Annotated in this window: 58 protein-coding genes and 4 pseudogenes (2 of these 62 only partly in view); 28 read left to right on the top strand and 34 right to left on the bottom strand. The window is 69.1% G+C overall.

The window, feature by feature from the left end:
* The 3 genes and pseudogenes from ACGFJ2_RS54565 to ACGFJ2_RS54555 all read left to right on the top strand — a co-directional run.
* On the top strand, positions 1 to 407 hold the 3' end of the coding sequence (locus ACGFJ2_RS54565; RefSeq protein ID WP_357955399.1) for an NmrA/HSCARG family protein. Its footprint begins 478 nt before the window's first position; the window shows 407 of its 885 coding nt (coding positions 479-885); its start codon lies off the left edge, out of view; it ends in the stop codon at positions 405 to 407.
* Positions 408 to 733: 326 nt separating this feature from the next.
* The gene (locus tag ACGFJ2_RS54560; RefSeq protein WP_393482524.1) at positions 734 to 910 is read left to right on the top strand and encodes a zinc-binding dehydrogenase; all 177 of its coding nucleotides are present in this window, start codon (positions 734 to 736) and stop codon (positions 908 to 910) included.
* 596 nt (positions 911 to 1506) lie between these two features.
* Positions 1507 to 1572 (top strand): annotated as a pseudogene (locus tag ACGFJ2_RS54555) (hypothetical protein); the annotation flags it as partial.
* Between the two features lie 107 nt (positions 1573 to 1679).
* On the opposite strand, the gene ACGFJ2_RS54550 reads toward ACGFJ2_RS54555, so the two are convergent.
* The 6 genes from ACGFJ2_RS54550 to ACGFJ2_RS54525 form a co-directional block, all read right to left on the bottom strand.
* Positions 1680 to 3140, bottom strand: coding sequence for a class II fumarate hydratase (locus ACGFJ2_RS54550; RefSeq protein ID WP_393482522.1), 1461 nt, complete (start codon positions 3138 to 3140; stop codon positions 1680 to 1682).
* Complete coding sequence (locus ACGFJ2_RS54545) at positions 3137 to 4846, bottom strand: NAD-dependent malic enzyme (RefSeq protein ID WP_393482519.1); 1710 nt, start codon at positions 4844 to 4846, stop codon at positions 3137 to 3139. Before ACGFJ2_RS54545 ends, ACGFJ2_RS54550 begins: the two co-directional genes overlap by 4 nt.
* A 393-nt stretch (positions 4847 to 5239) precedes the next feature.
* Entirely contained in the window at positions 5240 to 5383 is a 144-nt protein-coding gene (locus tag ACGFJ2_RS54540) for a hypothetical protein (protein ID WP_393482516.1), read from the bottom strand.
* Positions 5384 to 5462: 79 nt separating this feature from the next.
* Entirely contained in the window at positions 5463 to 5720 is a 258-nt protein-coding gene (locus ACGFJ2_RS54535) for a WYL domain-containing protein (protein WP_393482543.1), read from the bottom strand.
* Positions 5721 to 6040: 320 nt separating this feature from the next.
* A complete protein-coding gene (locus ACGFJ2_RS54530; RefSeq protein ID WP_393482540.1) occupies positions 6041 to 7192 on the bottom strand; it encodes a sensor histidine kinase in 1152 nt (383 codons plus the stop codon).
* 2 nt (positions 7193 to 7194) lie between these two features.
* Positions 7195 to 7851 carry a response regulator transcription factor gene (locus ACGFJ2_RS54525; RefSeq protein ID WP_393482513.1) on the bottom strand — a complete coding sequence of 219 codons (657 nt, stop codon included), beginning with the start codon at positions 7849 to 7851 and terminating at the stop codon, positions 7195 to 7197.
* Positions 7852 to 7968: 117 nt separating this feature from the next.
* On the opposite strand from ACGFJ2_RS54525, the gene ACGFJ2_RS54520 reads away from it, so the two are divergent.
* Together ACGFJ2_RS54520 and ACGFJ2_RS54515 are read left to right on the top strand one after the other, a co-directional pair.
* Positions 7969 to 9054 (top strand): serine hydrolase domain-containing protein, encoded by a 1086-nt coding sequence (locus tag ACGFJ2_RS54520; RefSeq protein WP_393482510.1) that lies wholly within the window; start codon positions 7969 to 7971, stop codon positions 9052 to 9054.
* A 74-nt stretch (positions 9055 to 9128) separates the two neighbouring features.
* The gene (locus tag ACGFJ2_RS54515) at positions 9129 to 10679 is read left to right on the top strand and encodes an alpha/beta fold hydrolase (RefSeq protein ID WP_393482507.1); all 1551 of its coding nucleotides are present in this window, start codon (positions 9129 to 9131) and stop codon (positions 10677 to 10679) included.
* A 44-nt stretch (positions 10680 to 10723) separates the two neighbouring features.
* Here ACGFJ2_RS54515 and ACGFJ2_RS54510 read toward each other — a convergent pair whose 3' ends face one another.
* A complete protein-coding gene (locus tag ACGFJ2_RS54510; protein ID WP_357955360.1) occupies positions 10724 to 11416 on the bottom strand; it encodes a TetR/AcrR family transcriptional regulator C-terminal domain-containing protein in 693 nt (230 codons plus the stop codon).
* Between the two features lie 53 nt (positions 11417 to 11469).
* On the opposite strand from ACGFJ2_RS54510, the gene ACGFJ2_RS54505 reads away from it, so the two are divergent.
* Complete coding sequence (locus tag ACGFJ2_RS54505) at positions 11470 to 12588, top strand: FAD-dependent oxidoreductase (protein ID WP_393482504.1); 1119 nt, start codon at positions 11470 to 11472, stop codon at positions 12586 to 12588.
* A 37-nt stretch (positions 12589 to 12625) separates the two neighbouring features.
* On the opposite strand, the gene ACGFJ2_RS54500 is transcribed toward ACGFJ2_RS54505, so the two are convergent.
* The 9 genes from ACGFJ2_RS54500 to ACGFJ2_RS54460 all read right to left on the bottom strand — a co-directional run bounded on the left by ACGFJ2_RS54500 (position 12626) and on the right by ACGFJ2_RS54460 (position 19742).
* A complete protein-coding gene (locus tag ACGFJ2_RS54500) occupies positions 12626 to 13588 on the bottom strand; it encodes a hypothetical protein (RefSeq protein WP_358185186.1) in 963 nt (320 codons plus the stop codon).
* Positions 13585 to 14430, bottom strand: coding sequence for an ABC transporter ATP-binding protein (locus tag ACGFJ2_RS54495; RefSeq protein ID WP_357955354.1), 846 nt, complete (start codon positions 14428 to 14430; stop codon positions 13585 to 13587). Before ACGFJ2_RS54495 ends, ACGFJ2_RS54500 begins: the two co-directional genes overlap by 4 nt.
* Positions 14427 to 14819, bottom strand: a complete 393-nt coding sequence (locus ACGFJ2_RS54490; protein WP_357955352.1) for a GntR family transcriptional regulator — start codon at positions 14817 to 14819, stop codon at positions 14427 to 14429. Before ACGFJ2_RS54490 ends, ACGFJ2_RS54495 begins: the two co-directional genes overlap by 4 nt.
* 329 nt (positions 14820 to 15148) lie before the next feature.
* Positions 15149 to 16018 (bottom strand): ABC transporter substrate-binding protein, encoded by an 870-nt coding sequence (locus ACGFJ2_RS54485; protein WP_393482500.1) that lies wholly within the window; start codon positions 16016 to 16018, stop codon positions 15149 to 15151.
* 74 nt (positions 16019 to 16092) lie between these two features.
* The gene (locus tag ACGFJ2_RS54480; protein WP_357955348.1) at positions 16093 to 16848 is read right to left on the bottom strand and encodes an SDR family oxidoreductase; all 756 of its coding nucleotides are present in this window, start codon (positions 16846 to 16848) and stop codon (positions 16093 to 16095) included.
* 235 nt (positions 16849 to 17083) lie between these two features.
* Positions 17084 to 17929, bottom strand: coding sequence for an ABC transporter permease (locus ACGFJ2_RS54475; RefSeq protein WP_357955346.1), 846 nt, complete (start codon positions 17927 to 17929; stop codon positions 17084 to 17086).
* The gene (locus ACGFJ2_RS54470; protein WP_393482495.1) at positions 17926 to 18828 is read right to left on the bottom strand and encodes an ABC transporter ATP-binding protein; all 903 of its coding nucleotides are present in this window, start codon (positions 18826 to 18828) and stop codon (positions 17926 to 17928) included. The genes ACGFJ2_RS54475 and ACGFJ2_RS54470 overlap by 4 nt, the downstream gene beginning before the upstream one ends.
* A gap of 204 nt (positions 18829 to 19032) precedes the next feature.
* Positions 19033 to 19512 carry a Clp protease N-terminal domain-containing protein gene (locus ACGFJ2_RS54465; protein ID WP_393482492.1) on the bottom strand — a complete coding sequence of 160 codons (480 nt, stop codon included), beginning with the start codon at positions 19510 to 19512 and terminating at the stop codon, positions 19033 to 19035.
* Positions 19509 to 19742: a winged helix-turn-helix domain-containing protein gene (locus tag ACGFJ2_RS54460; RefSeq protein ID WP_357955340.1), complete on the bottom strand. Its 234-nt coding sequence runs from the start codon at positions 19740 to 19742 to the stop codon at positions 19509 to 19511. The genes ACGFJ2_RS54465 and ACGFJ2_RS54460 overlap by 4 nt, the downstream gene beginning before the upstream one ends.
* Before the next feature lie 229 nt (positions 19743 to 19971).
* Between ACGFJ2_RS54460 and ACGFJ2_RS54455 the strand changes: the two genes are divergently transcribed.
* Complete coding sequence (locus tag ACGFJ2_RS54455) at positions 19972 to 20235, top strand: hypothetical protein (protein WP_393482489.1); 264 nt, start codon at positions 19972 to 19974, stop codon at positions 20233 to 20235.
* A 57-nt stretch (positions 20236 to 20292) separates the two neighbouring features.
* Here ACGFJ2_RS54455 and ACGFJ2_RS54450 read toward each other — a convergent pair whose 3' ends face one another.
* The 4 genes from ACGFJ2_RS54450 to ACGFJ2_RS54435 form a co-directional block, all read right to left on the bottom strand.
* On the bottom strand, positions 20293 to 20919 hold the full coding sequence (locus ACGFJ2_RS54450; protein ID WP_393482486.1) for an ester cyclase: 627 nt from the start codon (positions 20917 to 20919) through the stop codon (positions 20293 to 20295).
* A gap of 274 nt (positions 20920 to 21193) precedes the next feature.
* Positions 21194 to 22216 (bottom strand): TerC family protein, encoded by a 1023-nt coding sequence (locus ACGFJ2_RS54445; RefSeq protein ID WP_393482483.1) that lies wholly within the window; start codon positions 22214 to 22216, stop codon positions 21194 to 21196.
* 262 nt (positions 22217 to 22478) lie between these two features.
* Positions 22479 to 22913, bottom strand: coding sequence for a hypothetical protein (locus tag ACGFJ2_RS54440; RefSeq protein ID WP_393482480.1), 435 nt, complete (start codon positions 22911 to 22913; stop codon positions 22479 to 22481).
* A gap of 92 nt (positions 22914 to 23005) precedes the next feature.
* Positions 23006 to 23689: a TetR/AcrR family transcriptional regulator gene (locus ACGFJ2_RS54435; protein WP_393482477.1), complete on the bottom strand. Its 684-nt coding sequence runs from the start codon at positions 23687 to 23689 to the stop codon at positions 23006 to 23008.
* Positions 23690 to 23774: 85 nt separating this feature from the next.
* Between ACGFJ2_RS54435 and ACGFJ2_RS54430 the strand changes: the two genes are divergently transcribed.
* The 3 genes from ACGFJ2_RS54430 to ACGFJ2_RS54420 are packed head-to-tail and all read left to right on the top strand — an operon-like array spanning position 23775 to position 25119.
* Positions 23775 to 24758 carry a zinc-binding dehydrogenase gene (locus tag ACGFJ2_RS54430; RefSeq protein ID WP_393482474.1) on the top strand — a complete coding sequence of 328 codons (984 nt, stop codon included), beginning with the start codon at positions 23775 to 23777 and terminating at the stop codon, positions 24756 to 24758.
* The gene (locus ACGFJ2_RS54425) at positions 24751 to 24933 is read left to right on the top strand and encodes a hypothetical protein (RefSeq protein ID WP_358185159.1); all 183 of its coding nucleotides are present in this window, start codon (positions 24751 to 24753) and stop codon (positions 24931 to 24933) included. Before ACGFJ2_RS54430 ends, ACGFJ2_RS54425 begins: the two co-directional genes overlap by 8 nt.
* 21 nt (positions 24934 to 24954) lie before the next feature.
* Positions 24955 to 25119 carry a hypothetical protein gene (locus ACGFJ2_RS54420; protein WP_393482471.1) on the top strand — a complete coding sequence of 55 codons (165 nt, stop codon included), beginning with the start codon at positions 24955 to 24957 and terminating at the stop codon, positions 25117 to 25119.
* 300 nt (positions 25120 to 25419) lie between these two features.
* On the opposite strand, the gene ACGFJ2_RS54415 is transcribed toward ACGFJ2_RS54420, so the two are convergent.
* Positions 25420 to 26010, bottom strand: a complete 591-nt coding sequence (locus ACGFJ2_RS54415; RefSeq protein ID WP_357955324.1) for a TetR family transcriptional regulator — start codon at positions 26008 to 26010, stop codon at positions 25420 to 25422.
* A gap of 73 nt (positions 26011 to 26083) precedes the next feature.
* On the opposite strand from ACGFJ2_RS54415, the gene ACGFJ2_RS54410 reads away from it, so the two are divergent.
* Complete coding sequence (locus tag ACGFJ2_RS54410) at positions 26084 to 26887, top strand: SDR family NAD(P)-dependent oxidoreductase (protein WP_393482468.1); 804 nt, start codon at positions 26084 to 26086, stop codon at positions 26885 to 26887.
* On the opposite strand, the gene ACGFJ2_RS54405 is transcribed toward ACGFJ2_RS54410, so the two are convergent.
* The 6 genes and pseudogenes from ACGFJ2_RS54405 to ACGFJ2_RS54380 form a co-directional block, all read right to left on the bottom strand.
* The gene (locus ACGFJ2_RS54405; RefSeq protein WP_393482537.1) at positions 26847 to 27302 is read right to left on the bottom strand and encodes a TetR/AcrR family transcriptional regulator C-terminal domain-containing protein; all 456 of its coding nucleotides are present in this window, start codon (positions 27300 to 27302) and stop codon (positions 26847 to 26849) included. The two genes, ACGFJ2_RS54410 and ACGFJ2_RS54405, sit on opposite strands and share 41 nt — an antisense overlap.
* Positions 27303 to 27690: 388 nt before the next feature.
* Positions 27691 to 28122: pseudogene (locus ACGFJ2_RS54400) on the bottom strand (AAA family ATPase); the annotation flags it as partial.
* A 94-nt stretch (positions 28123 to 28216) separates the two neighbouring features.
* On the bottom strand, positions 28217 to 28417 hold the full coding sequence (locus ACGFJ2_RS54395; RefSeq protein WP_358185102.1) for a hypothetical protein: 201 nt from the start codon (positions 28415 to 28417) through the stop codon (positions 28217 to 28219).
* 45 nt (positions 28418 to 28462) lie between these two features.
* Positions 28463 to 28621 (bottom strand): annotated as a pseudogene (locus ACGFJ2_RS54390) (MbtH family NRPS accessory protein); the annotation flags it as partial.
* Positions 28622 to 29143: 522 nt separating this feature from the next.
* Positions 29144 to 29821, bottom strand: coding sequence for a response regulator transcription factor (locus ACGFJ2_RS54385; RefSeq protein WP_357955277.1), 678 nt, complete (start codon positions 29819 to 29821; stop codon positions 29144 to 29146).
* The gene (locus ACGFJ2_RS54380) at positions 29818 to 31023 is read right to left on the bottom strand and encodes a sensor histidine kinase (RefSeq protein WP_393482464.1); all 1206 of its coding nucleotides are present in this window, start codon (positions 31021 to 31023) and stop codon (positions 29818 to 29820) included. The genes ACGFJ2_RS54385 and ACGFJ2_RS54380 overlap by 4 nt, the downstream gene beginning before the upstream one ends.
* Before the next feature lie 199 nt (positions 31024 to 31222).
* Here ACGFJ2_RS54380 and ACGFJ2_RS54375 point away from each other — a divergent pair, with 199 nt between their 5' ends.
* The 7 genes from ACGFJ2_RS54375 (at position 31223) to ACGFJ2_RS54345 (ending at position 36492) form a co-directional block, all read left to right on the top strand.
* Positions 31223 to 31951: a hypothetical protein gene (locus ACGFJ2_RS54375; RefSeq protein ID WP_357955273.1), complete on the top strand. Its 729-nt coding sequence runs from the start codon at positions 31223 to 31225 to the stop codon at positions 31949 to 31951.
* Between the two features lie 400 nt (positions 31952 to 32351).
* Complete coding sequence (locus ACGFJ2_RS54370; protein ID WP_393482461.1) at positions 32352 to 32765, top strand: hypothetical protein; 414 nt, start codon at positions 32352 to 32354, stop codon at positions 32763 to 32765.
* Between the two features lie 123 nt (positions 32766 to 32888).
* Positions 32889 to 33818, top strand: a complete 930-nt coding sequence (locus ACGFJ2_RS54365; RefSeq protein WP_393482458.1) for an alpha/beta hydrolase — start codon at positions 32889 to 32891, stop codon at positions 33816 to 33818.
* Between the two features lie 36 nt (positions 33819 to 33854).
* Positions 33855 to 34310: a GbsR/MarR family transcriptional regulator gene (locus ACGFJ2_RS54360; protein ID WP_393482455.1), complete on the top strand. Its 456-nt coding sequence runs from the start codon at positions 33855 to 33857 to the stop codon at positions 34308 to 34310.
* 9 nt (positions 34311 to 34319) lie between these two features.
* Positions 34320 to 35132, top strand: coding sequence for a class I SAM-dependent methyltransferase (locus ACGFJ2_RS54355; RefSeq protein WP_357955265.1), 813 nt, complete (start codon positions 34320 to 34322; stop codon positions 35130 to 35132).
* A gap of 197 nt (positions 35133 to 35329) precedes the next feature.
* A complete protein-coding gene (locus ACGFJ2_RS54350; RefSeq protein ID WP_393482452.1) occupies positions 35330 to 35929 on the top strand; it encodes a TetR/AcrR family transcriptional regulator in 600 nt (199 codons plus the stop codon).
* Entirely contained in the window at positions 35926 to 36492 is a 567-nt protein-coding gene (locus tag ACGFJ2_RS54345; RefSeq protein WP_393482449.1) for a carboxymuconolactone decarboxylase family protein, read from the top strand. Before ACGFJ2_RS54350 ends, ACGFJ2_RS54345 begins: the two co-directional genes overlap by 4 nt.
* A gap of 105 nt (positions 36493 to 36597) precedes the next feature.
* On the opposite strand, the gene ACGFJ2_RS54340 is transcribed toward ACGFJ2_RS54345, so the two are convergent.
* Positions 36598 to 37524 carry a LysR family transcriptional regulator gene (locus ACGFJ2_RS54340; protein WP_393482446.1) on the bottom strand — a complete coding sequence of 309 codons (927 nt, stop codon included), beginning with the start codon at positions 37522 to 37524 and terminating at the stop codon, positions 36598 to 36600.
* Positions 37525 to 37629: 105 nt separating this feature from the next.
* On the opposite strand from ACGFJ2_RS54340, the gene ACGFJ2_RS54335 reads away from it, so the two are divergent.
* The gene (locus tag ACGFJ2_RS54335; RefSeq protein WP_358185080.1) at positions 37630 to 38049 is read left to right on the top strand and encodes a hypothetical protein; all 420 of its coding nucleotides are present in this window, start codon (positions 37630 to 37632) and stop codon (positions 38047 to 38049) included.
* On the top strand, positions 38042 to 39604 hold the full coding sequence (locus ACGFJ2_RS54330) for a multicopper oxidase family protein (protein WP_393482443.1): 1563 nt from the start codon (positions 38042 to 38044) through the stop codon (positions 39602 to 39604). Before ACGFJ2_RS54335 ends, ACGFJ2_RS54330 begins: the two co-directional genes overlap by 8 nt.
* 87 nt (positions 39605 to 39691) lie before the next feature.
* Here the strand turns inward: ACGFJ2_RS54330 and ACGFJ2_RS54325 are convergent, their stop codons facing one another.
* The gene (locus ACGFJ2_RS54325; RefSeq protein WP_393482440.1) at positions 39692 to 40573 is read right to left on the bottom strand and encodes a tyrosine-type recombinase/integrase; all 882 of its coding nucleotides are present in this window, start codon (positions 40571 to 40573) and stop codon (positions 39692 to 39694) included.
* Positions 40574 to 41393: 820 nt separating this feature from the next.
* On the opposite strand from ACGFJ2_RS54325, the gene ACGFJ2_RS54320 reads away from it, so the two are divergent.
* From ACGFJ2_RS54320 to ACGFJ2_RS54300, 5 genes are read left to right on the top strand one after another with little or no spacing between them, the layout of a single operon-like run.
* Entirely contained in the window at positions 41394 to 42392 is a 999-nt protein-coding gene (locus ACGFJ2_RS54320) for a Gfo/Idh/MocA family protein (protein WP_393482437.1), read from the top strand.
* A complete protein-coding gene (locus tag ACGFJ2_RS54315; RefSeq protein WP_357955249.1) occupies positions 42370 to 43365 on the top strand; it encodes a LacI family DNA-binding transcriptional regulator in 996 nt (331 codons plus the stop codon). Before ACGFJ2_RS54320 ends, ACGFJ2_RS54315 begins: the two co-directional genes overlap by 23 nt.
* 29 nt (positions 43366 to 43394) lie before the next feature.
* Complete coding sequence (locus ACGFJ2_RS54310) at positions 43395 to 43913, top strand: VOC family protein (RefSeq protein WP_357955247.1); 519 nt, start codon at positions 43395 to 43397, stop codon at positions 43911 to 43913.
* On the top strand, positions 43910 to 44800 hold the full coding sequence (locus ACGFJ2_RS54305; protein ID WP_357955245.1) for a sugar phosphate isomerase/epimerase family protein: 891 nt from the start codon (positions 43910 to 43912) through the stop codon (positions 44798 to 44800). Before ACGFJ2_RS54310 ends, ACGFJ2_RS54305 begins: the two co-directional genes overlap by 4 nt.
* Positions 44797 to 45786 (top strand): Gfo/Idh/MocA family protein, encoded by a 990-nt coding sequence (locus ACGFJ2_RS54300; protein ID WP_393482432.1) that lies wholly within the window; start codon positions 44797 to 44799, stop codon positions 45784 to 45786. Before ACGFJ2_RS54305 ends, ACGFJ2_RS54300 begins: the two co-directional genes overlap by 4 nt.
* Before the next feature lie 125 nt (positions 45787 to 45911).
* Here the strand turns inward: ACGFJ2_RS54300 and ACGFJ2_RS54295 are convergent, their stop codons facing one another.
* Both ACGFJ2_RS54295 and ACGFJ2_RS54290 read right to left on the bottom strand, forming a co-directional pair.
* Positions 45912 to 46670 (bottom strand): tyrosine-type recombinase/integrase, encoded by a 759-nt coding sequence (locus tag ACGFJ2_RS54295; protein ID WP_393482429.1) that lies wholly within the window; start codon positions 46668 to 46670, stop codon positions 45912 to 45914.
* A 352-nt stretch (positions 46671 to 47022) separates the two neighbouring features.
* Complete coding sequence (locus ACGFJ2_RS54290; RefSeq protein ID WP_225302104.1) at positions 47023 to 47769, bottom strand: TetR/AcrR family transcriptional regulator; 747 nt, start codon at positions 47767 to 47769, stop codon at positions 47023 to 47025.
* Positions 47770 to 47874: 105 nt separating this feature from the next.
* On the opposite strand from ACGFJ2_RS54290, the gene ACGFJ2_RS54285 reads away from it, so the two are divergent.
* The 3 genes from ACGFJ2_RS54285 to ACGFJ2_RS54275 are packed head-to-tail and all read left to right on the top strand — an operon-like array spanning position 47875 to position 50554.
* Complete coding sequence (locus tag ACGFJ2_RS54285) at positions 47875 to 48873, top strand: zinc-dependent alcohol dehydrogenase family protein (protein WP_357955239.1); 999 nt, start codon at positions 47875 to 47877, stop codon at positions 48871 to 48873.
* A gap of 13 nt (positions 48874 to 48886) precedes the next feature.
* Positions 48887 to 49249 carry a nuclear transport factor 2 family protein gene (locus ACGFJ2_RS54280; RefSeq protein WP_358185065.1) on the top strand — a complete coding sequence of 121 codons (363 nt, stop codon included), beginning with the start codon at positions 48887 to 48889 and terminating at the stop codon, positions 49247 to 49249.
* Positions 49250 to 49270: 21 nt separating this feature from the next.
* Positions 49271 to 50554 (top strand): SGNH/GDSL hydrolase family protein, encoded by a 1284-nt coding sequence (locus ACGFJ2_RS54275; protein ID WP_393482425.1) that lies wholly within the window; start codon positions 49271 to 49273, stop codon positions 50552 to 50554.
* Between the two features lie 86 nt (positions 50555 to 50640).
* Here the strand turns inward: ACGFJ2_RS54275 and ACGFJ2_RS54270 are convergent.
* The 3 genes and pseudogenes from ACGFJ2_RS54270 to ACGFJ2_RS54260 form a co-directional block, all read right to left on the bottom strand.
* A pseudogene (locus ACGFJ2_RS54270) lies at positions 50641 to 51808 on the bottom strand (transposase).
* Between the two features lie 1106 nt (positions 51809 to 52914).
* Positions 52915 to 53616 (bottom strand): DUF4158 domain-containing protein, encoded by a 702-nt coding sequence (locus ACGFJ2_RS54265; protein WP_393482422.1) that lies wholly within the window; start codon positions 53614 to 53616, stop codon positions 52915 to 52917.
* Between the two features lie 12 nt (positions 53617 to 53628).
* A protein-coding gene (locus tag ACGFJ2_RS54260; protein WP_393482419.1) for a shikimate dehydrogenase family protein crosses the window boundary here: on the bottom strand, positions 53629 to 54328 show its 3' portion. The gene runs 122 nt beyond the window's last position; 700 of the gene's 822 nt are visible here — the last part of the coding sequence; the start codon falls outside the window, past its right edge — the gene reads right to left on this strand; its stop codon occupies positions 53629 to 53631.

Genomic DNA, 54328 nt, shown 5'->3' with positions numbered 1-54328 from the left:
CGCAGATGGGCGTGCGCGATGGCGTCCTGGCCGACGTCGTCCTGCCGGACGTGCCGGTCCAGCTCATCGCGGCCACCGACATCGGCGCGTTCGCCACGCTGGCCTTCACCCGTCCGGCCGAATACACCGGCCGGACGATCGAACTGGCCGGTGACGAGCTGACCATGCCGCAGATCGCCCGAGCCATGGAGCGGGCGCTGCGGCAGCCCATCACCTACCGGAACATCCCGCGCGAGGCACTGGCCGACCGCGGCGCCGACGCCGTGGCCGGCTACGACTTCGCCAACCACGGCGGCGGCTGGCACGCCGACATCGACGCGCTACGTAAGGAGCACCCGGGCCTGATGGACTTCGCCACCTGGCTCGACCGCGATGGCGCCGCCGCCTTCGCGACGGCCCGCGCCTGACGGCCGCAGGCCTCGGTGCGAGCGTTAGAAGGTGCGCTCGGCGACCTTGACTTGCTGGCTCGCCTGCAAGGCGGCGCGCAGCTTGTCGGCCGGTAGCGGCGCGGCGGGGGCTTGGAGTATGCGCTCGACCGGTACGTCGGGGTCGGCGAGGTAGATCTGGGGGTAGGCGCCGGACTCGGGCTCGAAGCGCCGGCTCTCGGTCAGAGTTCCGGCGTGGACGGTGTCGAACCCGGGCCGGTCGATCAGCTCGGCGGCCCGGGCCTTGGCGTTGGCGTCATCGCCGGCGATGGGCAGGACGCTGCGGGCCGGGCGAGCAAGGGGATGTGGTGGGCGTCGATGCCCGCCGCCACCGCCAGAGCGACCTGGAAGACATGAACAGGGTGATCGCGGCGCACAAGCTGCGGCCGCTGATCGACCGCGTCTTCCCCTTCGAACAGGCGCTCAACGCCGCGTCCTACCTGGCCAGCTGTGCTCACTTCGGCAAGGTCGTCATCAGCCACTGAGCAGCCACTGGCACCGACGCCTGTCCGGCCGGCCTTCCGCCGGTCGGCCCGTCAGCAAGGAGGGCGTGACTCGCGACACCGTCTGGCGCGAGGACGACCAACCGGCCTACAGACGATCGGCCGCAACCTTATGCGCGCCATCCCACTGTTCTGGCCGCGACCGAGCGACTGGTGGTCGCCACTGGGATCGCCAACATCCACGCGCGGATCCCCTCGGCGGCCGAGACCGGAGGCCGAATCCTCAGCGCGCTCCATCCAGGACGGTCCGTGCTCGGCCTGGGTATCAGCCACGCCGGATTCATGAAGCACGCGACCGGCGGAACCTATGTGAAGCAGCTGAGCATGATGCGCAGCTACCTGGAGCGTATGGACGCCGTCTCGCCGGCGATAGAGCCAGGCGCCGCCAGGCCGGCCCGCCTGCTGGCCGCGGTGGGCCCGAAGATGATCGAGCTGTCCGGCAGCGGCGCCGATCCATGGATCGTGAGCGAACAGGCGGTGGCGATCGGCGGGGACCGTGAAGATCAACTACGGCGCGCGCATGCCCCGCGTAGACCTTCGCCGAAGGGTGACCGCGCATCGCGATCTATTCAGCCGCCGTGTTCTGGACGACCCGCTACCTGGACGCCGCCGGCGAGCACCTGCGGGAGCACGACGCCCTGGAGGAGGATGTGACCCGGCTCTCCCCGCTCAAACACGCCAACCTCAACTGCCTGGGCCGCTACAGCCTCGCCGCCCGCCCGCCACCGGGTCGAGGGTTGTGGGCCTTGGTTCAGCGTCGGTTGCCGCCGTTCGGGCTGGGCACCCCTGGTCTGGTGAGGCGTTCGGGGTCGACGATCTTGTCGTACAGGTCCTCCGCGACGCCGCATTCGAGTGCGGCGTCCTTGAGCGCCAGCCCCTTGTCGAGGGCGTGGTGCGCGATGCGGGCGGCCTGGTCGTACCCGACGACGGGGCTGAGGGCGGTCACCATCATGATCGAGCGGTCGATGTTGTGGCGCAGGGTCTCGGTGTTCAGCCGGGCTCCTTCGACCAGATACGTGCGGAAGTGATCCATCATGTCGGCCAGGATGCGCGCCGAATGCAGGACGTTCTTGATGATGACCGGGCGGAAGGCGTTCAGCTCGAAGTTGCCCTCGGCGCCCGCCATGGAGACGGCGGTGTCGTTGCCGGTCACCTGAATGGCGACCATCAGCATGGCCTCGGCCTGTGTCGGGTTGACCTTGCCCGGCATGATCGACGAACCCGGTTCGTTGGCCGGCAGGATCAGCTCACGCAGCCCCGTACGCGGCCCGGAGGCGAGCCAGCGTAGGTCGTTCGCGAACTTGAACAGCGGCACGGCCAGGGCGCGCAGCGCCGCCGAGACCCGGACGAGATCGTCGCACGAGGCCTGGGCGGCGAACTTGTTCGGCGCGCCGGTGAAGGGCCGCCCGGTGAGCTCGGCGATCTGCCGGGCCATCTCCTCGCCGAAACCCGGCGGCGCATTCAGCCCGGTTCCGACCGCGGTGCCGCCGATCGCCAGCCGGTACAGCCCGGTACGGGTGCGTTCGAGGTGGTCGATGGCCGCGCCGAGCTGGGCGGCGTAGCCGGACCACTCCTGGCCGACAGTCAGCGGGGTGGCGTCCTCCAGGTGGGTACGCCCGATCTTGACGATGTGCTCCCACTCGCGGCTCTTGGCCTCGGCGCTGTCACGCAGCCGGTCGGCGGCGGGGAGCACGTGTTCGTCGATGGCCTCGGCGGCGGCGAGGTGCATGGCGGTGACGAAGGTGTCGTTGGACGACTGGCCCATGTTCACGTGGTCGTTGGGATGGATCGGATCCTTGCTGCCGAGTCGGCCGCTGACGAGCTGGATCGCCCGGTTGGACATCACCTCGTTGACGTTCATGTTGGACTGGGTGCCCGAGCCGGTCTGCCAGACGTATAGCGGGAACTCGCCGTCCAGCTCGCCGCGGATGACCTCGTCGGCGACCCGGCTGATGAGGTCGGCCTGCCAGTGGGGCAGGCGGCCCGCGCGGGCGTTGACGATCGCCGCCGCCTTCTTGATGTAGCCGTAGGCGTGGTAGACGGCCTTGGGCATGCGATCGTCGCCGATGTCGAAGTGGATCAGGGATCGCTGGGTCTGGGCGCCCCAGTAGTGCTCGGCCGGTACCTCCACCTCACCGAGAGAGTCGCTCTCCGTCCGGGCGCCGGTGTCCGCGAGTCCGATCGGCACGTCCTGGACGCGGGGCGCGCTCACCGCCCGTGCCCATTCCCGTTCGCGTGGACCGGCCGGTAGGTGGGCTGCCACATGGTGTCCTGGACCTGCTGGATCGTGTTGCGCAGGTCGGTGCGGGCCAGGTGCTCCTCGGCCGCCTTGTCGGCGACGGCCACGGCGACCGAGGCGGAGACCTCGCGCAGGTTGTCCACCTGCGGCAGCAGCGACGCGCCGGGGGACGAGATGTCCACCATGCCGCCCACCGCCTCGGCGGCGGCCTGCAACATGCCGGGACTGACCCGGCGGGCCCGGGCGACGACGACGCCCAGCCCGAGCCCGGGATAGAGCATGGCGTTGTTGGCCTGGGCGATGACGTAGGTGACGCCGTTGTAGGTGATCGGCTCGACCGGGATGCCGGTGGCGATCAGCGCCCGGCCGTCGCTCCAGCGGATCAGATCGGCGGGCATCGCCTCGATCCGCTCGGTCGGGTTGGAGATCGGGAAGATGATCGGCCGCTCGACCCCCGCGGCCATCGTGCGCACGATCTGCTCGGTGAACGCGCCATGCACGGTGGAGGTGCCGAGCAGCATGGTCGGCTTGACCCGCTTGACGACCTCGGCCAGCGAGATGCCTGCGGCGTCCTTGGACCAGCCGCGCACCTCGGCCCGTGAGCGGGCATAAGGCCGCTGGAAGTCACGCAGGTCCTTCATGCCGTCGATGAGCAGGCCCTGCTTGTCGACCGGCCAGATCCGCCGGGTCGCGCTCTCCTCGTCCAGACCGGCGCGGACCATCGCGTCACGCAGTTGGTCGGCGATGCCGATGCCGGCGGTGCCGGCGCCGAAGACGACGATCCGCTGCTCGTCCATGGGGGTCGCGGAGGCCCGGACGGCGTTGAGCATGGCGGCCAGCACGATCGCTCCGGTGCCCTGCATGTCGTCGTTGAAGGTCGAGAGGCGATCGGTGTACCTCTCCAGGATGCGGCGGGCGTTCGACGGGCCGAAGTCCTCCCAGTGCAGCATCGCGCCGGGGAACATCCGCGACGCCGTCTTCACGTAGGCGTCGATGAAGTCGTCGTAGCGCTTGCCCCGCACCCGGGCGTGCCGGTTGCCGACATAGCCCGGGTCGTTCAGCAGCGCCTCGTTGTCGGTGCCCACGTCCAGGGCGACGGGTACGACCCGGCCGGGGTCGATCCCCGCGGCGGCGGTGTAGACGGCCAGCTTGCCGGCCGCGATGCCGGCCCCACCGCCCACGCCCCAGTCGCCGATGCCCAGGATCTCCTCGGCGTCGGAGGCCACGATCAGATCGACGTCGTCCGGCCCCAGCTGCAGGTTCTGGAACGCCCGATCGATCCCATCCGGGTCATCGACGGACAGATACACTCCCCGCGGGCGCCGGTACTCATGGCTGTAGGTACGGATCGCCTCGGCGACGGTGGGGTCGTACACGATGGGCAGCATCTCGCGCAGGTGGTCGCCCAGCAGCCGGTAGTACAGCACCTCGTTCCGGTCGCGGAGGCCCTCCAGGAAGACGTTCTTGAGCAGGTCGGTCGGTTGCGCACGATACTGCGCGTACGACCGGCTCACCTGCTCGTCCAATGTCTCGACCACCGGCGGCAGCAGACCCTCCAGGCCCAGGTCGGCCCGCTCCTGCGGCGAGAAGGCCGTGCCCTTGTTCAGCAGCGGCTCGCGCAGCACCGCGAGGCCGCGCAGCGACGAGACATAACTTCCATCGGCCTGTTCGGCGAACATCGGACCTGCTAGATCCGGCTTCCTCTTACCAGGTGACATCAGGATCCCCTTCCAGCGAGGCACCCCGGGCGCCCCTGTCACGCCTTTCCCCGCGACAGCCCAGAATCGTCCCCTATATCGGGCAAAATAGATTTACGCGAAGAATGCGGCCTGATCGGATAGGTGCCTGACGTGGGCGTACTCCGTCACATGGACGTCGTCACCCACGCCGCGAGCGGCTCCGTCGATGCGACGCTGGTGCGCGGAGGAGCACCTCCATCGTGGCCTCGAGCGTTATGGCGGCATCGTCGCTGTGATTAAGTCCGATGATCTCGGTGAGCGCTTTTGGCGAGAGTGAGCTCGAGGGCAGTCATGGTGGGGCTCCTGCCCCTCGGAAGGGCGGGACGGTCGTCGTCAGCCCGCCGGTTCGACGAGGCGGGCTTCGAGGTCGGCGATCATCTGGGTGAGCAGGCTGGTGTTCTCGCGCCGGACCACCTGCTCGCCGACCTTGTCGATGCCGGCGACCTTGGTGATGCACTCGTCGGCGGCTTGGGCCATGGTGGCGAACTCCTTGCGGGCGATCGAGTGGGGTTGCCGGCCTCGAAGGTGGTGGCGCGATGCATGTCCTTGACCGACGTTATTGCCGCGCGTGCGGCGGACATCGCGTCGCGGGCGCTGAACTCGCCGTTCCCGGTCTTATCGGTGGTGTGCTCGAACCACGTGTCGCGCCGCTGATCCTGTCCAGGCGGTACATGCGGATGGCGGCGCGGAGATGGTCGCGTCCGGCCAGGTACCAGCGGCGTGCGTGCACGACGAGCCCGCAGGGGTCCACCTCGCGCACGCCGCGGGTGTGCTCGATCCGAACGGTGTGGCGAGCGTGGACGGCCGCGGCCAGCGTCAGCGCCAGGTGCGGTTCGGGGGTCAGCGGGCCTGCCGTCGCCGAGGTGGCGGCGCATCAACGCGGTGACGCGCCGGCGCAGCGACGCGGGCAGGACGCGGTTGAGTTTGACCATCGCCCGGTCGGCCGGGCCGGGCTGTCCCACCTGTTCGTACTGCTTGCCGTTGGCCAGGGCGACCGCGACGGCGACCGCTTTACGTCTTACGGGGCGTACACGATGCCGATCAGCATCATCAGGCGGCGGCTGACGCGCGGGCACGGCCGGGCCGACACGCAAGAACGTTCTCACGCCGGGTGTGAGCAGCGAGCGCATCGCGTCATCGTGCCGGCCGATCCGCTGTCGCCGTCGGGTCGCGCGGGAGGTCGATGGTGATGTCGAGGCCGCCGCCGGGGCGGGCGGTGACCGCGATGCGTCCCTGGTGGGCGAGGGTGATCGCGCGGACGATCGTCAGTCCCAGCCCCAGGCCGTGGGTGCGGACGCGGGTGCCTTGCCCGTGCACGAACGGTTCCAGCAGCGTCTCCGTCTCTTCGGGCGGGATCTGCCGGCCGGTGTTGGAGACCCGCAGGACGGCGCGTCCGCCCGCGGTGTCGGTGTCGACGGCCAGGTGGCCGCCCGCCCGGTTGTAGCGGATCGCGTTGTCGACCAGGTTGCCGATCATCCGTTCCAGCAGGACGGGTTCGCCGGTGACCGGTGCCGACCGGAGCCGAGGCCATACCGTGACGTCGGCGGCCGCCGCTCGCGCTTGGACGGCGTCGAGGGCGGCGGCCGCGAGGGCGGTCAGGTCGGCCGGTTGCCGCGCCGCGAGGCCGGCTTGGCTGCGGGCCAGCAGTAGCAGCCCGCTCAGGACGCGTTGCATGTGCTCGACGGCGTCGCGTACGTCGCCGGCCATCGCGAGCAGCTCCGCGCGGCTGGGGTGTCCGTCGAGGGTGACATCGATCGCGGCGCGGGCGGTGGTCAGCGGGGTACGCAGTTCGTGGGCGGCGTTGGCGGTGAACAGCCGCTGGCTGTCCAGGATCCCGTCGCGCTCGGCGATGCCGCGCTGGATGCGGTCCAGCATGTCGTTGACCGTGCCCGCCAGCGCCGACAGCTCGTCGGCAGGAGTGGTGACCGGGACCCGCTCGGTGAGGTTCTCGGCCGACAGGCGCCGGGCGGCAGAGGAGATCGCGCGGATCGGCCGCAGCACCCGTCCGGCCACCGCCCAGCACAGCACGGCGGCCAGCGCGGTCACCACGACGAGCGCCAGACCGGCCTGGGGCAGCAGCGCCGACAGGGTGTCGGCCTGCACCCGGTCGACAACGGCGTGCAGTTCCTTGACCTCCGGTGGGTCGGAGCCGGTCGGGTCCAGGTAGGTGAAGAGCGCGCGGCGCCGCATCAGCAGGTAGGTCAGCCCGGTCAGCGCGGCGCCGGCGGTCAGTACGAGGGCGGTCTGCAGCAGCGCGAGCCTGGCCCGCGCGGTCAGCCGGACCATCCTCACCCGCTGATCCGATAGCCGGCGCCGATGACGGTCTCGATCAGCGGCGGGTCGCCGAGCTTGCGGCGCAGCGTGCCGACGGTGATCCGGACCGCGTTGGTGAACGGGTCCGCGTACTCGTCCCACACCTTCTCCAGCAACGTCTCCGCGCTGACCACGTCACCGCCGGCGGCCAGCAGCCGCTCCAGCACGCCGAACTCCTTGGGCGTCAGGCGCAGCAGCCGCCCGTCCCGCTCGGCGCTGCGCCGGGCCGGATCCAGGACCACGCCCGCGGCGCGCAGCACCGGCGGGCGGGCCGGTGCGCTGCGCCGCACCAGGGCGTGCACCCGGGCGACCAACTCGGAGAACGCGAACGGCTTGCCCAGGTAGTCGTCCGCGCCCAGCATCAGCCCGCCGACCCGGTCTTCCACCGCGTCGGACGCGGTCAGCATCAGCACCCGCGACTCGCCCCGCTGGACGAGCCGGCGGCACACCGCGTCGCCGTGCACGACGGGCAGGTCCCGGTCCAGGACCACGACCTCGTACGGGGTGATCTCGCACTTGTCCAGCGCGCTCTGGCCGTCCAGGGCGACGTCGACGGTGAAGCCGTGCTTACGCAGCCCGGCCTGGACGTAGCCGACGAGGGGCCGCTCATCCTCGACCAAGAGCACACGCATCCGGGCAGTATCGCAACCCCCGCATATGGAACACATATAGTCCGCCGATCGCCCGTCGATAAGCGCCGGCCGGTAGATGTGATCACCCTCGAAGTCTCGTAGAGAGGATCACCGGAAATGAGCCGTGCACGAACGGTCGGCATGACCGCGCTGGCATCCGCCATGCTGGCGTTGAGTGTCCAAGCACCCGCGACCGCCGACGGCAAGGTCACGCTGGGCGACGTCCAGCAGGCGATGGAGAACGTGGCGAAGACCGCCGGCGTGGTGGGCGTCATCGGCGAGGTGTACGTCGACGGCAAACGGGTGGCCCAGGGTACGGCGGGTTCGCGGCTGCTCGATGGCAAGGGCGGTCGCATCCCCCCGGGTTCCCGTTACCGCATCGCGTCCCAGACCAAGCTCATGGAGGCCACGGTCATCCTGCAGCTGGTCGGGGAAGGCAAGCTCAAGCTGGACGACAAGCTCAGCGCCGTCCTGCCCGAGATGGCCGAACACGACTATGTGGATCGGGCCAGTGAGATCACTGTGCAGCAGCTGATCCGCCACACCTCGGGCATTCCCGACTTCATGGAGAGCGGGAAGTTCGACGTCTTCGACTTCACCACCTCCTACAAGCTGATCGACCTGGTCAAGGCCGCACGGACCGTGCCCCGCAAGGGCGAGCCGGGACAGTACCTCTACTCCACCACCAACTACGTCCTCCTCGGCATGATCATCGAGAAGCTGACCGGCCACGACCGGGCCGGCGAGTTCAAGCGGCGCCTGTTCGCCCCGCTCGGCATGAAGCACACCTATCTGGCCACCAAGGTCTCCGACCAGATCAAAGGCCCGCACGGACACGGCTACCACCCCGACGCCAAGGGCAAGCCACGCGACGTCGACCGGCTCAACGCCACCATCGGCGCCGAGGGCGCGATCTCCACCGCGCACGACGTCAGCGCCTACTACCGCGCGCTCAACCAGGGCAAGCTGCTGCCTGCGGACCTGCAACGACACATGCCCCGGCCCTTCCCCGAACTGTGCGGCGGAACGGTCTCCGCGGCCTCGGGCGGCATGCCCGGAATCGGCTCCACCACCTTCTCCTCGACCGACGGCCGGATTCAGTTCGCGGTGGCCACCACGCTGAAGATCGACAACGAGCAGGCCATGGCCGTCGGTGACGCCGTCACCCAGGCCGCGAAGGCCGTCCTCTGCCCCGGCCAATAGCCGACACCATCCACCGACGGCAGGCCGTTGATCGGTGCCGGCCGGCCGGTGGTGAAATCCCCGAAAGAGAAATCATGACAATGAATATGGGCCTGGCCGGGCTGGCAGGCGCGGTACTGGCGTTGAGCCTGCCCGCGCCCGCGACGGCCGCCGTACATGCGGGCCCGAGTTCCGGTACGTCGTCCGTTCAGTGGAAATCCTGCCCGGACTACTCCGATGAGGTGATCCGGAGTCTGCGCGTGACGCAGGAGCAGGTTCCGGCCTTCCGTACGCTGATGAAGCGGCTGGAGTGCGGGACGGTCGGCGTCCCGCTGGACCACCGCGATCCCGGCGGGCGGAAGATCGACATCGCGGTGACCCGGCTGGCCGCCACCGACAAGGCCCACCGGCTCGGCGCCCTCGCCGTCCTGCCGGGAGGGCCCGGCCAAAGCGGTTATCTGGACCCGGTGCGGTCCACGCTCAACAAGGAGGCGGCAGCGCTCAACGAGCGATACGACATCATCGGCTTCGACCCGCGCGGAGTGGGCTACAGCGCCAAGGTCGACTGCCCTCTCCCGCCAGGAGGCCCGCAGGGGCCGGGCGCGCTGACCAAGAAGGCCGCCAGGAAGATCTATGACAGCCAGGTGGCGGCCAACCAGAAGTGCGGACGCTCCGACCCCGCCTTCCTCGGTCAGCTCACCACCGGCAACGTGGCCAAGGACCTGGACCTGGTGCGGGCGGCGCTGGGTGAGCGCGAGCTCAACCTGCTCGGCCTGTCCTGGGGCAGCTCTTTGGGCATGGTGTACCGCAGCCTGTTCCCTGAGCACATCGGACGGGCCTTCCTGGACAGCGTGGCGCCACCGTGGACCAATCTCATGAAGCACACCAAGGGCAGCGCGCAGGCGGCCGAGCGTGACTTCGGGCGCATGGCCGCCTGGCTGAGCCGCCGCGACGACACCTACGGTCTCGGCGCCACCGCCCGGCAGGTGCGCGAGCAGGTGGCCCAGCTGGTCCGCGACTACGACAAGAGCCCCAAAACCTACACCGACCTGCCGCGGCCCATCGACGGCTCGGCCGTCGCCGACCTGGCCAAGCGCAACTCGACCGAGTGGGTACGGGCGGGCAAGGCACTGGCCGAACTGCGGACGGCGACGGGCACCACCGCCCCGCCCACCGTCAAGGAGATGCTCAGCGGCGGTCAGATGATGGGGACGCCCCTGCCCGGCGCGCCCGAAATGCTGAACATGACCATGAACTGGGCGGTCAAGTGCAACGAGGACAGCAGCCGGCCCGATTTCGGCACCGCCTGGCGTGCCTACCAGCAGCTCGTGAAGCGCCATCCGGCGACCGGCCGGTCCGGGGGATTCGGGGGTGCCCTGTGCCAGGGGTGGCCGCTACCCGTACAGCGGCCCACGTTGAAGCGGGGGAGCGGGTCACTGGTGCTGGCCGGGCACCTGTATGAGTTCATGTCCGTCTATGACTGGACTCTGCAGACGCGGCGCGCCATCGGCGGCACCGTCTACACGATCGCCGACGACGTGCACGTCTCGGCCACTCGGGTGCCCGAGTGCGCCGCCGACGTGGTGAAGTACTTCGAGACGGGCCGGATCGACACGGGTTGCAAGGGCAACGGAACCCCGAACTGACCACCGATGCGGGCGCCTCGGATGTCACCTGGAAATTCTGAGCGTCACGCCGGCGGCCGGGCGAGTTTGGCGGCCACGGCGTCGAGGACCCATTCCAGGCCGGTCGCGAAGGACTCCTCGGCATCCACCTCGGCGCCGTCGCGCACGGCCTTGGCCAGCGTTGGGAAGCGGCCCGTGGCCAGCATCCTGCGCACATGCGGGCCGGAGGCGCGCTGCCAGTCGCGCTTGGACAGGCCCGTGGCGCGCTCGGCCCGTACGTCCGCGATCTCGCGCCTGATCGCGCCGGTGAAGTAGGCGCTGACGGTCTCCACAGCGCGCCTGACGGTGTCGACGTCGGCGAGGCCGTCGAGGGCGGCCAGCGTGGCCTCGGTCACGGCGAGGGCGTTCGGGCCCAGGGTCGGGCGGCCGCCGAGCAGGTCGGCCAGCCATTCGTGACGGCGGGTGGCCTGCCTGGTGCGGTGGGCGCGGACGCGCAGCGCCTCCCGCCAGTCACCGGGTTGCTCCTCGGGGAGGATCTCGGCGTGGACCTCGTCCACCATGAGGTCGAACAGCTCCTCCTTGGTGGAGATGTATCCGTACAGCCGCATCGGGCCGGCGTCCAGCCGGGCGGCGACCTTGCGCAACGACACCGCCTCCAGCCCGCCCTCGTCGGCCAGCGCGATGGCGGCGGCGACTATTCGCTCCCGGTCGAGCGGCACGGGTCGTGTCGGCGGCTCCGGCCGGTCCCACACAGTCATGGGTACATCGTACTGTTGCGATACACTGTAGTTGTTAAATACAGTGTATCGACATGAGACATCGTATCGCCGTGATTGGGGGAGGCCCCGCCGGCCTTACCTTCGCCCGTGTCCTGCACCGCCGCGATCACCCCGTCACCGTCTTCGAACGCGATCCCGCGCCCGACGCCCGTCCCCCGGGCGGCACGCTGGACCTGCACGAAGGGCTGGGCCAGCTCGCGCTGGACAAGGCGGGGCTGCTGGGGGAGTACCAGGCGCTGTCCCGTCCCGAGGGGCAGGCCATGCGCATCCTGGACATGGACGGGACCGTCCTGCGCGACTGGCGACCCGGTCCGGATGAGCGGGCCAATCCCGAGATCGACCGCGGGCAGCTCCGTGACCTGCTGCTCGGCCCCCTCGACGTTCAGTGGGGGCGGGGTGTGACGGAGGTGGTGCCGGGGACCCCGGATGGCGTGCTGGTCCATTTCGCGGACGGGCGACAGGAGGCGTTCGACCTCGTGGTCGGCGCGGACGGCGCCTGGTCCCGGGTCCGCCCGGCGCTCTCGCCGGTGACGCCGCACTACACCGGCGTCAGCTCGGTCGAGACCTCCCTGGACGATGTCGACACCCGCTACCCCGACCTCGCACGGTTGATCGGCGACGGTTCCGTGGCCGTGTACGGCGTGAACCGCTCCCTCGTCGCCCAGCGCAACAGCGGCGGCCACGTCAAGGTCTACACCAAGTTCCGCGCGCCGCTGGACTGGCATGCGGGCCTGGACCCGGCCGACGTCGAGGCCATGCGATCGAGCCTGCTGGCTCTGTTCGACGGCTGGGCCGCTCCCGTCCTCGACCTCCTCCGCCACGGCACCGCTTTCGTTCACCGCCCCTTCTACGTCCTGCCCGTCTCCCACACCTGGGATCACGTCCCCAGGGTGACGCTGCTGGGCGACGCCGCCCACCTGATGCCCCCCTTGGGGGTGGGCGCGAACCTCGCGATGCTGGAAGGCGCCGAACTCGCCGAGTCCATCGCCGCCGCCCCCGGCGACCTGGACGAGGTCGTCCGCGCCTTCGAGGAACAGATGTGGGTACGGGCCGGCAAGTGGGCGAAGATCACGACGGCCGGTCTGGAACGCCTCGTGAGCCCGGACCCCGCCGAAGCCCTCGCTGTCTTCGACCAAGTCCAGCCGTCCTGACTGCCGCTGGATCGCCCCCGCTGACGGAGGAGGCCTGTCAGCCGGGGCGGCGGAGGGTGCGGCGTACGGCCAGGCCGCCGAAGGCCGCCGACGCGAGCGTCAGGATCGCCGCCTCGGTCCACTGGAAGCGCCAGAATCTGGACGACGGATGGTAGTAGACGGCGTACCGGTAACCCTTGCCGAACAGGCACGCCTGCCACGCCTCGGCGTTCTTGTTGCTCTGCCCCGCATCCACCCGCCGCGGGCAGCCACTGCCAGCCGGCTCGGCGACCTCTCTCCCGGACGGCTCCACCCAGGCGGCGCTCACCAGCCGGGCGTCGGGATCGTCCAACAGCACGGTGCCGGACAGCTCGGTACGCGCCGGCTCGGCGTAGAAGTCGCTCAGCTTGAACAGCGTGACCATCGTGACCGCCACCACGGCCACGACCAGTGCCATCGCGGGCAGCGTACGCCGGAACAGGGTGCCGGCCGCGGTGCCGAGCGCGAACGCGTACAGCCACCACGCCGCCGGCTCCACGCCGACCATGTTGAACACACCGATGTTGCCGAACGTGGAGTCGACGCCCGCCCTGAACACCGGCCGCCACAGGCTGACCATGAGCGACAGCAGCAGCCCGCCCGCCACGACCGCCCCGCCCAGGATCGACAGCTTGACCGCCAGCCACCGCCACACGGGCACGGACTGGGTCCAGGCCAGGCGGTGGGTGCCGCGCTCGTACTCGCGGCCGAGCAGCGGCGCGCCCCAGAACGCCCCGATCAGCGCCGGCGCCACCAGCGGCATCCAGCCGAACACCGAGTAGGCCGCGTCGTAACGCTGCCCGAGCGCCACCGCCAGGTCTCCGCACGCCACGGCGGGCCCCGGACAGCCGGGCGGGGCGTGCTCGGCCACGTACCGGCTCGCCTCCAGCGCCGAGCCCAGCAGCAGGACTCCCAGCAGCGCCAGGAAGCCCGCCGTCACGAGGAGCTGTGCCCGGTGCTGGCGCCACGTCACCCAGATCACGCGCCCACCCCCGTCAGGCCCGGCAGTGCCGCCGACTCGGGGCTGCGCAGGTAGCCCATGACGAGTTCTTCCAGTCCGGGGCGCCGCGCCTGCCAGCGCGGATCGAGCGGGGGCGCGCCCCTGATCAGCATGCTGACCTGCCTGCCGGTACGGCTCGCGCCCACCACCCGTGTCCCCGCCGCCGACGCCTCCTCCGGCCCGGTGAGCACGAGATGCCCGTCGAGCAGGTCCTCGATGTCACCGCTGACCTGCAGCCGGCCTCCGTTCAGCACGATCAGCCAGTCGCACGTCTCCTCCAGGTCGGAGACGACGTGCGAGGACAGCAGTACGGTCAGCTCCCGTTCGGCCACCTCCGCCATGATCGAGCGCATCACCTCGTGGCGGGCGAGAGGGTCGAGGTTGGCCAGGGGTTCATCCAGCACCAGCAGGTCGGGCCGGCAGGCCAGCGCCAGCGTGACCGCCACCTGCGCCTGCTGTCCGCCCGACAGTCCGCTCACCTTCCGCTCCAACGGGATGCCCAGCCCGGCGAGCCGGCCGGCCGCGGCGGCGTCGTCCCAGCGGGTGTTCATGCGGCGGCCGAAGGTGAGCATCTCGGCGACGGTGAAGCTGTCGTACAGCGGCTTGTCCTGCGCCACGAACGCCGCCTCGCCGGCCACGCGGACGCTTCCCCGCGCGGGTCGCAGCAGGCCGACGGCCGCGTGCATGAGCGTGGTCTTGCCCGCGCCGTTGGGCCCGACGAGCGCCGCCACACGTCCCGTGGGCACGGACAGTGAGCAGTCGCGCAACGCCCACGTACGGCGATAGCGGACTCCCAGCCCGGTGGCCTCCAGTCTGGGACTCATGCCACGCCCTCCTTCGCGACGTCGGCCAGGACCACATTGAACAGCGCCCGCAGATCCTCCTGATCGAGCCCGGCCCCGCGGGCCTCGCGCACCCACGCCTCCAGGCCGCGCCGCAACCGCGTGTGCTCGGCGAGCGTCGCACCCGCGATGCCCTGCCGGACGAACGTCCCCATCCCCGGCCGCCCCTCGACCAGCCCTTCGCGCTCCAGCTCCCGGTACGCCTTGAGCACGGTGTTGGGGTTGATGGCCAAGGTCTCGACCACCTCGCGAGCGGTCGGCAACTGGTCGCCGGGCCGCAGCGTACCGAGCCGGAGCGCCTGTTTGACCTGGTGAACGAGCTGCAGGTACGTCGAAACCCCCGAGCCGCGGTCCAGGTTGAACTCGATCAACCGAAAGCACCCTTTCACTATTCGAATAGTGAAAGGGTGTTGGATTCGACCGTCCGTTGTCAACCTGGGACGCGAGCATGGTGCGGATCGCCGCGGACTGCGGGGTGTCACGGATGGCCTGGCGCATCACTTTCCGACGAAGGAAGCGCTCCTGGCCGCCGTGCTCGAAGAACGGGATCGGGTCAACGGCGAGTTGTTCTTCGTCGGATTCGACGCGACGGCGGATGGCCTGAGCAGGGTCGGCGGTCATGAACTATAGGACGGACCATTCCCACCACGCGGCCGCGCGGGCTTCGGCCAGGCGGGTCAGCGCCGGGTGGCGGTCTTGCCTAGGGTGCGGTGCGGTAGAACTCGGCCGCGGTGACGGTGGCGGGGATGCCGAGTTCGGCGGCGACCGCGGTGATCGCGGCGGCGCCGACGTCGAGGTCGGCCTGGCCGTCGGTGTGGAAATACGGTGCGATGAACGTCTCGTAGTGGGCCCGGACTTCGTCCGCGGTGTGTCGGCCGATGAACGTCCGCATGTGTCGCAGCGTGATCTCGGGTTCGTTGCGGATCGTCTCCAGGGCGCGCCGGTGGGCTCGTACGACCGCCTGGACCGCGGGGTCGTCCGGCTGGACGTAGGTGGGGTCGACGGCCACGCCCACGGTGGGGATCTGGAAGTGGTCGCCGATCCAGGCAAGCACCTGCCAGCCGTTCTCGGCGGCCACCGCTTCCGGTGCCATGGTGCTGCCGACCAAGGCGGCGTCGATCTTTCCGTCGCGCAGCCGGCGCAGGTCCATGCCGTAGTCGCCGGGCGGGCGGACGATGGTCTGGATGTCGCGGTCCGGGTCGAGGCCGGCCTGGCGCAGGACGATCCGGGCGAAGCAGCCGGGTGCGGTGTGGGGGGCGTGGATCGCCAGCCGCCGGCCGGCCAGGTCGGCCAGTGAGGTCAGGCCGGAGCGGGCGAGGAACCAGAACAGCGGGCGATGGGTGTTGACATTGAGTGCGACCCAGGGGATGCCATCGGCCAGCCGGGTCAGCAGTGCCCGGCCGAGCCCGATGGTGGCGCCGTGGCGCACCCGCTCGTTGTCCCAGGCGCAGCCGTCACGCAGCGCGACGTGGACGCCCTCGTCGGCGTAATAGTCCTGCTGGTCGGCGATGTAGGCGGCCAGTTCCTCGTGCAGGCCACGCCCGACGAAGGTGAGATCGATCGTGTCCATGGACGTCTTTCCTTGATCATGTCGTCGCGCGTGCCGTGACGGTGTACCGGATGCCGGCCAGACTGACGGCCTCACTACATGGACATCCCGCCGTCGACCGCGGCCGTCGTGCCGGTCATGAAGCCGTTGTCCTCGCTGGCGTAGAAGGCGACCACTTGGGCGACGTCGCCCGTCTGTGCCAGGCGGCCCAGGGGAGTGGCGGCCACCTGCTGCCTCTTCTGCTCTTCGTCGAGCGCCTTCGCCGCAATGCGGGTGTCCTCCACCGGGCCGGGCTCGACGACGTTGACCGTGATGCCCTGCGGGCCCAGCTCCTGGGCGAGGTACCGGGCGAACTGCACCAGTGCGGCCTTGGCCGTGCCCAGTGCGATCATGTTCTTCCGGGGCCGGTGGCTGAGGCCCGTACTGATGTAGACGATGCGTCCCCAGCCCTGTTCGGTCATGGAGGGCAGGACGGCTTTGGTGATCACGTACGCCGCACGCATCTCGTCGTCGAGCTTGCCGCCCAGTTCTTCCCACGTCATGTCCTGGAACGGCTTGATCGCGTACGGGGTGAGCGCGTTGTGCACGAGCACGTCGATGCCGCCCCATGCCACCCTGACCCGCTCGGTCAGGCTCTCGACCGCCGCCACCTCGCGTACGTCGGCCTGCACGGCCATGGCCTGGCCGCCCGCGGCCTCGATGCCGGACACGATCTCCTCGGCCGCCGCGCCGCTGCGGAGGTAGTTGACCACCACGCGCATCCCTCGCGCGGCCAGAAGGCGCGCGGTGGCAGCACCGATTCCGCTGCTGGACCCGGTCACCAATGCCACCCTGCTGGTCACCCCAGTCACGGGCCCACCCCCTGCTCTTTTCGCGGGATGCTCGTCATCGCGGGCGTCGGTATGACAGCCCGGAGTCGTACATCGTTGATGGTGGGGGTCTGTTAAAGGGGATCGCTCCGAAGAGGCGGATGCGCGCGGGCTATCCGTGGTCGCCTAATGGCTCGATTTCGCTGTGCTCCCGCATGAGCTCCGCATACCCGGTCACATGGGGTTCTATCGCTTCGGTCGGTTGCCGGTTATGGCGTCATCCGACCCGCTGCAGGGCGCGCTCGCGGCGTGCCGTCATGGTTGAGCCGGACTCGCCGCGCGCCATCCGGCGCAGCACCACCGGCGCCAGGAGCAGGCCGAGCACCGCCCAGGCGCCGAGTACGCCGACGGTCTCCAGGTGTCGCCAGGATTGCCCGATCTCGATGGCCGCCGCGGAGTCCGGCAGCAGGGCTGACCGCGTGCCCAGGCCCATCCAGTAGATCGGGAAGGCCTGGGCGATCCGTTGCAGCCACTCGGGCAGCGCGGTGATCGGGTAGAAGATGCCGGAGATGCCGATCATGGCCAGGAACGGTAGCTGGACGAGCCCCTGGGCGCGTGCGCTGGTGAACACCGAGCCCAGGACCGCGCCGAGCGGCAGGGTCGCGACCAGGCCGAGCGCCAGCGTCCAGGCCAGAGTGGGCCAGGAGCCGGGGCCGATCCGCAGGCCCTCGACGAGGAGCATGGCAGGCACCAGGAAGATGACCAGATCGGCTAAGAGACCGCCGGAGACCGAGATCACCTTGCCGATGAGATAGGCGGGCATCCCGTGCGGGGTCGCCTTGGCGCGCAGCAGGGTGCCGTCCTCGCGGTCGGCGGTGAGTTGCTGGCTCATGCTGATCATGCCGGTCGCGGCGTTCATGCCCAGGATGCTCGGCAGCGCCAGCGTGCCCAGCAGGAGCCCGCTGGATCCGAAGGGCAGGTCCCGGATGAAGAACATGGTGGCCACCATCAGTCCGGGCCAGAGGAAGTGGGAGAACAGGTCGGCGCCGTTGGTGAACGACTGCCGCAGCTCGATGCGGCCGCGGGTCCAGCCGGTGCGCAGTACGGTCGTGGCCGGGTTCATCGAGTGGCCTCCTGGGGAGATTCGGCCTGGCGGACCAGGGAGAGATAGGTCTGCTCCAGCGAGGCACGGTGGACTTCGAGCTCGTGGATGTCGTCGCCGTATCGGGCGAACAGCTCGCGGGCGAGCTTGGTCGAGTCCGTGGTCCGCTCCGTGAAGCGCTGCCCGCCGCGCAGCCAGCGCACCTCGTCCTCGCCGGTGATCCGCTGCGCGAGTTCGCCGGCCGTGCCGTCGGCGATGATCCGGCCGCCGTTGAGTACGAGGATGCGGTCGGCCAGCTTCTCGGCCTCGTCCAGATCGTGGGTGGTGAGCAGGACGGTGGTCTCGCCGGTGCCGACGACGCGTCGTACCAGATCGTGGAACTCGTGTCTGGCCTGCGGGTCGAACGAGGCGGTGGGCTCGTCGAGGAACAGCAGCTCGGGACGGCCCACCAGGCCGATCGCTACGTCCAGTCTGCGCCGCTGTCCGCCGGACAGCGTCCTGAGCTTCTTGCCGGCGTGCTCGGTCAGGCCGACCGCCTCGATCAGCTCGTCGGGGTGCCAGGGCCGCTTTATCCGCGGGGTGGTGTACGGGGCGTAGTGGGTGCCGAGGTGGGTCAAGAACTCGCGTACGCGCCATTTGCCGTGATCGCGCCAGGACTGCAGCACGACCCCGAGCCGGGCCCGCCACCGCTCGTCGCCGTGCGCGGGGTCGGTGCCGAGCACCTTGACCTGGCCCTGTGAGCGGGTGCGGAAGCCCTCCAGGATCTCGATCGTGGTGGTCTTGCCGGCACCGTTCGGGCCCAGCAGGGCCAGCACCTCGCCGTGGCGGGCGTGGAAGGTGACGTCGTGCAGGACGTCGACCGAGCCGTAGCGCATGCACAGCCCGCCGACGTCGAGCACGACCTTGTCGCTCGTCGTCATGCGATGACCTTTCTTCGTGGATTGAGGGCCCTTGCGTGAGGCGTTGCGAGGGCATGCCAGATCACGGCCTGAGCCGAGGGGCCCGCGTCGCTGCGCGGGCGGCTGCGGCCCAGGCCGGACAATGAGAATCAGGTGGCGTCGAGGAACGCCAGACCGGGACGGTGCAGAACGGGACGGTTCAGACGGGCAGGCGAGGCGGTGGGCCTACCAGCTGTTTCCGGCGAGCGCCTCCCGAGCGCGTGCCATCAGATCCGCCCGGTCCAGACCGGCCAAGGCGAGCGCGCGGGGGACCGTGCCGATCTCGGTGTCCAGCACGCCGAGCAGCAGATGCGCCGGACGCAGGTCCTTCTTGCCGGTGGCGGCGGTGAAGCCGCGTTCGATCGCGAGCCGCGCCGAAGCGCCGAGCTTCGGAGGCTCGGGGGCGGCGGCGGGCTTGGGGAGGTCGAAGGAGGCGACGCTCACGCCGACCGCGCTCAGGCTGTGCTCGAACTCCCGGTCGAGCGCGTCCCGGATCGCCTGCCGCCCGAGCCCGGCAGCGGTCAGGACGCGGTGGGCGGCGGTGCCTTCGCCGGCCGCGATCGCCAGCAGAAGATGGTGCGCCTCGATCGCCGAGGACCCATCCTCTTGCGCCTCCGCCGCCCCCTGCTCGATGATCGCGTTGATGTAGTGATCGATCACACTCACTGTCGTCTCCTCAGCGCGACTCCGGCGGCGATGAGCCGCTTGACGTGCTTCTTGTGAACCGCCTGACGGGTGACGCCGAGGGCCTCGGCGACATCCGGCCAGCTCCAGCCCGCGCGCATGGCCTGCTCCACGGCGGCGTCCTCCAGCCGATCGGCCAAGAGCCGCAGCGCCACGACGGCCGCCAGCGAGTCGGCGGGATCCTTGGGAACGGGTACGTCTTCGACCGGCATATAAGCAACCGTAGTTGACTAATCGTCCGATAGTCAACGCCGGTTGCTTAGAATCTCAGGCGGCGGGCAGTTCGTGGAACCTCGCGATCATCGGGTTCGTTGATGGGGAGTGGGGAGCAATGCCAGTAAAAGACGCCAGCGGAAACGGGATCGCCGACGCGACAGCAGAGCACCGCACCCGGCCAACGCACCGCGCCGACCTCGGATCCAGACCCCCGACAACCTCTGGTTGACCTGGGGGCTGCCCGCGGCCGGCGTGGTGATCACCTTCGAGCTTCTGTACTACACCGTCTTCGCCGACAAACTGGGCGGTACAAGCGTTCTCGGGGTTCTGGGGGCCGCCGCCTGCGCGTTCGCCGCGCAGTTCGCCAGTGGCTTGTCCGGGTACGTCAGGAACCGGCGAACCGAAGAATTCCCCTTCGCAGTCGTGGGCACCGTCACGGGGGCCGGGGCGGCGGTCGCCGTACTCATTCAGGTCGTCTTCATGAGCTGAGGACGGTCCGGGCTCTCGGCTCGGCGGCTGTCACCGGGCTTTCTAGCGGTGGGCGCACTATGCCGGGATATGGCCGAGTTGCCGCAGCTGTGAATAGAGGTCGACGACTCCCCAGATGTCGGTGATCTGGCCGTCGGCGAAGCGGATGATGAAGATCTCGTGGTAGGTGACGGACTTGCCGGTCGGGGGCATGCCCCGGTATTCACCGGAGTTGGTCCCGGTGACCGTCTGCCGAGCGACGATCTTGTCTTCCTCGGCGATCAGGTCCTCAAGCGTTATGCGGATGTCGGGATACGCGCGCAGGAGGACCTCCCATATGCGCTTTTGCGCCTGCACCGCGTTCGCGTCAGTCCGCTCCGCCGTGTGGAACCGCCCGTCCGGGTGAATGAGCTCGTCGACCGCCTTCGAGATGACCTCCAGATCGCCACTGTTGATGGCCTCGTGGAACCGGTGGTACGTCTCCTTGTTGCGTGCTTCCTGAGCTGTCGACATGTCGCCTTCTCCTTGGATCGAGATGATGCGGTCATGGACGCCTGGCGATGAAATCGGCGCCTCGGTAGCTACCGACGAGATAGCTCCTCGGATTGTGACGCCAACGCCGGCCAGCGGCGCGGCACGTGAGTGATGATCCGCCTCCTGACTGTTCAGGAGATGATCAACGCGCTGCTGGACCAGGGAGGCCAATCCGACAACGCTTCCGCCTGACGCGACGCCACACAGGCCGGACCACGTGCTCAGGCACGCGGTCCGGGCACGGACGGCGCTCGACCCCAACGGTCACAAGACCTCAGATGACACCCGTCGCCGATGAGTGCGGGGTCAAGCCGAGCTCGTAGGCCCGTCGTTTGTCCTTCGTGCAGGCCACCAGAGGCCGCACCCCGCTGCCGCGCCGCTGGGCGGCTGAGCGTACCCTCGGCTGGCTCATGCTTCACCGCCGGTCGGCGAGCCCGCCTCGGGGTTAGTCGCGCGCCTGGTCGGCGGGCTCGGACGCGGACGGCTCGGCGGCCTGTCGTGTGTCGCGCCTGGACTTGAGCAGGCTGGCCGCCGTCGTGACGGCAAGCACGGTGACGATGACGGCCAGCGAGATCCAGTTGTTGATCTCAGGGACCCAGGTGACGTGCTCGCCGCCGTTGATGAACGGCAGCTCGTTCTCGTGCAGGGCGTGCAGGATGAGTTTCACGCCGATGAAGCCGAGGATGACCGCCAGGCCGTAGGTGAGGTAGACGAGTTTCTCCACCAGCCCGCCGAGCAGGAAGTACAACTGTCTCAGCCCCATCAGTGCGAACACGTTGGCCGCGAAGACCAGGTAGGCGTCCTGGGTGATGCCGAAGATCGCGGGGATCGAGTCGACCGCGAAGACCAGATCCGCGCCGCCGATGGCGATGACGACGATGAACATCGGGGTCAGCAGGCGGCGGCCGTCCTGTTTGATGGTCAGCCGTGAGCCGTGGTAGTCGTCGGTGACCGGGAACAGCCTGCGCACCAGCCGTACGACGCCGCCGTTGGGGTCGTACTCCTCGTCGTCGTTGCTGTCGAAGGCGAATTTCCACGCGGTGTAGATGAGGATGCCGCCGAAGAGCCAGAACACCCAGCTGAAGTGCTGTACGGCCTGCGCGCCCACGCTGATGAAGATCCCGCGCATGACCAGCGCCATCATGATCCCGATGAGCAGCACGCGGTGCTGGTGGATCGCGGGCACGGCGAAGTTCGCCATGATGAGCATGAAGATGAACAGGTTGTCGACGCTCAGCGTGTACTCGGTGATGTAGCCGGTGATGTACGAGGCCGCGTGGTCATCGCCGCCGAAGATCCACACGCCTGCGCCGAAAGCGACGGCACAGCCGATGTAGAAGGCGATCCACCGGGCCGACTCGGCGAGCGTGACCTGGTGGGGTCTCCTGTTGGCGATGATCAGGTCGAGAAGGATAAGCCCGAGCAGGGCGGCGATGGTGGCCGCCCACAGCCAAGCGGGCACGGACATAGGTGGGGGCATAGCGCTCCTCCGACTTGGCGTTGACACGTCCGTCGGAGGTCTTCTCCGCCCGCGGCGTCGCGGACCGACCGCGCCGGGCCCCGAGGCGGGTCCGTGATGACGACGTGGCCGCGAAGGAGTACTCCCCTCCACTTCGCCTGCGATCATACATACGAATGCGGAAGGTGCGGTGCTGCGTTCTCGGTCTCTTTGGCCGAGGATGGACCTGTCGTCACTCGTTCGCGGGGAGGGTTCCATGATCCCCCTCGGCCTAGAGCGCCTTTGGCGGTGATTTCAAGAGCAGTGCCGAGTGACGTTGAGCGACGTGCGGCATTCCGTTGACAGCGTGGTGAAGGACAGCAGGACGGTCCAATGAAGTCAATGAGTTGCCGGTCGGTGACCGGTGGAAGAATTTCGTCGGCGGCTTTCCCCGCAGCATGAGCCCGAACTGGTGCAGCTCGCGTCTGGTCACCGGCGTGATGGGACGGCGCTGAAGCTCCTCATGCGCCCAGGCCAGATGTGACCGCGCGGGGTCGGCCGCCTCGGTGACCGCGACGTCCTCAAGAGCAAACGGCACGACCAGGTAGCAGCCCACGTCGCAGAGGCCCTGCGCCAGGGAGTCGAAATCTGGCAGGTCAACTTCCAGCTGGACACGACCGGCGTGCGCGTCCTTGGCCACCACGACCTCACCCAGCAGTTCGTTCACTAGCCAAACTCAACCGAGTCCGACCCCGAGTCCCCTTGAAGCCAGGGACACGGTTCTCGCAATCGAGCGTTGTGTCGACCGGCCCTCTTGATCTATGACCGTTCTGGCGACCTCGTCGAGTCTGTGGGGGTGTGCTCCCAGCGTTCGGTGAGGAGGGCGGGCGAGGGCGCGATCCCGGGCAGTTGGGGGTGGCGGGGGCGCAGGCCGTCGAGAGCGATGGCGATCGTACGCTTTCGGGCGTTGTGGGCTGCCTCGATCAGGTCGGCGCGGCCCTGCCGGTCGAGCTGTTCGATCAGGGGGGACTTGCCGAGTTGTTCGATCAGTAGCGAGATGTCCATGGCCGTGGCGTCCGGTCTGAGCACTCCAGCAGCGTGCGCGCGGGCCACCAGGTCTCGCATCAGCTCATCGGACCTGGTGAACTTGGCGGCCATCTCGTCGGTGACAGCGATCGTGCCGGCCAGCGGCCCGAGAGAGCCGCCGCTGAACTCCACGCAGGCGCCGATGTAGTGAGCGAGCCCCGCCCAGGGGTCGTCATGCTGCAGGCCGCGTTCGGCGGCCGAAATCCACTGGTCGAGTGACAACGCGCACAGGTGCTGGAAGAGCTCGTCCTTGGAACGGTAGCGGCGATAGAGGCTGGCGATGCCTACTCCGGCGCGTGCGGCGATCGTCGCCACCGACGCATGCGCTCCGTCCAGGGCTAGGACCTTCTTGGCGGCCTCCAGAAGGGCGTGGTCGTTGCGTTCCGCTTCTGCGTGCCGGGGAGCTTTGCGGGCCATGCGCTCACTGTAGTCGCCTTGCGGAGCGATTCACTCCGTTATAGCGTTCCCAAACGAAGCGAATTTATCCGTTTGAAGGAGTGTCATGCGAGCTGTGGTGATGGAAGAGTTCGGAGGGCCGGAGGTCTTGCGGATCCGGCAGGTCGAAGATCCCCTGCCAGGGCCGGGGCAGGTGCTCGTCGCGGTGGCGTACGCGAGTATCACGTTCGTCGAGACGCAGGTGCGCTCGGGCGACGGGCCGTTCGGCAGGCCCGCGCTACCCCGCATCCCCGGCAATGGCGTGGGCGGTCGCATCGTCGCTACCGGACCGGACGTGGACCCGGCCCTGATGGGGACGGTCGTGGTCACCACCACCGGCGGCGAGGGCGGTTACGCCGAGCTGGCGCTGGCTCGGGCACAGGATGCGGTTCCGGTTCCCGCGGGTCTGGAGCTGAAGGATGCGGTCGCGCTGCTGGCCGATGGGCGTACGGCGCTGCTGCTGCACCGACAGGCGGAGATCAAGCCAGCCGATCGGATCCTCGTGGAGGCCGCGGGAGGAGGTGTCGGCAGCCTGCTGGTGCAACTCGCCGCCGCGGCGGATGCCCACGTGATCGGCGCCGCCCGCGGCGCCGGCAAGGCCGAGCTGGTCACCTCGCTGGGCGCGGCCTCCTATGTCGACTACTCCCGGCCTGACTGGCTGGATCGGGTGATGGAGGCGACCGGCGGCGTCGGACTCGATCTCGTCTTCGACGGGGTCGGCGGCCGGATCGGCACCGAGGCGATCGGGGCGCTACGTGAAGGCGGACGCGTGAGCATCTACGGAATGGCCAGCGGCGCCGACGCCGAACTCGACGAAGGTCGGCTCCGGGCACGCTCCATCGGCGTCATCGGCCGCACCGCCGCGCCGAGCCCGGCCCAGATGCGCGCGCTCATCGTCGACGCGCTGAACCTCGCGGCCGACGGGAGATTGCGGCCGGTCATCGGCCAGACCTTCCCGCTCGAGTCGGCAGCCGCCGCGCATCGAGCGATCGAGTCGCGGACCACCACCGGCAAGACCTTGCTCATTCCCGCCGGCGATGCGCGTGGCTGAGATCGGAACCCACATATCTCGCAAGCCCTCTGCCAGAGCCGGAGTCCGGGAGTGGATCGCCCTGGCGGTTCTGGGCATTCCCGCCGTGTTGGTCATGATGAACATGTCGGTGCTCTATCTGGCGCTGCCAAGCCTGAGCGCCGAGCTGGAGCTCGACGGTCCCCAGCTGCTGTAGATCACCGACATCTACGGTTTCATGGTCGCCGGATCGCTGGTCACGATGGGTACGCTCGGCGACCGTCTCGGGCACCGCCGGATCCTGCTGGTCGGCGGTGTGCTGTTGCAGTACTTCTGGTGGGGGCGGTGTTCCTGCTCGCCCTTCCGGCCATGGCCCTGCTGCTGGTCACCGGCCCTTTCCTGATCCCTGAATCTCGCGCTTCGGCTTCCGGGCGGCTGGACGCGGTCAGTGTGGTCCTGTCGCTGCTGACTCCTTTGACGATCGTGTTCGGCATCAAGGATCTCGCCATCCACGGCGATCATCCACGTCAGGACCGCCCGCATCCGATCGGCCTCGGTGGGCGGCAGGGGCCGGCCGAGTGCTGGGGCCATGTCGTGGCGCAGGTGCGTGTGGTGGTCGAAGACGAGCGCGCCGACCGTGCGGAGCCCGGCGGGCGTGTAGAAGTTTCGCGCGGTGCGCCCTATGGGCGGGTGCGGTCGGGTTTCAGGCGTTGCGGCGGATGGCCCGCACGGCCGTGTCGTAGAGGTCGAACAGGTCCACCTGCCCGCCGAGGCGCACCCATTCCTCGTTGGCAGCCTGCAGGCAGGTGATCGCCGCGGCTGCGATGGCGCGGGCCTCGAGGGTGCGGCGGTCGGAGGTCGGCAGTCGTGGCTCGATCAGCGGTGCGAGCAGGTCCTGCCACCGGGCCTGCTTCTCGGCGTGGCCGGCGCGTAGCGAGTCGTTGCCGAACAGGAACGTGATCAGCTCGAGTCGCCGCTCCGCCGTCATCTGGATCTCTTCGAGGACCTGGAACGCCGCCCGCAGCGACGCCCAGGCATCCTCGTCGGCCGGCCGCTCGGCCAGACGCGCGGCGATCAGCTCGCCCTGTTCGTCCAAGCCGCTGAGCGCGAGGTCTTCCTTGTTACGGAAGTAGTTGAACAGCGTCCGCCGGGAGACACCCGCCGCGGCGGCGACCTCCTCGACCGTCGTGTCATCGAACCCCTTGACGGTGAACAGCTCGACAGCGGTGCGGGCGAGCAGCGAACGCACCACCGAGCGGGTCTGCTCACGAAGGGGTACCGGCTTCTGGGACATGCACCGAAGGTACAGTGGTTCACGTGATATAGCAACTTGCACTGCGTGCAGGGTCGTGCATACAGTGTTGTGCATGACGAAGATTGACTACTCGAACCAGACCACGATCGTCACCGGAGCCAGCTCCGGTCTCGGTGCGGAATTCGCCCGCCAATTGGCCCGCCGCGGCTCGAATCTCGTGCTCGTCGCCCGCCGGGCGGACCGGCTCGAGAGCCTGGCCGGCGAACTGACCCGCGCCCACGGCGTCACGGTGACCACTATCGCCCGCGACCTCGGTCTGCCCGACGCCGGCCGCACGTTGCGTGCCGAGCTCGAATCGCGCGGCATCTACGCCACCGGGCTCGTCAACAACGCGGGCTTCGGCACCCACAACGTCTTCACCGAGGAGGACCCGGAACGTCTGCAGAGCATGATCGCGTTGAATGTCGGCGCGCTGGTCGACCTCAGCCGCGCCTACATCGGTCCACTGACCTCCGCCGGCTCCGGCGCCCTGATCAATGTGGCGAGCCTGCTGGGCTTCCAGCCGACCCCGTACCTGAGCGTCTACGGCGCCACCAAAGCGTTCGTCCTCAGCTTCACCGAATCGCTGTGGGAGGAGACCCGCGGCACCGGTCTGCGCGTCCTGGCCGTGTGCCCGGGTGCGATGCAGACCGAGTTCTTCGACGCCGCCGGCAGCCAGTCGGCCGATTACGGCGCGAAGCGGGCGACCCCCGAGGACGTCGTGAGGATCGCCCTCGACACGGTCGACCGCCGCTCCGCCCCGCCGTCGGTGATCACCAACGGTCGTCCGCTGGCGCTGGCCGGCAAGTTCCTGCCGCGGCGCGTCGTCGTCCGGTTCATGGGTTCAACGCAGCGCCGCGCCATGAGCCATGCCTAGCGCTTGACCATTCCGCGGTCAGCATTGTCGGGGTGCGCCGACCGCATAGCCGTCGAGGAACAGCGCCACCAGCATCGGGGTCGATGATCGCCAGTGTGCCGGCGTCGGCCTGTTCGCGCAGGTACGTCGTGAGCGTCGAGCGCATCATCTCCATCGTCGTCGTGAAGATTTCCGCGAGCCGAGGAAAGCGACCGACCTCGCTGACGATCAGCCGGTAGATGGCCACCACGCGTGGTGCGGTCCAGTCCCGGGCTATCTGCATCCCGAATCGGGTCAGCACCTGCGCGGGCGGATCCGCCATGGCGGTCATGCCGTTCAGCACGGCCTCGCGCGCTCCCCCCACGAGGTCCTCGACCACGGCGACGAGCAGAGCGTCCTTGTTCGGGAAGCGTGCGTAGATCGTCTTCTTCGACATCCCGGTGTCCCGGGCGATGCGTGAGACGCCGGCCTCGGAGAAGCAGCTCGAACCCGGCCGCCTCACCGACCGCGCCGAGCACCAGCTCGGCCAGGACCAGCTCGCCGGCGCCCATGTGCTCGCACGCGGCGACCGCCCGTGCGGCCATCTCCCAGCTACGCGGGCTGGGCCAGCCGCGGCCCGCCCGGTCGGGACTGTCGGGCACCGCCAGCACGAGTTCCGGCCGTACCCGCAGGAACGCCCCGACCAGCGCCCGTGCGCCGGCGACCTCGGCGGGCCCGGCTGTGTCCTTCACGTCGAACTCCGGCACGGGGAACCCGCCGACGAAGCCCTCGGCGATGTCCTCGGCCGAGACCGTCCAGTTCAAGTGGATGAGCCGGTTGGCCAGCGGCGCGGACAGGTCCCAGCCGTCGGCGGCCTGTTCCGGCGGGTTGGCGGCGGCCACGATCCGCACCTCGTCCGGCAGCACCAGGTCACCGACCGTGCGCTCCAGCACCACCCGCAGCATGGCGGCCTGCACGGCTGGCGGCGCGGTGGTCAGCTCGTCGAGGAACAGCAGCCCGCCGTCCTCGGCGGCGAGCCGTTCGGCCCATCGCGGCGGCGCGAACCAGGTGCTGCCGTCACGCAGCACCGGCAGCCCGGAGAAGTCGCTGGGCTCGCGGATCGAGCCGACCACCACCTCGACCGGCAGGCCGACGGTCGAGCCGAGCGCGGTCACCACGGATGTCTTGCCGGTACCCGGCGCACCCCATACGATGACCGGCAGATTGGCCGTCACCGCGACCGCGAGAGCTTCTCGTGTCACTGATGGTGCCGCCATTGTCGTCCTCCTCGTCGGCCGCCCAAACCGTTTCCGGGCAGCATGTATCGGAACGTCGAGCCGTGACGCTGACGTTCGGTGTGGTGTCTGTCGGCTATTCCTGGTTGCGGAACAGGCCCCGGCCGCCGTACTTCTTGTGCACCGCCTGCTTGCTGATGCCCAAAGTGGCGGCGATCTCCGTCCTGCTGTTGCCCTGGGCACGGGCTCGGCGGACCGTCACCGCCTCCAGGCGCGCCATCTCACGGCGGAGCTCGGCGATGGTCGCGAGCGAGTCGATCGGGTTGCCGGCGTTCACCGCCTGGGCGAGCACTGTGATGCGGTCGGGCTCCGTACCGTCATCCTAGGTTGACGACCGGCGCGCGTCAACCAAAGATGACGGCCGACAGAGATCAGGTCCCTCCGGGTGCACCACGGTCCAGCCGTCTGGCACGTCGATGAACACCGGCCAGGGCGAGCGCTGGCCCTCGTCATTCGCCAGCGCCAGGTAGCGGACCGCCCGGGTCCTCGAAGGGGTTGGTCATCGCGTTTCTTCCTTTCCGGCTGGGTTCGCCCCAGGACCGCCGCATCCGTTCCGCAAGGGGCGGACCAGTTCCTGCAGGCCGACCCCGCATCGAATACGCCCTCACTCCGCTGGACGCTGACCTCGTCGACCACCTCATGCCCCTGGTCACCTGGGTCGCCCGCCACGACGTCGTCATCACCTCCGACCTGTATTTCACTGGGCGCCTGAACCGTGACCGACCGCCGACGCTGAGCCCGCCGCAGCATCACTGTCGCTGAGCACCCACCCGCTCGCTATCGACCGAGACACGGGCTGGTGTTCATGTCCGCCCCCACCCCTCACGCAGGCCGAGCGGCTCCCGAACTAAATGACAGGCGCGCAGCTCGGAAGCATCTGAAACGGCTCCCGGAAAAGCCGACATTCGGCTCTCGTTTCCACCGACATAACCAGCCAGCCCTCGGCGGCTCGCTAACGCCACTGACGGTTCGGTTGTTGCTCAAGCCCCGAGGCGCTCGACGATCACCTCGGAGGGTGAGGGTCTTCACCGGGTCGTACGTGGCCGGTCTCATAGGCAGCGACGACCGCCTGCACCCTGTCTCGTACGCCCAGCTTGGCGAGCACATTGGACACATGTGTTTTGATCGTGGCCTCGCCCAGGTACAGCCGGCCGGCGATCTCGGCGTTCGACATGCCACGAGCCATCAGGCTCAGAACGTCTCGCTCGCGCTCCGTCAGCGTGGACAGTATTTCGGCGCGGGGCGTACGCGTGGGCGTAGCCGCGGCGAACGACTCGATGACCCGCAGCGTGACGGAGGGGTCGAGGAGGCCGCCGCCGGACGCCACGGTGCGCACCGCCTCGACCAGTTGTTCCGGAGGCGAGACCTTGAGGAGAAACCCGCTCGCACCGGCCCGTAGCGCTCCCTCGATGTAGCCGTCCTCGTCAAAGGTGGTCAAGATCACTACCTTGACCTCCCGGTGCGCGGCGAGAACACGCCGTGTGCCTTCGATGCCATCGACGTCCGGCATCCGGATGTCCATGAGAACGACGTCCGGACGCGTCCGTTGGACGACTTCGACGGCGGACGCTCCGTCTTCTGCCTCACCCACGACATCGATGTCGCGTTGGGCGGTGAGAATCATCCGCAGACCAACGCGGACCATCGCCTGGTCGTCGACGAGCACGACCCGGATGCTCATGGCCACCTCCGTCGGATCGGGAAGCACGCGGTCACCGCGAACCCGCCCTCGGCGCGGGGGGCCGCCTGAAGGGTTCCGCCGAATATCGCGGTACGTTCGCGCATACCGATCAAACCGTGCCCGCCGGTGCGGTCCGCACCGGGCGGGTGGTCGGCCCGGCTTCCGGAGAGCGCCGCCCCCTCGCCTGTCGCCTCGCCTGCCCCGTCATCGCGCACCTCGATCGTCACGGTGTCCGCCGCGTACCGGATGGCCACCTCGGCGTGGCCGCCGGGCGCGTGCCGCAGGACGTTGGTCAACGCCTCCTGGAGCACCCGGTATGCCGAGACGTCCAGCGCCTGGTGCAGAGGCGTCGGCACGCCTTCCACCCGCAGTTGGGCGGGCAGACCCGCCGCACGTACATCGGCGATCAACTGCTCGGCCAGGGCGAGTGACGGCGTCGGCGCTGTAGGGGACTCCGAACCTGATTTGCGCATGATGCCGACGAGTGACCGCAGTTCCTCGACGGACTGGCGTCCCAGCCGCTCAAGCCCGAGCATCACCTCACGCTCGGCCGGCCGGTGTTCCAGTACGTCCTCCAATTGACTCCGCAGGCCGCCGATCTGCAGCGTCATGATGCTCACCGAGTGGGCGACCGCATCGTGGATCTCCCGGGCTATGCGGGTCCGTTCCTCTATGACAGCGGCGTGCGCCACCGCCTCCCGCTGGGCGTCCAGGGTTGCCGCCATCTCGGCGAAGGCACGGCTGCGTCCCTGCTCGCGCTGCACCAGGACGCCGCTCCACCAGCCCACAACGAAGATCAGTGGGAAGAAGACGTTCACCCAGGAGAACCCGGCACGCATCGTGTCGGAGGCCGCGTATATCAGCATGGCGGCGATGAGAGCCCAGCGCGACCGGCGGAGAGGCTCCCCGAAGCCGGCCCAGCCGACGGCGAGCAGCGTGGAGATGAGTCCGACCCCGCCGGGCCCGGGGATGTCCAACAGGATCACAACGGGGTAGAAGGCGGCGACGACGACGGCACCGATGGCCGGCCGCCATCGGGCCAGCACCAGGCCCATCGGAACCCAGGCGGCGACCACGCTCAGGTGAACCGGCGTCGGGTCGAAACGCTCGTTCGACAGCGCTTCGACGACCGCGAGCACCCCCATCGTCGGCGGCAGCAGCCACGCCAGAAGCCGCAGGTCACCCGGTCGCCGTCCTCGCATGCTGCAAATGCTAAGCGTGACGGGGCGCTGGTGGTTCCCCCCTGCGACGGAGGGACCGGCCACCGTCTTCCCCCTCCCGGCGGAGGCGGATCAGGCACCTGACTGCGGAGGCGCGTTGAGAACGAGGTGAGTGACGATCGATCACATCACCGACCGGCCCGCCAACGGCCACGGGGCGATCCTCGAAAGGATGTAAACCATGACCACCAGCCCGTTCGTTCCCGGAATGGACCACGGCAGGAAGTCCACCGCCGCCATCGAAACCGCCGAACCACCCCTCAGCACCCGCCGGCGAGGGGCTCTGCATCTCCTCGCCGGGACCGCTCTCATCGCAGGCCCCGTCCTGTTCGCCGCCGGCATGGCGACCACACCGGCGGCCGAGAACCTCGACGGCGTCGTGTACATCGCCTCTCTGGGGCGCGACGCCACCCAGACCCAGGTCTCCGCGCTGTTCCTGCACTACGCGAACCTGCTGTTCGGGCTGGGCATCCTCGCCGGTCCGGCACTCGTGCGCAGCCGCCGGGGCTTCTGGCCGGTACTCACCGGATCCGTGCTCGCCGCCATCGGCTTCGCCAACCTTTCCGGCATGCTGCTCAGCGACTGGTGGAACCTCTCGGCCGCTACGCACCTCACTCCGGACCAGGCCGCAACCGTGTTCCAGGGATTCCAGCAGTCGTCGTTGCTGGCGCTGTGGGACGGCACCACTCCGTTCAACCTGCTGGGCCCGGTCCTGGTCCTCGTCGGGCTCCTCCGCGCCGGTGTCGTGCAGTGGTGGACGGTGCCGCTGTATGTCGCCGGCGTCGCCGGCCTCATCATGATCCCGGCCGACCTCCCTCTGGCCACCGCAGCCGCGGTGCTGGTGGGTTTCTCGCCGCTGGCTCTCATCGGCCTGCGCCTCGTCGGACGCTATCGCGCCGGCACGATCTGATCGCGTCACTGTGGCGGCCCTCGCCGCCGTTACGGGCGCCGTGGTCCTGCCGCGAGCGCGGTGAAGGACAGAAGGAGTGCGGCGGTTCGCGGCGGATCCTCCACGATCGGCGTATGCCCCACCCCGGGCAGCAGTTTGACCGTCGCGCAGTGACCGGCCCTGCTTCCGGAAGCAGGGCCGCTAGCAGCGCGACGCCCCCGCTGAACAGGCGGGTAGCAGGTATCAACCCGTCGGCGACCTGACCCCGGAACCGGCTCCCACGGGTGTCAGCGACCCGGGCGCGTGCTGCTGCCGACACAGGTAACGTCCGCGTTCATCGTCGGTGTCCGCTCGCGCGCCTGTACGGGAAAGGGCGCCGGGCCGCGGCGTACGGCCCCGATGCGGGGAAGAACGGGTACATATGTACCCGGGCCGGATCCGGTGGGCCGAGGTCGTTGAGCAGGCCCGAGTGGTGATCGCCGCCTATGAGGGCGGGGTGACGCTGCGGCAGTGCTTCTACCGCCTGGCCGTGGCCGGCGTCATCCCGAACACCGCGGCGGCCTACCGCAAGCTGTCGGCTCACCTGGCCGAGGCGCGTCGGCGCGGCGCTTTCCCGGACCTGATCGACGCGGTGCGCGCGATCCACGCCCCGCTCGCCTACACCGACCCCGGTGAGATCCTCGCCGACGTGCCCGAGCTGTACCGGCGCGACCGGATGGAACACCGGCCGGTGGCGCTATACCTGGCCGCGGAGAAGGACATCTTGCGGGCCCAGATCACCGGCTGGACCGCCGAGTACGGGCTGCCGGTGCTGGAAATTCCCTGTCACTCGTAGATGCCGCCGATGCGCCGGAGTGAGCGGCGGTGCGCAAGCTTCTCCCCGTACCGCCTTCCAGATTGACATTGCTAGATATTTCAGTCATGTTTGAAATAACTAGCAGCAAGTATGGAGCAAGCCATGGAACACGTGACCTTCAACAGCCTCGGCACCCGCTGCGCGGGCGATCTCTACCTGCCCGAGACGAGCGACCCGGTCCCCGGGCTGGTGCTCGGGCACAGCGGGGTGATGGTCAAAGAGGCGCTGGCGTTCTTCGCGCCCTACTTCGTCAAGGCCGGCTTCGCGGTGCTGGCCATCGACTACCGCACGGTCGGCTCCAGCGAAGGCGAGCCGCGCGGCCTGGACTACCCGGAACGGCAGGCCGAGGACTTCCGCAGCGCCGTGTCCTACCTGCAGACCCGCCCCGAAGTGCAGCCGGAGCGGATCGGGGTGTGGGGGGTGAGCATCGGCGGCTCGGTGGCGGCCCAGGCCGCCGTGCTCGATCGGCGCATCAAGTGCGTCGTCGTGCAGAGCCCCAGCGTGTGGAACGGATGGCGCTACCTGGAACGCCTCCTGGGCCGTACCGGTGTCCACGCGCTGCGCGACCAACTGCAGCAGGACTGGCAGCGGCGCTACGAAGGCGGGCAGAGCGCTCGCGTGCCGCACCTGACGCTGGAGGGCGACAGCGTGAAGGACACCCCGGACATGTCGACCCGCCTGTTTCCCACCTACCGCAACGAGAAGACCCTCGACTCGGCCGAGCACCTGCTCACCTTCGCACCGGACAACCTCATCCACCGGCTCGCGCCGACGCCACTGCTGATGATCGCCAACGGCGGCTGGGACCCGTACCACATGCTCGAGGAGGCGCAAAGCGCCTTCTCCAAGGCGGCCGAGCCCAAGCGGCTCGCGGTGCTGCCCTACGACGTGCTCGGCCTCTACACCGGCCCGGGCCTGGAGGAGGCGATGGCGCTCGCGATCGACTGGTTCGACCTCTACCTGCGCAGGACCCGGCTCGCGGACATCACCCCGACACCCACCTACGAGTCGGTGGCCGCCATGACACAGTGAACCGGCACACGATCAACAACGGAGGAGGATCCGACGATGAGCGACGAGGAACAGCAGGACCGGCTGCTTCGATGGGTGGAACGGGTGGCCGCCTTCTGCGTCGAGGAGTGGGGGCTGCCGCCCATCACCGGACGCATCCTCGGCTGGCTCATGATCTGCGATCCGGCCGAGCAGTCCGCCGGGCAGATCGCGGAGGTCATCCAGGCCAGCCGGGCCTCGCTCACCTCGAACATGCGGTTTCTCACCGCCATCGGCCTGGTCAAGAAGGTGAGAAGGCCCGGCGATCGCGTCTCCTACTACCGCATCGAAGACGACGCCTGGCAGAAAGTCATCCAGCGCAAGCTCGAAAGCCTGAGCGCGTTCGGCGAGATCGCCGACGAAGGGCTCGACATCGCGGGCGGCGAGGGGCACCGCACCGAGCGCATCAAGGCCGCCCACGACTCCCTGACGTGGCTGCAGAACCTCGCGGCCCGTCATCCGCTACGCCGTTAAGGAATCCCCATGCACCGCTGGCAACCCAAGCTCGGGCTGATCCAGGAAACGCTGCTGCTCACCCTCTATGCCAGAGCCCTGGACGCCGGGCAGCCCAGCCCGATCCTCGGCGACACGCTCTCCGCCGACCTGGCCGGCGACATCGATTACGACTTCGGCAAGCTGAAGGTCAAGCCCAACCTCGTCCTCACCACGGCACTGCGCGCCAAGAAGCTCGACGACGTCGTACGCGCCTACACCGCCGCTCATCCCGGATGCGTGGTGCTCGACCTGGGCTGCGGCCTGGACACAAGGGTGTTCCGCTGTGATCCTCCGCCCGGCGTCGACTGGTACGACATCGACTTCCCGGAAGTGGTGCACCTGCGGGCCGAATGTCTGCCCGGCCGTTCCCACCTGGTCGGAGCCGACCTCACCAGCTCCGACTGGCTCACAGCCATCCCCGGTGACCGGCCGGCGATGATCGTCGCCGAAGGGCTGCTGCCCTTCATGCCCGGCGACTCCTTCCAGGCGATGACCCGCGCGCTGGCCGGCCATTTCCCTTCAGGCGAGCTCGCGCTCAACGGCTACACCCGCTTCGCCGCCTGGGCCATGAAGTACCACCCGACCATCAAGGCGCTCGGCATCAAAGCCGCCCAGGGCTTCGACGACCAACACGAACCAGAGTCCTGGGACGCCGGCCTCGAACTGATCGAGGAGCAGATCCTCACCCGCGCACCGGAAATAGCCCGGTTCCCGCAACCCCTACGCGCGCTGACCCGTCTCACCGCCCGCAGCACGGCCTTGTCGCGGCAAGGGGCCCGCATTCTCCGCTACCGGTTCTGAGACCGTGCGGGGGGCGGAAACAACGCCCTGCAAGTGGTGCGGGCCGGCTGACCTCCGACCACCGCGGTTCGACGCGGAGCGTGGGGTGGATGTCGACCTCAGCGACCCAGATTGCGCAATCTCGGAGGTCATAAGTTGCGCCGGGACGCCACCACCTCCTATCTTGGAATAGTCGTTCCAAGATAGGAGGTGGTCAGATGCCCGACATCAAACATTTCGATCCCGACGCGACTCTGGACCAGGTGGTGAACCTGTTCTGGCAACGTGGGACCGACAGCACCGGCATCGCCGATGTCGTCCAGGCGACCGGGCTCAGCCGCTCCAGCCTGTATGCGACCTTCGGCGGCAAAGCGCAGCTGCAGGCCGCCGCGCTGGACCGCTATCTGGAGCGGCAGTCGCGGCCGGTGTTCGAGGCTCTGGCCGCCGACACCCGGGGCGTGCCGGCCATCGTCACGTTCTTCGAGCGGCTGGTAGCGGCGCGGTGTGCGGGGGAGCACGCCCGCTGGGGATGCCTGGTCACCAACAGCCACGCTACGGCGAGCGGTGGCCTGCCGGAGATCCGCGAGGTTCTGGATCGCCACCACGACGCACTCCGGGCGGCGATGCGCGCCGCGCTGGAGATCGCGCGCGCCGACGGCCAACTCCGGGCCGACCTGAATGTGGAGGCGGCCGCCGAAGCGCTGACTCTGCAGGCCTACGCGGTCAACCTGCGTTCGCGAGCCGGCGCCGAGCCGGCCGTCCTGCTGGCGGGCGTGCACGCCGTAATTGACGGTTTCACCACTACCGAGGAGAGATGATGAGCGGTTTTCGCACCTATGACGAAACCGACGCCCCCGAGGCCGCCCGTCCCATGTTGGAGGCGGCCAAGAAGCGGATGGGGTTTGTGACCACGCTGAACGGGGTGATGGCCGAGTCGCCGGAACTGCTGGCCGGCTACAACGCGCTGGCCGAGCAGTTCGGCAAGTCGTCACTACCCCTGGCGGCCAAGCAGGTGGTGCTGATCACCGCCAGCGTGGAGAACGGCTGCGAGTACTGCGTGGCCGCCCACTCCACGCTCGCGCTGCGTGCCCGGGTGCCTGCCGAGGTGGTTCAGGCCCTGCGCGCCGGCCAGCCGATCGCTGACCAGGCGTTGGAGGCGGTGCGCCGCCTCACCCAAGCGGTCGTGGCGCAGCGGGGCTGGGTGGCCGAGGCCGAGATCGAGACGTTCCTGGCCGCCGGGCACACCCGCCGCCACGTGCTGGACATCATGCTCGGCGTCGGCATGAAGACGCTGTCGAACTACACCAACCACATCGCCCACACTCCGCTGGATCCGGCCTGGGCCGATCAGCAGTGGAGGCGGGAGCAGGCGACGGCTTGACCCGTTGCCTGCTCCGCCATGCTCACCGTCATCAGCCCCCCGTAGGCTGCTAGACACCCGGTGGCAGGCGCCGCGGGGGTGACGCGGCAAGGCCCGGATGCCGCGCTATCCGGGGCCTGGCATCCCGCGCGTGGTGTGGCCGCCCCGCGGTTCGCCGGTGACCCAGTTCCAGCTGGTGATCGTGGTGCGCATCAGGCGGGCGGCGGTCGACAGGTGGCTGTCGGCGCCCCAGTACAGCGTGATCGCGCGACGGCAGTCAGGGCTGTCGACGGTGATCGCGGCGAGGGGAACGCGGACCGAGGTGTGCCGGGCGAAGGAGGGGACGAGGCCGATGCCGAGCCCCGCCCCGATCAGGTCGGCGATGGCACTGGGCTCGTCGACCTCACAGACGATCTTCGGTGTGCGGCCTCTGGCGGCGAAGAGCCGGTCGAGGAGCCGGCGCTGCCAGTGCCCCTTGCGGGCGGCGACGAAGGGCTGGTCGGCGAGTTCGTCGATGCTCACCGAGGTACGGGCCGCCAAGGGATGGTCGAGTGACGTGGCCACCCACACCTCCTCATCGAGCAGCTGAACCGCCTCCAAGCCCTCGGCGTGAATCGGCTGCGAGGCGACACACAGATCGACCTCTTGGGCCCGCAGGTGGCGGGCCATGTCCTCGGCCGCCGCCCAGCGGAGTTCGACCTCGATGGTGGGATGAGCTCGCTTGTAGGCCGCCAGCGGCCCAGTGAGGGTGAGGAACGTCTCCGACGCCAGCCGCACCGTGCCCACGCCCTCGCTGGTGGCCTCGGCGACCGCTCGCCGGCCCGCGTCGAGCTCGCCGAGAGAGCGTTCGACGTAGTCGCGGAAGAGCCTGCCCGTGTCGTTCAGCCGGAGCCGGCCGCTGCGATCGAACAGCGGTGTGCCCAGTTCGCTCTCCAAGCGGGCGATGGTACGGCTCAGCGATGGCTGGGCGACGCGCAGCTCGTCGGCCGCGCGGCTGAGGTGTTCGAGCCGTGCCACCACCAGGAACTGCCTGAGCGTGTTCAGCTCCATCATGCCTCTCAATGCATAACAGCATAGCGATATTGATCTTAGACAAGATAACCCACAAGCCATAGCGTCGATGCCGAACAACGAAAGGGGGGATATCCCATGCTCACCATGCCCGCGCGTCGGACGACACCGACGGGGTGGACACTGCGGGCCGTCGTCAGCGCGCATGTGGTGGCGGTCGTCGGCCAGCCGGTGTTCGCCGGGGCGTACCTGACCGGTGACTTCGACAGTCTGCGCTGGCACGCGGTCGGCGCCGACGTGGTCACCTCCATCGGCTACCTACAGGTGGCCGTGGCGATCGTGGTGTGGATTCGGCTGCGCCGGGTCTGGCCGTTCCTGGCCACGATGGCGGTGGTGGCGGCCGAGACCGTGCAGTACTTCGCCGGGTTGGACGGCGCGCTGTGGTTGCACATCCCGTTGGGTGTGATGACCGTCGCCGCGCTCGTCGTACTGTTCATCGCCGTCTGGCTGGGCGGCGGTTACGTACGTGACGACAAAGCGCCGCGGCGGGAGGTCCACCATGCGTGAGGGTGTGACCCGGCGCCGGGTTCTGGGCATCGGCGGGGCGCTCGGGCTGATGGCGGCCACCGGGCTGTCGGCCTCGGCCGCGCTGGCCCGCCGGCCGTCGATCACCGGTGCCGAGTTGCGCAGTGCCGTACCGCTGCCGCCGCCGTTCCACGTGCCGCTGCCGATTCCCGCCGTGCTGGCGCCGGTCGGCACCTCGGGCGGAGCCGACCGGTACGAGATCACCCAGCGTGAAGCGAGCGCGGAGATCCTGCCCGGGGTCAGGACACCGCTATGGACGTACGAGGGCACCTTCCCCGGGCCGACGATCGAGGCGCGCCGCGGCCGGCCGATCACCGTGACGCACCACAACGAGCTACCTGTGCCGACCGTCGTACACCTGCACGGCGGACGGACCCCTGCGGCTTCCGACGGGTACCCGACCGACCTCGTCCTGCCCAACGGCCGGCCGCAGGCAGCCTCGCACATGGGGCACGGCCGCGATCCGCGGGCGGCAGTGACCGAGCTGACGCGCGACTACACCTTCCCGCTGGACCAGCGGCCCACGCTGCTCTGGTACCACGACCACCGGATGGACTTCACCGCCCCCGCGATCTGGCGCGGACTGGCCGGGCTGCAGATCGTCCGCGACGACGCCGAGGACGCCCTCGGCCTGCCCTCGGGGCGGCGCGAACTGCCCCTCATGATCGCCGACCGGGCGTTCGCCGCCGACGGCGGCCTCGCCTACCCCGCCCTGCGCGGGCGGCCGGGCGTACAGGAGCCGTATCTCGCCGGGGTCCTCGGTGACGTGATCCTGGTCAACGGCGCGCCCTGGCCCGTGCACGAGGTCGACGCGGCCCGTTACCGGCTGCGCGTCCTCAACGCCTCCAACGCCCGTCACTACGAGCTCGAAGCGGTCAGCGACGACGGGCGCCCGCTCGACTTCGTCCAGATCGGCGCCGACCAGGGACTGCTCGCGGCGCCGGTCACCCACCGGCTCCTGCCGATCGCGCCCGCCGAACGCTACGACGTGATCATCGACTTCACGGACCTGCCGGTCGGCAGCCGGGTGAGAATCGTCAACCGGCTGGGCACCGGGCGTACCCGCGACGTGATGGCCTTCCGCGTCGCGCGCAAGGCCACCGACGACAGCCGCATCCCCGGCATCCTTTCCACGGACCTGCCGGACTGGCACCGCTCGCAGGCCGTCAGGACGCGCGAGTTCTCCTTCCGCACCGGGCGAATGGGCGGCGACCACGGCTGGCTGATCGGCGGGCTGCCGTTCGACCCCGCCCGCTCCGATGTCACCGTCGGTCTCGGCGAGGTCGAGGTGTGGCGGCTGGTCGCCGACGTCCATCACCCCGTCCACCTGCACCTGGTCGGCTTCCGGGTGCTCTCGCGCGGCGGCCGGCCGCCGTTGCCGCACGACGCGGGACTCAAGGACACCGTCTCACTTCGGCCGGGCGAATCGGTGGAGATCATCACCCGTTTCGACGGCTACCGCGGCCGTTACCTCTTTCACTGCCACAACGCCGAACACGAGGACATGGGCATGATGGCCAACCTTGAGGTCGTCTGACTTTCCTACGCGCGAGGTTTGGCCTTTGTGCAGACCAAGTACGGGAGAAAGGGACAGTGGCCCATTCCGCGCTGACGAAACTGCTGGTCAGTGGGTACGGCGGCGGGGTGCCAGGACCTCGGTGACCTTGGCGATGGCCTCAGCACCGGGTTTGACGTAGCGCATGGCGGTGCGGGGGTTCTTGTGGCGGGTCTTGCCCATGATGAGCTGCAGCGGGACTTCGGCGTCGCCGAGGTGGGTGGCGGCGCTGTGGCGCAGCTGGTGCAGGTCGAGCCCGGCGTACTTCTCCAGCAGGACGCGGGCGCGGTCGTAGCCGAGGCGGGCGCGGCCGGTGTGCGGGCAGATGTCGGCGGCCGCAGGGCGGCGGGCCGGGACGGGGCGGCGTTCGGACAGGAACAGGGGACCGTGCGTGCGGGTGCTGCCGTCGGGGAGCCGGAGCAGGCGGGGCAGCAGGTGGGCGGTGCCGCTGTCCCAGTAGACCCATTCGATGGCGCCGCCCTTGGAGCGGACGGGCGCGCGGCGGTGCTCCAGATCGAGGTCCTCGACGTTCAGAGCCAGGATCTCCGCGGCTCTGGCCGCGGTTTCGTAGAGCATCCGCCACAGCGTCCGCTCGCGAAGGGGGATGTTGCGGCGCGAGAGCAGCCGGTGGAGGGTGGTCTTGGCCACGGCGCGGGTCTCGTCGGCGGATTCCTTGCGGTGCTCAGCCTCGGCCTGGACCGAGGGGGCGGCCCAGTGCTTCTTGGTCTGGCACCAGGTCAGCCAGGAGGTGATGGCGGCGCGGTTGCGGTTCCAGGTCGCCGGCGCGGACTTGCCCCACAGCTCGGTGAGCGCGGTGCCGATCTCGGCGTCGGCGACTTCGGTGCGGCGCTCACGCTGACCGCCGTGCGCCGCCCGGCGTGATGTACCGGATAACGTGCCGGAGTCGCGCACGGCCCGGTCGAGGGGTTCTGCTGGTCGCCGCGCCGTCATGATCGCTCATGTACGTGATTCCTTTATCAGGTACATCTGGAGGGCGGCGCGTAAGGCCGGGAAGGCGGGATCCTGGGTTCGGCGGGCGGGCGGATCTCCATCCTGCGCCGAACCGGCCGACGGCCCGGCCTGTCGGGCAAGCGAGGCCGCCGACCTGATCGAGGGTCCGTGGTCAGGCGGGATCGTGGACGATGCGGTGCACGTCGCCGCCCGGTTCGGTGTGGAAGTGCAGGCCCTTGGCGGCAGGCGCTTCTCCATCTCGTCGGGGCTTTGGTCGGCGGTGTCGGGCAACTGGTAATACTCCTCCAGCACGGCGTGGGCCCCCTTACTCCGGGACGGGAAGGCGCGGTGCCGGGAACAGGCCGCCCACCAGCGCAGTCGCCTCCCGCCGCGACGGCAAGGAAGTGCTGTATCGAGGCGACCGCGACAGCCTCGCCCGCATTCTCAGCGACCTGCAAGACTGACCACATTTGCTGCTGAACGCCGGCCGATGCGGGTCAGCTGGTCCAGAGTTGGTCCGAGAGCTGACACGCCGCGTTGGATCGATCCGTGGTTGACACCTGGGTGGTCCTCCACTAACTTTTCTGCAACCGATCTCAGCAACCGATCTCAGTGGGGAGTTCATGACCGCTGACCCCAGCGCTCTGCATGTCTGCAGCGTACGGTGCGACGCGCTGCTCCGGCCGTCGCACGGAGACGCTGATGACCGGGCTCTTGGTGTCGTCGATGGCCCCGGTGATCGTGCGTTGGTCGGGCGCCGCCAGGCCCTGCGGGCCGGCGAGCTCGCCGAGGGGATACTCGGCCGCAGTGGTCCGCAGACATGAAAAAAGCCAAGACGATCATCCTCGGCGCGTCGCACTGGCATGTGCACCTGTGCGCAGACCGGGTCGCCGAGCAGCACGACGTCGTGGGGGTCAGCGACCCCGACACGTCGCGTACGGAGCACCTTGCGCGTCTCTGGGACGCGCCTCTCTACCAGTCCTGGGAGGAAGTGCTTGCGGCCCACGGGGACGCCGAGCTGGCGTACGTCTTCGTCCCGCACGACGTGATGCGCGAGGTCTGCCTCGCTCTCGTCGCTCGGCGCATCCCGCTCGTCGTGGAGAAGCCGGCCGGGGTGTCGTTGCAGGAGCTGGTCGACGTCCGGGCGGCCGCGGACGCTGCCGGGATACCGATTGCAGTGCCTCTCGTGCAGCGGGGAGGCCCGACCGACCGCTGGCTGGCGAGAGCCGGCCGCTCGGTGTACGAGAGCGTGCAGTTCATCGCGGGCCCGCCCGACCGCTACCTCGTCAACGGCAGTCCGTGGATGGTCGACGTCGAGCGCGCCGGCGGCGGGTGCATGGTCAACCTCGCCCCGCACTTCGTGGATCTCTTCCTCCGCTCGGCCGGTGCGGAGGAAGTAGCGGTGACGGCAGCCTTGTCGTCGAAGCTGCACCGCCGCAGCGTCGAGGACTACGCCTCGATGACGCTGACCACGGCCGACGGACGGATCGCCACCATCGAGGTGGGATATGCGTTCCCCGGGTCGCCGCTCAAGCGGCACTGCTCCTTCATGCGGATCGGCGCCGCGGGGACCGCGACCATCTGGTCTGACGGGAACGCGTCGTTCACCTCCGTCGACGGCGTCACGGAGACCGCACTCATCGACGTGGACAGCGACCCGTTGTACGGATTGTTCGTCGACCAGGTGGCCGAGCGGCTGAGACGTGATTTCGTGGAGCTCCCGCGGATCAGCGATCTCGAGACCACGATGGCCGTCATCTGGGACGCATACGCGCACAGCCGACAGGAGAGAACCGGTGTCCACACCCAGCATCGATGAGGTAGCGGCGGCAGCCGGGGTCCACAGGTCGACGGTCTCGCGGGCGTTCTCCCGCCCCGAGGCCGTCAAGCGGGAGACCCTGGACCACGTCCGCCAGGTGGCGGCCTCCATGGGCTACAGGATGAGCCCGCTCGCCCAGGCGCTCCGCACCAAGGTCAGCACCCTCGTGCCTCTGGTCGTCCCCGACATTACCAACCCGTACTTCGCCGAGCTCGCGAAGGCCATGACGGCCGCCGCGGGGGAGCGTGGCTACCAGCTGGTGCTGTGCGTGACGGAGAATGACGCGGACGCCACGGCCCGGTACCTCGACGCCATGCAGGCGATGTACGCGCCTTTCGCGGTGATCGCGCCCTACACCCGGGTCTTTCCCGCCGAGTTCGAGTCCCGGGGCTTCGGAAAGCGGCTGGTCGTCATCGACCGGGTCGAGTCCGGCGACCAGGCATCCACGGTGACCATCGACAGCGCGACAGGGATCGCGCTCGCGTTGGACCACTTGTTCGAGCTCGGGCACACCTCCATCGCCTACGTCTCGGGGATCGCGGGGACGCACACCGCCGCAGATCGACGCCAGGCTTACCGGACGCTGGCGGAGAAGCACGGGATGACGCCGATCGAGCTCGACAGCAGCGGGATCGGCGTCGGCGCCGGCGAACGTGCCGCAGAAGAGCTCGTGAGCCTGCGTGAGCGGCCGACGGCTGTCATCGCGGGCAACGACCTGGTCGCCTTCGGACTCATCAGCTCGCTCGGCTCGCGGGGGATGTCGGTCCCCGGCGACGTCTCGGTGGTGGGCTTCGACGGTCTGGCGCTCGGCGCCCGCAGCAACCCGCCGCTGACCTCGGTGCAGCAACCCATCGCCGAGATGGGCCGCATCGCGATCCGTCTCGCCGAGCAAGCGGCGAACGGCGGCCCGGTCGAGCACGTGGTGCTCCAGCCGCAGCTACTCGTCCGCTCCTCGACCAGGCCGGTCCGGTGACTGGCCGGCTGCTGCCCGGGCTCCGTCACGTGGACCATGCTGCGTACACGGTCCCCGACCTGGACGAGGCGGTGCGCTTCTTCGTCGAGGTCCTCGGGGCGGAGGAACTCTACCGCTCCCAGCGCGGTCCCGACCCGTCGTTCATGCCGGCGCACTTCGACGTCCCGTCGGACGCTGTCCTCGAGCTCGCAATGCTGCGGCTCCCGCCGAACCTGAACGTCGAGCTGTTCGAGTGGCAGTCCGTGGACCAGCGGACCCAGCACCCTCGACACAGCGACCGGGGCGGTCATCACCTGTGCTTCGTCGTCGACGACGTCGACGCGGCGATCGCGCACCTCGGCACGATCCCGAACGTTCGGGTCCTCGGCGGCCGCAAGGAAGTCGGTCCCGACAGCCCCCTCGTGGCCGGCAACCGGTGGACGTACTTCGTCACCCCCTGGGGCCTGCTGATGGAGCTCGTGGACCGGTCCCGAGTACAGAACCCCCCGAACCTCGTCGGCCCGGCGGACTGGAACCGCCCGCCAAGAAGGAGCACCCCTCTCTCATGATCATCGCCGGACACACGCTGGGAACCCCGGGCCGTGACCTCGCCGATGCGCTGCGCCTCTTCGGCACGGCAGGTCTCGACGCCGCCGAAGTCATCTACCAGGACGACTACCCGGCGGCCATCAGCCCGTCGGACCCGCGGTCTGCGCAGCAGGCCGCCGCGATCGCCGACGCCGAAGGTGTCCCGATCGTCGCGCTCACCCCGTACACGACCTCCATCAACAGCGTCGACGCGGCGAGCTGGCAGCAGGGGATCGACGAATTCCGCGCATGCCTCCAGGCCGCGCACACCGTCGGTGCGACCCGCGTCCGGGTGTACGCCGGCGCCTGGCACCCGGGGGACACCGATTACGCCCGGCACTGGGAGCAGCTGCGGAGCGCGCTGACCGTCCTCGCGCCCGAGGCCGCGGACGCGGGCGTCGTGCTCTGCGTCGAGAACCACTTCGGCACCATGGCGCAGACCGCGGCCGATACCGCCCGTCTCGTCAGCGAAGTCGGCTTCCCCTCCGTCCGCGTCCTGTACGACCAGGCCAACCTGACCTTCACCCATGACGAGACCTGGCAGGAGGCCTTTGCCGTCCAGGGCGAGCTCGTCGGCCACGTGCACGTGAAGGACCTGGTCTTCAAAGACCCGGAGGCGCCCTTCCGGGCCTCGGACACCGCCCGGGTCAAGGCTGAGGAACGCGCTGTCAGGTCCCGGGTCGTCGGTACGGGCGTCGTGCCGTGGCCCGACATCCTCGAGGAGCTCGTGCGCCGCGGTTACGACGACGTGCTCTCACTCGAGTACGAGTACCGGTGGCATCCTCAGGACCTGCCCGACCCCGCGATCGGCTTCAAGGACTCCGCGCTCGCGCTCCGCAAGATGCTCGCCACGGTGGTGCCCGCGTGACGAGTGGAGACGTGCTGCGCATCGGTGTGGCGGGCGCTGGCAACATCGCGAGCATCGCTCAGCTCCCGACCCTCGTCACTCGCGACGACGTGGAACTGCGGGGCCTGGTCACCCGCAAGGATGACCCGCAGCCCCTGATGCGGCGCTGGGGCTTCCGCCGTGCCTATCCGACGGTCGAGGCGTTGCTCGAGGCGGAGGAACTGGACGCGTTGTTCGTCCTCACGCCCCGGTCGGAGCACGTCCACGCGACGCGACTCGCGCTGGAGGCCGGCGTCGACGTCTTCTGCGAGAAGCCGCTGGCGACGAGCGCGTCCGACGTGCAGTCCCTCGCCGAGCTGGCCGCCGTACGAGAACGGGTGCTCATGGTCGGGTTCAACCGCCGCTTCGCTCCGGTGTACGAGGCCGGTCGCGCGGCTTTCGGGGAGAGCGGCGCGAGCTTCTGCGTCGCCCAGAAGAACCGGGCAGGCTCCGAGTACCGCGCCACCTTCGAGAACGCGATCCACATGGTCGACCTGCTGCGCTGGTACTGCGGGGGCGAGCCCGTCGACGTCAGCGCGCACGCGGCCGGTGAGGATCGCTGGCAGGAGGACGGCGTGGCCGCGCTCGTCCGGTTCGACAACGGTCACTCCGGCGTACTCGTGGGGGCCCGCGACGCTGGCGGCTGGAGCGAGAAGCTCGACGCCTACGGAGACGGGGCGAGCGCGAACGTCACCGCGCCCGACCGGATCTCGATCAGCCGACCCGACGGGACGACCGTGCGCGAGATGTCGCCCGAGGCCTTCGGCTGGGCGACGGCAACGCAGACGTTCGGCTTCGCCGGAGCGGTTCACCACTTCCTGGACCGTGTACGGGACCGCGGTGAGCCCTTGACGTCTGGGGCTGACGCGGTGAAGACCCAGCTCCTCCTCGATCGCATCCTCGCCGCCGCCGGGCTCCCCACCGAAGAGCAACCCGGACGGGCCTGGAGCAGCCACGCCAAGAAGTGACGGCGACGACCTGACGTCGTTACCGGCTTGATCAGGTCGTTCAGCCTTCTGCGTGTTTATTTGGGGTGTAGCCAAGGTAAGCCCAAAACCCACAATCGCGATCTTGCTTGAGCAAGTCGAGCGGGTCAGCCGCTGGTCCGAGGGGCGAGCAGGCTGGTGATCTCGGCGATGGCGTCCGGTGAGGGCTTGAAGTAGCGCCGCAGGTTCTCCGGTTTCTTGTGCCGGGATTTGGCCATCAGCATCAGCAGGCTGGTGCCCGCCTCGCCCAGGTGGGTCAGCGCCGAGTGGCGGAATTCGTGCAGGTCCCACCCCGTGCCGGGGCCGTTCAGCGCGGTGTGCTCGTCCAGCAGGGCGCGGGCCTGGCCGTAGGACAGGCGGGCCAGGCTGGTATCGGGACAGACGTCGCGGGGGCTGACAACCTTGCCGGGGCCGGGGCGACGGTGGGTGACGAAGACCGGGCCGCGGGTGCGGCCTTTGAGCAGGCGAGGGAGCAGCCGAGCGGCGCCGGCGTCCCAGTAGACGGTCTCCAGCACGAAGTCCTCGCGGGCCTGACCGCGGCGGCGGGTCTTGGCGTGGGCGCCCTTGGCCTTGACCCGTGCCTGGCGGGCCGTCAGGTCCAGGTCCTCGATGTTGAGGGTGAGGATTTCCTCGGCCCGGGCGGCCGTCTCATACAGGAGCCTGTAGAGGGTTTTCTCCCGGACGCCGACGTCGCGGCGGATGATCAGCCGGTCGATCGCGGTCTTGGAGCGGGCGGGGGTCTGGCTGTCGGGTGCGGTCAGCCGCTTGGCCCAGGCGGGTACGGCTGGTGCGGTGTGGCTTGCGGCACCAGGCCAGCCAGGACAGTACGGCGACGCGGCGGGCGTTCCACGTGTTGACGGCCGCACCGCCCCACAGCGCTTCCAGGGCCTCGCCGATCTCGTCGTCGGCCACCGCCGCGAGGAGGCGGTGCTCGCCGAGCCGTTGCGCGATCTTGCCGACGCCGGCGGCGTAAGCGCGCACGGTGTTGGGGTTGGGCACGGTGTCGAGGAAGGCGTCGGCCGCGGCGCGGACCGTCAGGCGCTGGGCGGCTGGCAGCGGCGTCACGGCGGGCACGGCGTCCTCCTTGCCGCAGATAACAGGGCCGCTTCACGCAGCAGCCCGCTTTCGTTACCGCAGGTCGTGATCAGCGGTGCCACAGATAACAGAGTGTTATCTGTGGCGTGCTACATCTCGTTGTGCGGCACATCGTCCAAAGGTTCAGGCCGAGGAGTGCGGCGTCCTCGCGCGGCGCGCATGCTCCACGTCGAGCCCTAGGGATCTGAGCAGGTCGAGCAGTTCGGCGTGGTAGAGCTTGGCGGGGTCGCCGGTCTGCGTGCCGAGATGGCCGTAGACCTCCAGGGAGATCAGGCCGTGCATGCGGCCCCACATGCGCAGGGCGAGGGCAACGGCAGCCGGGGGCAGGTCGGGGAAGTGTTCGCGGATGGTGTCGGCCAGGCCGGGTGAGAAGTCCGACCACTGGTGGTCGGTGGATGCCTGGGTGGCTTTCGCGTACGGCCAGGCGGCGGCGGCCAGTTCGGTGAGTCCCAAGCAGGCACGTTTGGCGGCCTCGGGGGCCGGTCCTCCGGTCGGCGCGTGGTAGCCGGCGACCGGATCGCCGTAGATGAGCCGGAAGCCTTCGGGGTTGGCCAGCGACCAGACGCGTAGGGCCTGCCCCCAGGCCAGGATCCGGCCGGCGATGTCGTCGGGGGCGACGGCGTCGCGTGCAGTTTCCACCTGGTCCAGCAGCGAGGTGTAGATGTCGTTGATCAGCGTGGTGATCAACGCGTCGCGGGTGTCGAAGTAGCTGTAGATGGCGCTGCCGCTCATCCCCATCTCGCGGCCGATCGCCCGAAGCGAGACCGCGTCGGGGCCGCCCTCGCTGAGGTGCTTGAGCGCGATGGCTTTGATCTCCGCGGTGGTCTGCGCCCGCAACCGTGCCCGCCGGCCCACTGTCTGCTCTTGCACGCTTGACAGCTTACACCGCTACGTTAGAGTACGGCGCACCAAGTTTGAACGCCGTTCTGAGTTTGAACGGCGACAGGATACGTGTAACTGAGAGAAGAGTTCGTGATGAAAGCCAGGACAGTCCTGTTCGACGAGCTCGGCGGTCCCGAGGTGCTCTACCTCGCCGACGTGGAAATCGGTGAACCCGGCCCCGGCCAAGTGCGGGTGCGCATCGACGCCTTCGGACTCAACCGGGGCGAGGTGTTCCTGCGCACCGGCCGCTACTACTACGACGCGGTGCTGCCCGGCTCGCGTCTGGGAACCGAGGCCGCCGGCGTGGTGGAGGCCGTCGGACCCGGCGTGACCGGCTACGCCGCCGGAGAAGCGGTCAGCATCGTGGCCAAGCCGAACGACGAGGGAATGTCCGTCCACGGCATCTACGCCGACCGGGCCATCGTGGCGGCCGAGCGGCTGATCCGCCGTCCGGAACACATGGACGCGGTGACCGGCGCGGCCATCTGGGTGCCCGCGTTCACCTCCTACGGCGCACTGGTCGAGGTCGGCAGACTGCAGCCCGGCGATGATGTGGTCGTCACGGCCGCCTCCAGCAGCGTCGGCCTGGCCGCCGTCCAGATCGTCGCCCACCTGGGCGCCACGCCCATCGCGGTGACCAGGACCGGCGCCAAAACCGACCGGCTTCTGGCCGCAGGCGCCAAGCACGTGATCGCCGCCGACGACGGCAACGTGGTCAAGCAGGTGCACGCCCTCACCGGCGAGCGCGGCGCGCGGCTGATCTTCGACGGCGTCGCCGGGCCCGACCTGCCCGACCTGGCGCAGGCCGTGGCCCCCGACGGCATGCTGATCGTCTACGGCTCCCTGGACGGGCGGCCCACCCCTCTGCCGATGTGGTGGCCGATCAACGTCTACGGCTACGCCATCTTCCACCTGTTCGCCGATGAGGAGCGGGTCCTCCGGGCCGAGACCTTCATCACCGATGGCCTGCGCGCCGGAGCGCTCGCCCCGGTCATCGACCGCACCTTCGACCTGACCGACATCGTCGAGGCCCACCGCTACATGGAGTCCAACACCCAGGTCGGCAAGATCGTCGTGACCGTCCGGCACTGACCAGGAGAAACCCATGAACTACGCCGAGCTCATCCACCGGTTCATCGAGGCCATCAACGACACCGACGCCGCCTCCCGGCGCGCCACCATCGAGGAGATCCTCACCCCCGACTGCACCTACACCGACCCGGAGATCGCCGTTGAAGGACACGATGCGCTGGATTCGGCGTTCGTCGACCTGCAGCAGCGGATCCCGCCTGGTTTCCGCTTCGGCCTGAGTGCCCCGGTCGACGTGCACCATCGTCAGGCCCGTTTCTTCTGGCGGTTCGGCAATCCCGAAGCCGGCACCACCGCCGCGACCGGCTCCGACGTCGCCGTCTTCGCCGACGGGCGCATCCGCCACCTGTACGCCTTCTTCGACGCCACCAACAGCTGACCCCACCACCCGGGAAGAACCATGTCCTCCGCCACCCGACGGCTGTTGACCGTCACGGCCATCACCGTCTGCGCCCTGCTGACCGGCGCCGCTGCCGCATTTCCGGACACCGCCCGGCAGCCCTCAGCCGCCACCGGACCCGGCTGGAGCGCGACCTGGACCGCCGCGCCACAGCGCCCCAGCACCAGCTTCGCCCCCAACTGGTCACAGCAGGGCTTCACCCGACAGACAGTGCGCCAGATCGTCCGGATCAGCGCCGGCGGTAAAGCCGCCCGGATCCGGCTGTCCAACCGCTACGGCACCACCCCGCTCACCGTCGACCAAGCCACCATCGCCCGCACCGACCGCGGAGCCGCCATCGAGCCGGGATCGCTGCGTCACCTGACCGTCCGCGGCAAGCGCACCTTCACCGTCCCGGCCGGGACCGACCTCGTCACCGACCCGGTGCCACTGCACCTGGCCGCCCTGGACTCGGTCACCATCACGTTCTTCGCGGCCCAGCCGACCGGCCCGGCCACATATCACGCCCAAGCCCTCGCCACCACCTACCGGGCCGCCGGCGATCACGCCGCCGACGTCGGCGCCGCCGCCTTCACCGACACCTCGCAGTCCTGGTACTACCTCACCGGCGTGGACATGATCCCCACGGCGCGTCGCGGCGGCGTGGTCACCTTCGGCGACTCCCTCACCGACGGAGCCGGCAGCAGCACCGACGCCAACAACCGCTACCCCGATGAACTTGCCGAACGCCTGGCCGCCGCCGGCACGCCCCGCGCCGTGCTGAACCAAGGCATCGCCGGCAACCGCGTTACCGTCGACTCGGCATGGTTCGGCGACAAGGCCACCGCCCGCTTTCGCCGAGACGTCCTCGGCCAGCCAGGCGTGCGCACTGTCATCATCCTGGCCGGCATCAACGACATCGGCATCGGCGAACTGGCGGCGGCGCCTCCCTCCCCGATCTTCGCCCCCTACCCCGACGTCTCCGCCGGCCAGGTCATCGCGGGACTTCGCGAACTGATCCAGCTGGCCCACGTTAAGCACCTGCGCGTGATCGGCGCGACGGTGATGCCGGTCAAGGGATCGGCCTACTACACCGCCCGCAGTGAGGCCAAGCGCGAGGCCATCAACGCCTGGATCCGCACCTCTGCCCCGTTCGACGCGGTGGTGGATCTCGACCGCGTCACCGCCTCACCCGCCGACCGCGACCGGCTCAACCCCGCCTACGACTCAGGCGATCACCTCCACCTCAACGACGCCGGGTATCGAGCCATCGCGGGCGCCATCCACCCGGCCGACCTCGGCTGAACGTCCGAACCCCGCCCGTTGCCGATCGCCTCCACCTGCCGCGCCCTGGCACCGCACTTGTGCAGGCGATCGTGGAGGCCGTGGGATCAACCAGGGCTGTGCGCGGCCTGGCGCCCGACGGGTTGAGCCACGTCATGCAACCTGGTGAAGTCAATGTCCAGGCGGGGCTCGTACGCCTCCGGGGTGATGGCGAGCTCATGCGTGGAGTACTCGCCGAACCGCATGATGTGCTCGGTCAGATAGGGCGAGACCTCGGCCAGGTCCTCGGGCTCGACCTTCCACCCCTCGGCCTGCAACTGCCGCACCACGTCGGCGATGTCGAGCGTGTTGTGGAAGATCACGTAATTAGTGAGCAGCGAGTTGAACTTCATCGCCTTCTCCTGCTCAATGGGGTCGTTGTCGGCAATCACCCCGCGCTGGCCGAAATGCAGCCACTCGGCGAAGCCGTTGTAGGCCTCCACCTTGTTGGTCGCCGCGGTCACCCGCCGGCGCAACGGGGCGTCCGACAAGTACCGCAACAACTGCACCGTCCTGATCACCCGCCCCACCTCGCGGAAGGCGGCGTAGTGGGCGTTCTTGCGCGAGCCGGAGCGCAGCCGGCGCAGCAGCAGCGTTGAGGAGATGGCGTTCTCCCGGATGGAGACCGCCACCCGCAGCAGGTCCCGGAAATGGGTCTCGATCAGCGTCCAATCGATGACGTTCTTGCCCGGCTCGCCGAACAACGCGTCGATGTGCCGGTACCGGGTGGCGCGGCCGGGCCGGTAGAAGGTCAGGTCCTTCCAGTTGCGGATGCGCGGCATCAGCTCAAACCCGAGCAGGTGCGCCAGAGTAAAGACCGGGAAGTCTGGCCTTGGGTATCGGCATGGATCGTGGTCGGCTTGACCTCCGAGGCGTTCTGCAACAGCCCGTCGATGATGTAGACCGCCTCCCACACCCCACAGGGGATAAATCGAGTGAACAAGGCGATGTAGGTGTCGGCGACGTGGTGGTAGGCGATCCCGCCGGGCTTTCCGTACCGGACGCTGGTCTCGGCCGGTTGGCGGCCATGGACAGCTCGTGCCCGCTGACCCCGGGGATGTGCCGTGCGGCCTCGTACGGGCCCATGTTGGTGCCCTTGACGAACGTGGTGATCACGTACCGGCCGAACGGGTCGGTCAGCTTGGGATCGCTGCCCGAGGCCGGGCCGAAGCGGTGCCACCATTCGATCCAGTACGCGGTGCGGGCCACGATGCCCAGCAGCGAGCGTTCCGGCATCCGCGCCTTGATCGCCTGCTCCAGCTTGCGGGCCGAGGGCCGCTGCTCGTCGGCTCGGTGGGCGGCCAGCGTGGGCACGCCGGTCTTGGGGTCGATGAACAGGTCTTCGTTATCGGGATAGCCACCGTCGCCCGCGGCCGACGCCGCGGTCAGCTTTTCGCGTAATTCGGCGGTGAAGGCGGCGGCGTCGAACGGCCGCGCATCGCCGGCCTCGCGCAGGCCCACGTCCACCAGGTACTGCGGCAGCTTGGCCTCTATCGCCTCCCAGCTCAGCAGTTGCCGGCTCCAGTCGGCGTACTCCTCCGACCCGATCACCGCCACATCCCCGGTGCGCAGTTCCTCGGCCAGGTAGCAAAACACCATCGCCTCGAAATGGCGGCGCACCAGCATCCCGGGCCGGTGCCGGTCCCGCACCGCCTTCTGCCAGTTCTGGGTGGCGAAGGAGACGTCGATCATCTGGCCGTCGGCGTCCACTTCGGGCAGATAGTCGCGGGCAGTGCGATGCCGCCGCGCGTGCTCCAGCGCCCGCAGCACCCGGTCATCGGCGCTGGTGGCTCGCAGCTCTAGCAGCTCGGTCAGCTCGTACATCACCGCCCGGTCCTTGCGCAGCTGCCCGTACAGCAGCACCTCCCAGTTGTCCTCATGATGGGCTGAGACCTTCTCGATCTGCTCATACTGCTGGGCGAACCCTCCCAGCCCGTCCACCGCGGCGCTCACCGCGCCCAGCGCGCCGGCCTGCACCCGCACCGCGCCGGTCAACGCCATCAGGGCCGCCACCAGCCGGCCGTTCAACCGGCGCGCGGCCTCGGCCACGTCAGCCCCATCGTCCAGTCCGGCCAGCGCCTGCACCACCTCACCGCTCAGCTCTACGGCTTCGGCACGCCCGGCCTGCACTGGACCGCCGTCATCGACCTGCCGCAGCAGCGTGTGGTAGTTGGCGATCAATGTCTCCACCAGGGACTGCTGCCGGCGGTGGATCTCCTCCAGTTCCGTCTTGGCCCGCTTGACCTTCGCCGCCACCCGCTTGACGAACATCGTGGCCAGCTCGTCCCTGGCTCGCATCCGCGCCTTGTGCACCAGGCAAGCCAGCACCGCCGCCCGCTTCATCACCGCGTAATCGCCCAGCACTCCGGCATCGGCCGCGGCTGCCTCCCCGGCGAAGTCGGCGACCTTGCCCGCGGCCATCTCTTGCACCCACACCGTGCTGTCGCCCAGGCCATCGACCCAGGCCAAATGCTTGGCAAGGTCCTTGAAATGCGACCAACTGGCCCGTTCGGCGCTCTGCTTGAGCCGGTTGAACAGCGTCTGCCGTCCAGGCCACGCTCAGTCAGCAGCTTCAGCAGCCGCTCGCGATGCGCCTCGCTCAAACGCTCGTAGATTATCCCGCAGATCACCTTGTTCACCTCGGCGCGCAGCGCCGACGCCATCGCATCCAGCGTCGAGAACGCGGGCAGCTCCAGCCCGGTCTCGACTAGCTTCTCCAACGCGGTGTCGATCAGGTCGGCCGGGTCGTTCTTCGCCGCGGCCTCGGTCCGTATCACCTCGTCGGCGACCTTGCGGGCCTGAGCCTGATCGTAGGTGAGACCGACTCGCTGGCGGATCAACGCCCGGTGCTGTTCGCTGGTGCGCGGCGAGCATGCACCGGTATGGTTCCCTCCGGCAGTTCCACCACGCGCCGGACGAACTCCGCCACCATCTCCGGGGCATCGGCCAGCTTGGGAAAGCAGCCCATCCGCTGATACGACGATTGTGGCTTTTGGGCTTACCTTGGTTACACCCCTATTTCCTTGGCAACGCGCACCTTCCATAAGCCGTGGTCGTCACCGTTGGCTGCGCAGGTCGTCCGGTGCGGCGTCGTCGAAGCCGAAGAACTCCAGATAGGCGGGAATCAGCTCGAACAACATGTCGCTGCCGACCTGGATCGTGCAGCCCTTGTTCTTGGCTGCCTGCAGGAACGGCGTGATGTCGGTCTTGAGCACCACATCTCCGACGTACGAACCGGGGGCGACGCGGTCGACGTCGACCGGCAGAGGATCGCCGTCCTCCATTCCGATGGGGGTGGCGTTCACGATCAGGTCGTAGCCCTCGGGATCCCTCGACCCCACCACGACCTTCACGTCCGAGTAGTGCAGGCCGATGCGCTGAGAGAGCGCTTCAGAGGCGGCTGCGTGGGGATCGAACAAGCCGATCTCGGCCACGCTGAGGCTGGCCAGCGACGCAGCGATCGAAGAACCGACCCCGCCGTTGCCGACGATCAGCGCGCGTTTCCCACTCGGATTGAACCCCTTGCGCAGCATGCCGCGGACGAAGCCGGCGCCGTCGAACTGGTCGGCGATGAGCGACCCGTCCTCCCGTCGCAGGACGGCGTTCGTCGCGCCGGCGATTGCGGCGGCCGGGCTGATCTCGTCCACCAGTTCCATGGTGGTGACCTTATGCGGCATGGTGACCAGCGCACCGCGGATGTTGCTGAGGGTGAAGATCGATCGGAAGAAGTCCGGGTAGTCCTCGGCTTTGATCCCC

The sequence above is a fragment of the Nonomuraea sp. NPDC049028 genome, assembly GCF_043197735.1.
GTDB lineage: Bacteria > Actinomycetota > Actinomycetes > Streptosporangiales > Streptosporangiaceae > Nonomuraea.
The sequence above is the reverse complement of the archived record's forward strand: the minus strand, read 5'-3'. Positions and strand labels throughout refer to the sequence as shown.

What these genes read in the sequence shown, in the direction of transcription:
- ACGFJ2_RS54360 (WP_393482455.1), top strand. Translation starts at nt 33,855, where the DNA reads ATGAGCGACGAGGAACAGCAGGACCGGCTGCTTCGATGGGTGGAACGG.
- ACGFJ2_RS54515 (WP_393482507.1), top strand. Translation starts at nt 9,129, where the DNA reads ATGACAATGAATATGGGCCTGGCCGGGCTGGCAGGCGCGGTACTGGCG.
- ACGFJ2_RS54280 (WP_358185065.1), top strand. Translation starts at nt 48,887, where the DNA reads ATGAACTACGCCGAGCTCATCCACCGGTTCATCGAGGCCATCAACGAC.
- ACGFJ2_RS54445 (WP_393482483.1), bottom strand. Translation starts at nt 22,216, where the DNA reads ATGTCCGTGCCCGCTTGGCTGTGGGCGGCCACCATCGCCGCCCTGCTC.
- ACGFJ2_RS54540 (WP_393482516.1), bottom strand. Translation starts at nt 5,383, where the DNA reads ATGGCCCAAGCCGCCGACGAGTGCATCACCAAGGTCGCCGGCATCGAC.
- ACGFJ2_RS54495 (WP_357955354.1), bottom strand. Translation starts at nt 14,430, where the DNA reads ATGAGTCCCAGACTGGAGGCCACCGGGCTGGGAGTCCGCTATCGCCGT.
- ACGFJ2_RS54325 (WP_393482440.1), bottom strand. Translation starts at nt 40,573, where the DNA reads ATGACGGCGCGGCGACCAGCAGAACCCCTCGACCGGGCCGTGCGCGAC.
- ACGFJ2_RS54530 (WP_393482540.1), bottom strand. Translation starts at nt 7,192, where the DNA reads ATGGTCCGGCTGACCGCGCGGGCCAGGCTCGCGCTGCTGCAGACCGCC.
- ACGFJ2_RS54340 (WP_393482446.1), bottom strand. Translation starts at nt 37,524, where the DNA reads ATGATGGAGCTGAACACGCTCAGGCAGTTCCTGGTGGTGGCACGGCTC.
- ACGFJ2_RS54355 (WP_357955265.1), top strand. Translation starts at nt 34,320, where the DNA reads ATGCACCGCTGGCAACCCAAGCTCGGGCTGATCCAGGAAACGCTGCTG.
- ACGFJ2_RS54265 (WP_393482422.1), bottom strand. Translation starts at nt 53,616, where the DNA reads ATGGAAGGTGCGCGTTGCCAAGGAAATAGGGGTGTAACCAAGGTAAGC.
- ACGFJ2_RS54435 (WP_393482477.1), bottom strand. Translation starts at nt 23,689, where the DNA reads ATGGCCCGCAAAGCTCCCCGGCACGCAGAAGCGGAACGCAACGACCAC.
- ACGFJ2_RS54460 (WP_357955340.1), bottom strand. Translation starts at nt 19,742, where the DNA reads ATGCCGGTCGAAGACGTACCCGTTCCCAAGGATCCCGCCGACTCGCTG.
- ACGFJ2_RS54330 (WP_393482443.1), top strand. Translation starts at nt 38,042, where the DNA reads ATGCGTGAGGGTGTGACCCGGCGCCGGGTTCTGGGCATCGGCGGGGCG.
- ACGFJ2_RS54370 (WP_393482461.1), top strand. Translation starts at nt 32,352, where the DNA reads ATGTACCCGGGCCGGATCCGGTGGGCCGAGGTCGTTGAGCAGGCCCGA.
- ACGFJ2_RS54275 (WP_393482425.1), top strand. Translation starts at nt 49,271, where the DNA reads ATGTCCTCCGCCACCCGACGGCTGTTGACCGTCACGGCCATCACCGTC.
- ACGFJ2_RS54410 (WP_393482468.1), top strand. Translation starts at nt 26,084, where the DNA reads ATGACGAAGATTGACTACTCGAACCAGACCACGATCGTCACCGGAGCC.
- ACGFJ2_RS54305 (WP_357955245.1), top strand. Translation starts at nt 43,910, where the DNA reads ATGATCATCGCCGGACACACGCTGGGAACCCCGGGCCGTGACCTCGCC.
- ACGFJ2_RS54520 (WP_393482510.1), top strand. Translation starts at nt 7,969, where the DNA reads ATGAGCCGTGCACGAACGGTCGGCATGACCGCGCTGGCATCCGCCATG.
- ACGFJ2_RS54285 (WP_357955239.1), top strand. Translation starts at nt 47,875, where the DNA reads ATGAAAGCCAGGACAGTCCTGTTCGACGAGCTCGGCGGTCCCGAGGTG.
- ACGFJ2_RS54350 (WP_393482452.1), top strand. Translation starts at nt 35,330, where the DNA reads ATGCCCGACATCAAACATTTCGATCCCGACGCGACTCTGGACCAGGTG.
- ACGFJ2_RS54375 (WP_357955273.1), top strand. Translation starts at nt 31,223, where the DNA reads ATGACCACCAGCCCGTTCGTTCCCGGAATGGACCACGGCAGGAAGTCC.
- ACGFJ2_RS54385 (WP_357955277.1), bottom strand. Translation starts at nt 29,821, where the DNA reads ATGAGCATCCGGGTCGTGCTCGTCGACGACCAGGCGATGGTCCGCGTT.
- ACGFJ2_RS54470 (WP_393482495.1), bottom strand. Translation starts at nt 18,828, where the DNA reads ATGACGACGAGCGACAAGGTCGTGCTCGACGTCGGCGGGCTGTGCATG.
- ACGFJ2_RS54335 (WP_358185080.1), top strand. Translation starts at nt 37,630, where the DNA reads ATGCCCGCGCGTCGGACGACACCGACGGGGTGGACACTGCGGGCCGTC.
- ACGFJ2_RS54320 (WP_393482437.1), top strand. Translation starts at nt 41,394, where the DNA reads ATGAAAAAAGCCAAGACGATCATCCTCGGCGCGTCGCACTGGCATGTG.
- ACGFJ2_RS54525 (WP_393482513.1), bottom strand. Translation starts at nt 7,851, where the DNA reads ATGCGTGTGCTCTTGGTCGAGGATGAGCGGCCCCTCGTCGGCTACGTC.
- ACGFJ2_RS54485 (WP_393482500.1), bottom strand. Translation starts at nt 16,018, where the DNA reads ATGGACACGATCGATCTCACCTTCGTCGGGCGTGGCCTGCACGAGGAA.
- ACGFJ2_RS54505 (WP_393482504.1), top strand. Translation starts at nt 11,470, where the DNA reads ATGAGACATCGTATCGCCGTGATTGGGGGAGGCCCCGCCGGCCTTACC.
- ACGFJ2_RS54365 (WP_393482458.1), top strand. Translation starts at nt 32,889, where the DNA reads ATGGAACACGTGACCTTCAACAGCCTCGGCACCCGCTGCGCGGGCGAT.
- ACGFJ2_RS54405 (WP_393482537.1), bottom strand. Translation starts at nt 27,302, where the DNA reads ATGTCGAAGAAGACGATCTACGCACGCTTCCCGAACAAGGACGCTCTG.
- ACGFJ2_RS54510 (WP_357955360.1), bottom strand. Translation starts at nt 11,416, where the DNA reads ATGACTGTGTGGGACCGGCCGGAGCCGCCGACACGACCCGTGCCGCTC.
- ACGFJ2_RS54380 (WP_393482464.1), bottom strand. Translation starts at nt 31,023, where the DNA reads ATGCGAGGACGGCGACCGGGTGACCTGCGGCTTCTGGCGTGGCTGCTG.
- ACGFJ2_RS54545 (WP_393482519.1), bottom strand. Translation starts at nt 4,846, where the DNA reads ATGTTCGCCGAACAGGCCGATGGAAGTTATGTCTCGTCGCTGCGCGGC.
- ACGFJ2_RS54430 (WP_393482474.1), top strand. Translation starts at nt 23,775, where the DNA reads ATGCGAGCTGTGGTGATGGAAGAGTTCGGAGGGCCGGAGGTCTTGCGG.
- ACGFJ2_RS54415 (WP_357955324.1), bottom strand. Translation starts at nt 26,010, where the DNA reads ATGTCCCAGAAGCCGGTACCCCTTCGTGAGCAGACCCGCTCGGTGGTG.
- ACGFJ2_RS54475 (WP_357955346.1), bottom strand. Translation starts at nt 17,929, where the DNA reads ATGAACCCGGCCACGACCGTACTGCGCACCGGCTGGACCCGCGGCCGC.
- ACGFJ2_RS54345 (WP_393482449.1), top strand. Translation starts at nt 35,926, where the DNA reads ATGATGAGCGGTTTTCGCACCTATGACGAAACCGACGCCCCCGAGGCC.
- ACGFJ2_RS54420 (WP_393482471.1), top strand. Translation starts at nt 24,955, where the DNA reads ATGGTCGCCGGATCGCTGGTCACGATGGGTACGCTCGGCGACCGTCTC.